Genomic DNA, 48,169 nt, shown 5'->3' on the forward strand with positions numbered 1-48,169 from the left:
CGAATTGAAGCAGAGCGTTTAGCAAAAGAAAACGCAGCAGCGTTAGATGCTGAAAAATTAGTCTCTGAACCTAAAAAGAAACAAGGTTTTTTTAGTAAATTAAAAAATAGTTTATTAAAAACAAAACAAAATATTGGTTCAGGATTTACGAGTATTTTTTCAGGTAAAAAAATAGATGATGATTTATTTGAGGAGTTAGAAACACAGCTTTTAACAGCTGATTTGGGGGTTGATACAACGCTTAAATTAATCGATGGTTTAACTAAAGCAGCTGATCGTAAGCAATTAAAAGATGCAGAAGCTTTATATGAGATCTTAAAGCAAGATATGGCTAATATGCTTGAGCAAGCTGAAAAACCATTGAATATTGAGATTGAAGAGCATAAGCCCTTTGTTATTTTAATGGTAGGTGTAAACGGTGTCGGTAAAACAACAACCATAGGGAAACTTGCAAAGCAGTTCCAAGAGCAAGGTAAGTCAGTTATGTTAGCCGCTGGAGATACATTTCGTGCGGCAGCTGTAGAGCAGTTACAAGTTTGGGGCGAGCGAAATGATATCCCTGTAGTTGCACAGCATACAGGGGCGGATAGTGCATCCGTTGTTTTTGATGCATTTCAAGCTGCACAAGCACGCAAAGTTGATGTTCTTATAGCCGATACCGCAGGACGTTTGCAAAATAAAGAACACTTAATGACTGAGCTTGAAAAAATTTCTCGTGTAATGAAAAAGCTTGATGCAAATGCGCCTCATGAAGTTATGTTAACGATAGATGCTGGTACTGGGCAAAATGCAATTAGCCAAGTAGATTTATTTGATAAAGCCGTTGGGTTAACGGGAATTACTTTAACTAAGCTTGATGGTACGGCAAAAGGTGGAGTTATATTTGCTGTTGCAGATAAATTTAATATTCCGATTCGTTATATTGGTGTTGGTGAAGGCATTGATGATTTAAGGCCTTTCAAGAGTAAAGATTTTATTGATGCTTTATTTAGTCAAGATAGTGTAAGCCAAAGTAATACAATGATAAATTAATACTCATATAATAAAAGGACGCATTGCGTCCTTTTTTATTTTCAAGTAATTTAACTATAAAAAATTAATAAAATAATTCTAATAATATAATAATGATAAATTTTCAACAGGTAAGTAAAACATACCCCGGTGGGCACATTGCGTTAGAAAAGGTAAACTTCCATTTAAAGGCGGGAGAGTTGGCTTTTTTAACTGGCCATAGTGGTGCCGGTAAAAGTACATTGCTTAAACTCATTAGCTTGATGGAAAGACCCTCTGCTGGCACAGTGATGATAAATGGTGTCGATCTTAATACCATCTCCAAATCTCAAGTACCTTTTATTCGTCGTGATATTGGTATGATTTTTCAAAATCACAGATTACTTAGCCGACACAATATTTTTGATAATGTTGCTTTTCCTTTGGTGATTGAAGGGATGCATCGAAAAAATATAGAAAAACGTGTTCATGCCGCTTTGGATAAAGTTGGCTTACTTAATAAAGTAAGATGTTACCCCGAAACTTTATCGGGAGGTGAGCAACAAAGGGTTGGTATCGCACGTGCTATTGTTAATTCCCCTCCTATTTTATTGGCTGATGAACCTACTGGAAATCTGGATCCTGAGCTCTCTTGGGAAATATTGAAATTATTTGAAGATTTCAATCAGCACGGTACAACTGTTCTTATTGCCACGCACGATTTAGGTTTAATCGCTCGAATGAAATATCATAGCCTTACTCTAAATAAAGGGCGATTATTACATGATCCTTTAATGGATACTGTATCATGAGTTTATTATTTAAGAGCCGCACTTCACAAGCATCAAATACAGAAACGTCTATGATGCTCAGTTGGTATTTTATCGTTTTGAATATAATACGCCAAGGTATACATAGCTTGGGAGAAATGTGGCGAACAACAATAGCATCTATGATGACAATTGCTGTTCTAGGGGTCAGTTTAACTTTACCTGCAACTCTTTATCTTGTCGTTAAAAATGTGCAACAAGTTAGTAGTGGTTTTGAAAATGCTAGTGAGATATCTCTATTTGTGAAGAAAGAGTTATCGGATAAAGAAACCAAAATTTTAGTCAAACGGTTAAAATTATACCCTGAAATATCTAATGTAATATATATTTCAAATGATGTTGCACTTGAAGAGTTTAAGCAAGTTTCAGGCTTTGGTCAGGCACTTGATTATCTGGACTCTAATCCATTACCAAGTGTTATTTCAGTTACACCAACAAATCGCTATTCGAAGCCTGAAGCAGCAAGGGCATTACTTACAAAGCTAGAAAATGAACGTGAAATTGAATTCGGTAAATTGGATATAGAATGGCTTGAACGTTTAAATGCTTTATTAAGTTTATTACGAGAAAGTGTGATCACGATAGCATTTTTATTACTGACTTCAGTTATCTTAATCATAGGTAATACAATTCGTTTATCTATTATGGATAAAAAAGAAGAAATACAAGTAATGAAACTGGTAGGAGCAACTAACCACTTTATTCAAACCCCCTTTTTATGGACCGGGATCTGGTATGGTGTTATTGGTGGTTTTTTTGCATTTATATGTATAGAGATAATGATGTGGTGGTTAGGCTCAGCAGTTGCTGAGGTGACTGGTGTTTATCAAACCGAATTTATACTGCAAGGGCTATCATTTTTTGAATTTATGAATTTGATCTTACTAGCAGTATTATTAGGGTTATTCGGTTCATATTTATCGGTTAAACGTTATATTAGAGAAATAGAACCTGATAAAATTTAATGCAATTAGTTTGTTAGCACTCTAAATATGAAGAGTGCTAAATAAAATGATTTGTAACATTTCAATACTCGCTTTTACTTACCAAACTTAGTTAATCTAATAAAATAAATTCATTTGAACTTAACACTTGACATTTAGGTCAAAAGATTTAAATTCATATTAGCACTCTTAAGGAAAGAGTGCTAATATGAATTATAAGATGGATTCTAGAGGTTTTATATGAGCAATAATTTAAAAAATTTAGCGTTAACTGTTCCACAACATGCGGGAAGTCACGAGGCTTACCTACAAAATGTTGGAAATATACCTATGCTAACAGCCGAAGAAGAAAAATCATTGGCTATAAAATTACAAAAAGAGGGCGATTTGTCTGCTGCTAAGCAACTTATTGTATCTCATTTGCGATTTGTTGCTCATATTGCTAAAAGTTACTCTGGCTATGGCTTACCGCAAGCTGATTTGATGCAAGAAGGTAATATAGGTTTAATGAAGGCCGTTAAACGATTTGATCCTTCAGTTGGTGTTCGATTAGTATCTTTTGCTGTACATTGGATTAAAGCTGAAATACATGAATTTGTTTTAAAAAATTGGCGAATTGTTAAAGTTGCAACAACAAAGGCTCAACGTAAATTATTTTTTAATTTAAGAAAAAATAAAAAGCGTTTAGGCTGGTTTAACCAAGATGAAGTAAGCACAGTTGCAAATGCACTAGGTGTTAGTGAAAAAGAAGTTAGAGAAATGGAATCTCGTATGAGTAGCCAAGATATGGCTTTTGATATGGGGGCAGATGATAGCGATGATGCATCAGAAGCAAGTTCATACTCACCTGTTCAATATTTAACAGATAATAGTTTAGATTTAGCTGATAGCGTAGAACAAGAGCAGTTTCAAAAACAATCTCAAAACCGCTTATTTGCAGCAATTAATACACTTGATGAGCGTGCTAAAGATATTGTAAGTGCACGTTGGTTAATGGATCAAAAAGCAACTCTTCAAGAATTAGCAAAAAAATATGATGTATCTGCTGAGCGAATTCGTCAGTTAGAAAAAACAGCAATGAAAAAATTACAGGCAACAATGGCCACATAGTACTTTATTTCATACTATAAATATAAAAAACCAGCTATTTCAGCTGGTTTTTTAGTTTATTTATAAATTGTTTTTTCTTCAATCGCTGCAAGTTTTATATACTTACTTTCAACTAATTGAGATAAAGGAACCAATTCTATTCCTTGCTCTTTTAATTTTGGTAATTCTTTTTCTAAAAATTTAAGTGTTTCGGGATATGGGTGAGCAATTGCAATGGCGTAATCTCGTTTATTCGCAATCCTTATTAATTGATTCATTCTAAATTGCATTTGTTTATCGGTAGGAATATTATCTAGAAATACGTGCCTTGCGACATTATTAACATTAAAAAGGTTTGCTAAATTTTGTGCTTGGCTGTGAGTCGTTGTTTTACTATCTAAAAAATATAAGCCTCTTTCATGCAATACTTCCATAGTCCAAGCCATTGGTTGTATTTTTTGTGTTAGAAATGATCCCATATGGTTATTGATCCCTTTTACTTCAGGATACTCATTTAATGCTTTTTCTAATGTGCTTTGAATTTGCGATTTAGTCATTTCATTTGTAAGTGCACCAGGCCCTAAAGCTTTTCCGCTTATAGATTGCATGGGAATATGCAGTAGTACTTCTTTGTTGATAGCATTTGCTTGTTGAGAAAAAATTTGAGCAAATGGAGTGTAGGGGAGTATGGAGTATGATATTTCTCCAGGTAATTTTATTGCCTGTAAATCATGTTTATGATATCCAATATCATCAATGATAATGGCAACTTGGCTTGCAGTTGCTAAATTTGCATTAGCAAATAAAAGCAAAGCTAATATTTTTGATTTTAAATGCACTATTAATTCTTATTATTATTATTATATGTTTATTCAAATGAACAATTATTACATTATTTAAATTTGATTAATGCTACTTGTTCGTTTAATTATTATGAATAAGTTATTGTTTTAGTATTTTTTGTGCTTTTACTAACTGTATATCGCTGAAGTCAGCTGTAAATGATTGATTTTCTTTCCCTTGACTTTGCTTCATTATAGCTATTTTATCTGATTGTGAAAGACTTGATTGTACTATTGCTATATCTGGTGTTATGCCAACGCCATCAATCGAAACTCCTGAAGGTGTATAATACTTTGCTGTTGTAAGTTTAAGTGCCGTTTGTCCATTACCTAGAGGGATCAATGATTGCACTGAGCCTTTTCCGTATGAGCGAGTGCCCACTATCGTTGCTCTTTTATTATCTTTGAGTGCTCCAGCTAAAATTTCAGCCGCAGAGGCTGAGCCTTTGTTTATTAATACAACAATAGGAGCACCATTTAAAATATCATCATTGTTTGCGGTAAATGTATGATTTGCATCGTAAAACCTTCCTTTAGTTGAAACTATGATACCATTGCGTAGAAATAGGTCTGACACTGCTACTGCGCTATCTAATATACCTCCTGGATTATCTCTTAAGTCTAATAATAGTCCTCTTAATGGTAAACCGTTTTCATTTTTTAATTTGGCTATGTGCCTAGCTACATCATGTAATGTATGGTTATTAAAACTCATAATACGCAAATATACATAACCTGCGCGGTCTAATTCACTATTAACAGTTTCTAATTCAATTAATTGCCGTTCTACTTCAAAACTAATCGGAGTTGAAAACCCTGAGCGCGCAATACTTAAATTGACAGCACTTTTCTTAGTTTTACTGATCAAACTTGCAACTTGTTTTATCGGCTTATTAATAACGGTTTGGCCATTTACTGAAAGTAAAATATCACCTTGTTTTAAGCCTGCTTGGGCGGCTGGAGAGTTGGAAATTGATGATATAATAACAATATGTTCATCTCTAATTTCAACTTCAATACCGAGGCCCGTGTAATGGCCATTTGTAATATTAAATAAATCTTCTAATTCTTGTTCATCCAGATATTCAGAATAAGGGTCTAATTGTTTTAAAACGGAATCTACAGCAGAGCTATTGAGTTTTTGGGTATTAACTTCATCAACATAAAAAGCTTGGATATGTTCCAAGATATGCTTCATATTTACGCTGTTTTTTTGAGAAGAAACTTCGCTGCTGGCTATTGTTGAAAAACAGAATAAAAAGCAGAGAATTAAAATATTATTTAATTTAAAAAAATTATTCATTGGCTACTCCCAATTAGGGGGTGTAGCCAATTGAAATTAAATTCGCTTACACCATTTTATAGGATTAATCGCTTGTCCTTTGTGCCGTATTTCGAAGTATAGACCAGGATTGTCTTGTCCACCGCTTTGTCCAACTAAAGCGATTAGTTCACCTTGAGAAACTTGCTCACCAACATTTTTTAATAATGCTTGGTTATGGCCATATAAACTCATAAACCCTTCGCCATGATCTATAACGATCACCCAGCCAAAGCCTTTGAGCCAATCAGCAAAAATAACTCGACCATTATGTATCGTCGTAACCGAAGCCCCTTCTTTGGCGTTAATAAGCACTCCTTTCCATTTTAGACGTCCATATTTTCTTTGACCAAAACGATGCTTTAAACGCCCTCGACTTGGCCAATTTAATTTTCCTTTAGTGCTTTTCAAACCTGAAAAAGTAAGTTGTTGTTTTACCTGTTGTTGTAGAGTCTTTAAAGTTTCAATTAATAATTGTTCATTTTTTTTCAGGTACTCAACAGAAGTAATTGTATTTGAGAACTGTTTTTTTAATAAATTTAAATTATCTTTTCTTTGCTTTTGGGCAAGCATCAATAATTCTTGCTTTTTCTTTTGTGTTTCTAATAGATAAGTTAATTTAATTTGCACTTTTGCTAACTCATCTTGTTTTGTTGCTAGTTGTTGTAATGTTATTTTTAGTTGTTCTAGCTGGGTTAGTCGTGCTTTATTGAGGTAGCTGTAATAAGTTAGTGTTCGTTCAAATGTGGCGATATCTTCTTGATTCAATAAAAGTTTACTATAGTCATGACTTCCGGTCATATAGGCACTTTTTAATTGACTTGAAAGCGCTTTTTGCTGCTGACTTTTATTGAGTTTCAGTTCTTTTATTTTTTTATTTAATTGGTGTTGTTCGCTTCTATTTAATTCAATGGAGAAATCGAGCTCATTGAGTGATTTAGAGTTGTTAGCAATTTCAAGTTCAGACTTTTTTAATTTATTTTCAATCCCTTTTATTTTTTTCTGTTGGGAATTCATTTGATTAACACTATTTTCAAGTGTTTTTTGAATTTGTGTTAAATCTTGTTTTGTTTGTTTTTCAGTTGCGTTGGCAGGTGTCAACGCAACAAAAGTTAAACAAACAGCTAAAACAAGTAACTGTTTAATAATTAGCATAAATGATAAGTTCTATTTTAGTTTCATAATAACAGAGCCTGTCATTTCTTTTGGTTGTTCCATTCCCATGAGGTGAAGCATAGTTGGCGCAACATCACTTAATGCTTTTCCTGTGATAGCTTTTGCTTGTCGACCAACATAAATGAAGGGAACAGGTTCATTAGTATGCGCTGTATGTGCTTGTCCAGTTTCTGGGTTTTGCATTAGCTCTGCATTGCCATGATCTGCGGTGATCAAAGCTTCGCTTCCTGTTTCTTCAAGGGCTTTAACCACTCGACCTATGCAGTGGTCTACGGCTTCACATGCTTTTACTGCGGCATCAAATACTCCTGAGTGGCCAACCATATCTCCATTTGGGTAATTACAAATAATAGCATCGTATTTTGAACTATGGATAGCAGCGACTAATTTGTCGGTTAACATTTCTGAGTTCATTTCAGGTTGCAGATCATAAGTTGCTACTTTAGGTGAAGGAATGAGTTCACGACTTTCCCCTTCAAATAAATCTTCTTTTCCGCCACTGAAAAAGAAAGTGACATGGGCATATTTTTCAGTTTCAGAGATACGCAATTGAGTTTTATTATGTTTTTCTAGCCATTCGCCTAACACATTATCTAATTTATTAGGTGGGAATGCTTTAGGTGCATTAATATCTGCAGCATATTCTGTTAACATCACAAATTCAGCTAGTTTAGGGGCTTTTTGTTTGGTAAAACCTTTGAAATCATTATCAACAAAAGCACGTGTCATTTCTCGAGCGCGATCGGCTCTAAAATTCATAAAAATAACGGCATCCCCATCATTTATAGTCGCAGCACTTTCATCTTGTTGCTTAATGCTGCTTGCTTTTACAAATTCGTCATTTTCATCTCTACTGTATGCGGCTTCAAGCGCTTCGGTTGCACTTGAATAACAAAATTGAGCATCAGCTAACACCATTAGGTTATAGGCTTGCTCGACACGATCCCATCGATTGTCTCTATCCATCGCATAATAACGTCCTATTATGCTTGCTATTCGACCTTTTCCTATTGCTTTAAATTTATCTTCAATAACTTTAATAGAGTTGCTTGCACTCCTTGGTGGCGTATCTCTACCATCTAAAAATGCATGTAAATAAATTTCTTTAGCGCCTCGCTTTGAAGCTAATGCTATTGCTGCCAATATATGTTCTTCATGGCTGTGTACACCCCCAGGGCTTAATAATCCCATTAAATGAACAGCTTTATTATTGGTTACGGCCTTATCTATTGCTGTAACTAAGGTTGGGTTTGCGTCAAATTCACCGTCATTGATTGCTTTTGTTATTCGCGTAAAGTCTTGATATACAATACGACCTGCACCTAAATTAACATGGCCAACTTCGGAATTGCCCATTTGACCGTCAGGAAGTCCAACATCTAAACCTGAGCCTGAAATTAATGTGCTGGGATATTCTTGCCAAAGCTTATCTATTACCGGTGTATTAGCGGCTAATATGGCGTTACTTTGGTTATTTTCTCGATAGCCCCAACCATCTAAAATAATCAGTACTAGTGGTTTTTTTTGCGATGTCATTGGTGATCCTTGTTCTGTTAAGCACAATACAGTAGAAGTTTGCTTAGCTTACCGTTTTTTACGGCTAAAATCCGCAAAGAAATTTTGATATTAAAATAATTCATTTAGCTTGTTTTATTTTTATTTGATAAAACGAGCTTGTTGATATTGAAGCTAGCTAGCATGTATACTGCTGCTTTTGTTTTATATGTAAATTTTAAGTGCATAATTAATTGGAAGATCAATGGAACAATATATCGAATTTTTTACAAACCATATTGGGCTTGGTTTAATTTGGCTTGGTTTAGTTGTAATGATTATTATGAGTTGGGTTAAATCTAAATTTTCACCGGTAAAACAAGTCAATCCTCAGCAATTAACCTTCTCTGTTAATCGTGAAAATGCAGTTGTTTTAGATATTAGAAGCCAAGCAGATTTTAACAAAGGTCATATCGCAAATTCAATTCATTTAGTTTCTGAAAAAGCGAAACAAAAAGAGTTTACAACTATTGAAAAGCATAAAAACGATCCCATTATAGTGGTATGTGTTACAGGTATGACGGCTTCTGGGGTTGCAGATAACTTGTTTAAAGCAGGTTTTACTCAAGTTTCAATTTTATCTGGTGGTATTGGTGCTTGGCAAAGTGCTGGTTTACCTATGACATCAGGGAAGTAAATATTATGAATAATATCATTATTTATACTAAAGCTTATTGTCCATATTGCGTCAGAGCAAAGGCTTTATTGAAGCACAAAAATGTTGAATTTACAGAGTTTGATATTGGCCAACAACCTGAGCTCAGAAATGAAATGATAGATAAGTCAAATGGCAGTTACACTGTCCCACAAATTTTCATTGGTGGGAAACATATAGGTGGCTGTGATGAGATGATGGCTTTAGAAGCACAAGGTCGATTAGATCTTTTACTTAATGAATTAGTATCTTAATTACCTTTAAATTCAAAAATAATTAAATAGATTTCAATAGGAAATAACAATGTCAGAACAAGAACAAAATGCAGCACAAGAGCAACAAGCGCCACAGTTTTCAATTCAACGTGTTTTTACTAAAGACGTTTCTTTTGAAACACCAAACTCTCCAGCTATCTTCCAAAAAGAATGGACACCAGAAGTTAAACTTGATTTAGATACACGTTCTAACAAGTTAGACGAGGGTGTATTTGAGGTGGTGCTTTCTCTTACTGTAACCGCTACTTTAGGTGAAGAAACTGCATTTTTATGTGAAGTGCAACAAGCAGGCATCTTTGCTATAGCTGAACTTGATGAAGGTCAAATGGCGCATATGCTTGGTGCTTATTGCCCTAACATTTTATTCCCATATGCACGTGAAGCAGTTGCAAACTTAGTTAACCGTGGTACTTTCCCACAACTTAATTTAGCTCCTGTAAACTTTGATGCGTTATTTGGTCAATATGTACAACAACGTTCAGCAGAAGCTGAGCAAGCAGCTGAAGCTAACGCTTAAGTTATGACTATGACAGCTACGAATGCTGTAACAGTATTGGGGGCGGGCTCTTATGGGACCGCCCTTGCTATTTGTTTAGCTAGAAATGGTCATCATATTCGACTGTGGGGGAGAGACACTGATGCCATTACTGAGCTAAAAAGTAGTCGACAGAATCAGCGCTACCTCCCCGATGTTACTTTTCCTGAATCACTTACTTTAGAATCAAATTTAGAAACTGCTGTTTCAAGTTGTCCCATTGTATTAGTTGTTGTGCCAAGTCATGCTTTTGCCGACACTTTAAAGGCAATTAAACCATTCTTGGAAACTGGGACAAAAATAGTATGGGCAACTAAAGGATTAGAACCTGAAACGGGTCGCTTATTGCAAGATGTCGCCAAAGATATTTTAGGTGCAGACATTGCTCTTGGTGTTTTATCTGGGCCAACATTTGCTAAAGAAATGGCTATGGGCCTTCCTACGGCTATCTCTCTTTCTTCTACTGATACAAATTTAATTGACTCTTTGTCAGATTTATTACATTGCGGACGTTCATTTAGAGTCTATACCAATAATGATTTTACGGGTGTGCAACTAGGTGGCGCAGTTAAAAATGTGATTGCAATTGGTGCAGGGATCTCTGATGGTACAGGCTTTGGCGCAAATGCTAGAACAGCTTTGATCACAAGAGGTTTAGCTGAAATGAGCCGCTTAGGTTGTGCTTTAGGCGCAAAGCCTGAAACATTTATGGGTATGGCTGGTCTTGGTGATTTGATTTTAACTTGTACAGATAATCAATCTCGTAATCGACGATTTGGCTTAGCCTTAGGGAAAGGCTGCGCTGTTGAGCAGGCTATTGCTGAAATTGGTCAAGTAGTAGAGGGTTTTAGGAATACCAAAGAGGTATATAATTTAGCGCAACGAGTCGGTGTTGAGATGCCAATTACAGAACAAATTTATCAAGTTTTATATCAAGGTAAAGATGTTAAAGATGCTGCTATGTCACTACTTGGACGCGTGAAAAAAGCTGAAAGTTAGTATTTTTAACTGCTTTGTATTTTAGTCGGTTGATTGATTAGGTTGATGACTTTGTCAGCAGGAATAGGTCGGCTAAAATAATACCCTTGTATGACTTTACAGCCCATTATATGAAGTAAATACACCTGCTCTTTTGTTTCCACACCTTCAGCAACGACTTCAATATTTAAATACTTTGCTAATTGAATAATGGTTGAAGTAATATTTCTATCTTGCTCAGAAGTCGTAATATCAAGAATAAAAGATCTGTCTATTTTTAATTTATCTATTGGAAACTTTTTGAGATAACTTAAAGATGAATGCCCAGTTCCAAAATCATCTAAAGCAATAGAAAACCCTAATTCCTTTAGTTTTAACATTTGTTTTAGGGCAAAATCAGGATTGTCCATCATTGCACTCTCCGTTATTTCTAATTCAATTGCCCTACCACTTATATTAAAAGATGCAAGGCAATGGGTTAAATCTTTTACCAAATCAATTTTCTGAAAGTGCTTAGCCGATAAATTAATTGCTATTCGACCATTTATATCTATGTGTTGTTTCCAAAACTGCAATTGTTTACAAGCTTGTTTAAACAAATTCAGAGTTAAGGTTACTATCATGCCATTGCTTTCAGCTATGGGAATAAACTCACCTGGGCTTATCATAGTACCGTCAACTTGTGGCCAACGAGCAAGAGCTTCAAAACCAACAACGCGATTGAGGCTAGTATCGTACTTTGCTTGATAGAAAAGTATAAGCTCTTCATTTTCTATTCCTTGTGATAACTTATATTCTTTACTTAATAATTCTGGGGTTGTTTGGGTTTGTGACTTATCATAAAATTGAAAGCTATTCTTACCATTTTGTTTTGCATGTACTAAAGCTGTATCCGCGCTTCTCATTAACATTTCACAGTTAATACCATTATCTGGATAACGTGAAATACCTATACTTGTTGTGATGGAGATATCAATACCTTCTAAAGTGAAAGGTGATTTACATAAAGATAAAATATTATCTGCTACGCGCTTTGCATAAAATAGTGTCATGCCTGAATAAAGATAAGGCGGGATCAAAACTGCAAATTCATCACCCCCTAAGCGGGCGATTGTGAATCCTTTTTCTAAATTTGACTTTAATCTTAAGCCTATTTGTTTTAGAAATAAATCCCCTTGTGTATGCCCTAGCGAATCATTTATTTTATGAAAGTTATCTAGATCAATAAATAATAATGCAAAAGTTGGAAAAGTTTCATTACACGAATGAATTGCTTTTTCTAAGTGCTCAATAAATAAAGTGCGATTAGGTAGTTGGGTAATAGGATCTCTGGTTGCTAATAACCTGAGTTCTCGTTCATTACGTTTTCTTATTGTAATATCAGAAAACATACCAACATACTGATAATTTGGAGCCTGATTTTTTTTGTTTTTATTTACTTTTGTAATAGACAAATCAAGAGAGTATTCTTCGCCATTTTTTCTACAGCTCCAGACTTCACCAGACCAATATTCATTATCAACCAATTCTTGTTGTATGAGTTGTTCTAGTTTTTTATTTCTACCTTTTGATGAATAAATAGTCGGGTTTTTATTAATGACCTCTTGTTCATCAAAACCGGTAATTTGAGTGAATATTTTGTTAACTTGCTTTATTTCAAAGTCATGATTAGCAATCCAAATAGCTTCTTTAGTTTGTTTTAATAAAGCTAATGTAAGGGTGTCTTGTTTTTGTTTAGGTTGTACGTTGAATTTAAATATACAAAAACCGAAACCAAATAATACAATGAGTATTATTAAATACCACCAATTTGAAAGAGGAGGAGTGGCAATAACTAAACTAAGTTCAGTATGTTTTTTTAATGGATACTTTACATTACGAAATTGTATTACATGGATACCTGAAGGCAACTGAGATAAGGTGAGTGTAGAACTTCCTTTACCTAATGGAAACCAGTCGGGTTGACTGAGGAAACGGTATTCAAAACTGAAATTCTTGTTTAGAGTACCTAGTTGTTCTGAAATTTTTATATAAATTGTTTTTGTTGTGCTGGGTAAATATATTTTTTGAGAAGGAAACAATACGACTTTATTTTTTTTATTTTCTTTATTGTAACTAAGTGAAGATACTTTTAATGTCGAATTTGATGTGTGAATTTTATTATCTTCGAAAGCTATCATTTCATGATTAAAAATTAATGTATTTTTTAATTTAATAAGTTGATTACGGGGGGAAGAAATTTGAATTGGATTATGATAAATAAACTCTTTAGTATCACTATTAAATAAAGTCAAAATATCATTTTTTATAAGCCATAAATATTCTGATTTTACGTTATGTATGTAGGTTATTTTTCCAGGTGTTATATGCTTAAATGACCATAATTGATTGTTTTGTTTTGCCTGCCATAATCCTGTTTGAGTTGCTAACCACAGAGTTTCAATATTTTGATCATAAAAAATATCATAAATAAGACCCATGTTTTCATTTTTTTTGATTATTACTTTTTTATGATGAGGTGCGATCAAATATAATCGTTTATGTGTTGCAGTAAGAAGGTAATCGTTATTGAACGAAGTAATCGCTTTTATATTTTTAATTGAAAAAGTGTCTATTATCTTTTTTGTTAGTAAATCAAAAGAATATAAAAATATATCATCGCTTAACCATAATAACTCTGCATTATCATAATAAATTGTTTTTATATTTTGCATATCACTTAATTGAAACGCATCATGATTGTTTGTTTTTAAATATAGCCCAGTTGAATTTATTCCTAACCAGTTTTGTTTATTGATATTAATTACTTGTTCTAAATTAGGAACTTTAGATCTTAAAGTGTCTAAACTTACTTTAATTGATTCATCTACATTATATTTTCTGACAACAGATGAAGAGGAGTTTAGCCAGTCACCATTTTGCAGTTGTAACCATAAACCTTTTTTTCGGTCTAAATATATATTACGTAAAGAATGCTTATCTGTTTCTTGGATTATTCGTGTTGTTTGTGAATAAGTATCGTGTATAAAAGCCCCTTTTTGATTATAAAAATAAATATAACCATCAGTAGACGTTGCAAAGCGAAAAATAAACTCATTTTTAAGAGGTTGATAATCTAACAGAGAACCCTGTTGAATAAATTGAAGTTTAAAATCATTGTTTAACAGCCAAATGGTGCCTTGGCTATTTTGTTTAAGTGCGAGTGTTGCTTGAGTTAATTGAATTGTGTTTATTATTTTCTTTGTGGGTAAATCAAATAAAATAAGTTGATTCTTTTGATTAATAATCCACATTTTTTGTTCTGCTAATAATAAAAAGTGTATCACTTTCCCGACGGCCGAACTTGGTAAAATAGAACTGACTTGCTTGCCATCATATTTTTTCAGTTTACCTAAGTGTATATACCAAAGCCTATTATTTTTATCTAAATGAAGTTGCTCTGCTATTTGAGAAGTGACTAATTGACTTGTTTGTGATTGTATATCAATTAACTCTATGCCTGCATCCGAGTTTAACCAAATATTGTTTTTGTTTACTAAAACATCTTTAAATTTATAACCCCTGAGGCCTTTAACCGTTTCAGAGGATATTTTTTGACTATCTAAACCATCAAAGCGATATAAGCCTGATTGTGTTGTTAGCCAAAAGTCACCTCTGGCATCTTGAGCAATATCGGAGCTGAATTGATTGTCAAGTGAACTAAAAGATATTGTTTTGGGGATTTGTGCGAAGAGCTGGAAAGAGAAAAAAAATAAATAAAGCAAAGTAAAAAAACGTAGTGTAAAACGATAGTATTCACTTCTGTTTTTACAGACCATTTTATAACAAGCCAAAATCCTTTTGTGTATAGAGCTTAGCTTGTTTTTTTTATAATGCTAAATTTGTTTGAAAACGTAATTAAACCGCACCTTTAAAACCGAGTTGACGCCATGACTCATAAACAAAAACTGAGACTGCATTTGATAAATTCATGCTGCGACTATTTGCTTGCATCGGGATCCTGAGCCTTTGTTCTTCAGGTAAAGCATTGATAGTTTCTGCTGGTAATCCGCGAGTCTCGGGTCCAAATAATAAACAATCACCAGGAGAAAACTCTGCTTTATCAAAAAACTGAGTGCCTTTTGTTGTGCAAGCATAAATTTTATTTGGTTTTTCACTCTCGATATAACTTTCTAAATTTGCATGCCTTTTTACATTGCTAAATTCATGATAATCCAATCCTGCACGTTTAATGCGCTTATCATCCCATTCAAAACCTAAAGGCTCTATCAAGTGTAAAGTGTAACCTGTGTTTGCACATAAACGTATGATATTACCTGTATTGGGGGGTATTTCAGGCTGGTAAAGTACGATATCTAACATAAAAATCTCGACAAATTAAATTATAAACATCATAACAAATTTAGTAAAAATGGTATCCTACCAATTCACCTAATTTATTATAGAAGAGACATTCATATATGCTTAAACGGATGCAAGACAAAGGATATGATTTTTGGGTGAAACTGGCGAGTTGGACAGCTATTATCATGGTAAGCCTTATGATAATGGCGAAGGTATGGGCATGGCTGGCTACAGGATCTGCTGCTATGTTAGGTTCCCTTACAGATTCTTTATTAGACATTACTGCAACTTTAATTAACTTTTTTGTTTTACGTTATGCTTTATTGCCAGCTGATGATGATCATAGATATGGTCATGGTAAAGCGGAACCATTAGCAGGACTAGCACAAGCTGCATTTATTGCGGGTAGTGCCTGTTTGCTGGCATTTCATGGTATTGAAAGGTTATTTAATCCTATAGATATTTCAAATACAGGGTTTAATATTGGTATTGCTGTTAGTATATTTGCCATTGTTTGTACTTTAATTTTAGTTTTTGTGCAAAATATAGTGGTTAAAAAAACGGGTTCTATTGCTATAAAAGCCGATTCATTACACTACAAAGGAGATTTGTTACTTAATGCAAGTGTTATGTTAGCTATGATTTTAGCGAGCTTAGGTTGGACTGCTGCGGATGCTATTTTTACCATAGGCGTTGCATTTTTCTTACTTTATAACGCTTGGCAGGTCGGGGTGGAAAGTGGCACTCATTTAATGGATAAAGAGTTACCTGATGAAGATAAAGAGGAAATTATTTCTTTGGTTGGTAGCCATGAAAAAGTATATGGTTTACATGATATTAGAACCAGACAAGCAGGGAAAACTAAATTTATACAATTTCATATTGAATTAGATGACAATTTACCTTTAATTATTGCTCACCAGGTAGCCGATGAAGTTGAAACCTTATTAAAAGCTAATATTTCTGGAGAGTTGGATATTATTATTCATCAAGACCCTTTATCTGTAGTATCAAAATCACAAAACTGATAGATAAGTGACATTGTTTTTTGTCTTATAATATCTGTTTCACATAAAAGTTCATGTTTGCCATTTTCTAATATTTCAAGTTGTGAAAGTGGCATTTTTTTGTGTAAAGATGTTTGGGCCCTATTAGATACAATCGTATCGGCCTGTGCCTGTAATATTAAGCAAGGTAACTTAATTGGGTGCTCCATCGCTTTTTTCATCGCATTAAAGGCGGCATTAAGCCATGAAATGCTAGTACCGCCTAGTTTTATTTGTTCAGTACTTTGGTAACAATCGGTAAATATTTGATAACGGGTTTCACTTTGGGTGAGTTCATTATCTATAAAACTTGTAATTTGATAGTTTGATTGCCCTGGTGCATAACCACCCCCTAATCCTAATTTGTCTAAAATTAAAGCTAACATTTTTGCTAACCACAGAGGTATATTGCCAGTATTTATACCAAACATAGGAGAGCATAAAACAACCTTTTCAAATGAATGTGCATAGTTGTTTAAATAGTCGCAAGCAATAACACAGCCCATTGAATGTGCTAATAAAAACTTTGTTTTATGATTTACTTTATTCACAACTTGCAAATTAAACTGATTAAAGTCTGCGCTGTATTGATCAAAGCTATCAATATGTCCTATATGTGAGTTTTTTAATGCTCTGCTTGATAAGCCTTGTCCTCGATGATCTAATATAAAGACGGCAATATTGTTTTTATTAAACTCCCAAATGAGTTCTTTATATTTTAATAATGATTCAATTCTCCCTGAGCAAATAACTATGGTAAATAGTGTGTTTTCTTCAACTTTGGGTAATGCATATGCATATGCAAGGTTTGCATCTTGTGTATTTAAAATGCCCTGACAAATTTGAGTTTGCCAAAATTGCATTATTTCATTTTGTTTATTTAATAACTTATTTTCTTGGCTATAAAACATCACTGTTATCTTTTATCAAATGGGAAGACTTATTATGACTGATAAACCTGAATTATCCTGATTTTTCAATTCAATAATACCATTATGGGCTAAGATGGCATGTTTAGTGATTGCTAAACCTAAGCCTGTACCACCTGAGTTTCTTTCCCTAGAATGAGAGACTCTAAAGAAAGGTTCGAATAGTTGTTTTAAATCATTATTTGGGACGCCTGGGCCATCATCTGATATGGTTATTATAAGATGATTTTTATTGTGTTTTAGTTCAACAGTAATCAGGCTATTTGCATATTTTATTGCATTCCTTAGTACATTGTCCAAAGCACTGGAAATAATTTGCCCATCATATTTAAATTCAGCATCTTGTTCTCCAACAATATTAAGTCTTTTATTATTTTGCTTTGCTTCAAAGGTTGCATCAGATAAAACTGGATTTAATACTAAACTGAATGGTTGATATTCTTTAGATAACATTTGGCTCTGTGCTTCAAGTCTGGACAGTTTTAAAACATCACTGATCATGTCATCAAGAGTTTTAGCTTCTTTTTCTATGCGAACTAAGTATTGTCCTGTTTGATCATTTTGGTGTATTTGCGCTAATCCTGCAGCCATTTGTAGCCGAGTTAAGGGGGATCTGAGTTCATGAGAGATATCTGCTAATAAGCGTTTTTGGCTTGTCATTAATAATTCTAGGTTTTCAGCCATTTTATTAAAATCGTTAGTGAGTTGGCCTAATTCATCATTTTGATTTGAATTAGACTGTATTCTGGTTTTAAGCTTACCGCTTGCTAATAAAAATGCTGCGTTTTTAAGTGAATTTATAGGTTTAATTAAAGAACGACTGAATAATAAACTTAAACTTAAAGATGCCATTATGGCTACACATAGCTTGAGCCATAAAGGCATTATTTTTAGTTTTAAGGCAAAGTTATGTCTTATATTTGGCTCTATTTCATAAAGCCAATAATTTTGTTTTGCTATTGTAATTTTTATGGGTCCAAAAGCATGGTATTGCTTAGTTAAAATTGCTTGAGGCGCTAAATTTTGACTAAAGCTTAATAAGTTTACATCTATGTCGGGCAGTGTATTTCGATTAAAAAAACTTAGCTCAGGATCTGTTGCTGCAAAATATAAAGTTCTATGGCGCGTTAGCCTTGGATGTTGAACAACTTTAGTTAATGAACGATTCTTTTTATTCGCAACATGCTCAATATTTTTTGCGATTTGCTGTAAGTTTTTTAGTTTTGTGCCTTTAAGTGGTTCTGCATTAACATCCCCTAAAGTAATATTGCTTAAAAAAAACAATAAACTAACCGTGGCAACTAAAGTAAGCCAAAACCATAGGAATATTTTAAAAAATAAATAACGTCTAGGATCTATTATTGTGATTCTCACTCTATTCTCCTGATATAAAGATATAACCAGAGCCTCGGATTGTTTTTATTTTTTCACCAGGACTTGATATTGCTATTTTTTTTCTAATATTGCTTACATGCATATCAATAGAGCGATCAAATGCGACTAATCGTCGGCCTAATACTTGTTGGCTAATTTCATCCTTACTTATGACTTCATTGACATTTTTGACAAGCAGTACCAAAATTTCATATTCAGTACCAGTTAATGTGAGCCTTTCGTTATTTGCAAAAATCTCACGACTTTTAGGGCATATTTTAACATTGTTCATATTCATACTTGGGGTTTTATTTAAGCTATTAATATGTTCAATTCTACGAGAAATCGCTTTTACTCTTGCGAGTAATTCCCTATGATTAAAAGGTTTTGCTAAATAGTCATCGGCACCAAGTTCTAAACCAAATATACGGTCAAAATCCTCCCCTCGAGCAGTTAACATGATTAATGGAGTGAGTTTTTGTTGTCTAAATTTTTTTAATACTTCGAAACCATCTAATTTAGGTAGCATGACATCGAGTAAAATTAAAGCAAACTCATCTTTTAGAGCACGTGTTAAACCAGCTTCGCCATCGTGCTCTGCAGTAACACTAAAACCATGTGCGCCTAAGTACTCGCTAAGAAGTTCACATAAATCAATGTCATCATCTATTAATAGTATTTGCATTTAAAGGCCCTAAACTTAACTCATGGTGACAATAATACCCCTTTTTACATAAGGCTGTTTGTCTTTACACAATCTTTACTTTTGTTTGCGTTACTTTTCATTGCACCAGATATACTTTTAATCAACCCAATCAATAGGAAGATTAATCATGAAACTCACCAATATTATTTTAATTGCAGTCTTATCAGTTGTTTCTCTTACTGCCAATGCTAAAAGAGGGATGTCAAATGAACACATGTTGTTATCAGAACGTGCCGCAGAATATTTATCATTAACACAAGATCAGCAGTCGCAAATTAAATCTGTTTTTGAGCAACAAAAGTCGGCATTAGAGCAATATAAAGAAGTTGGTAAAGAAATGCACCAGCAGCGCAAAGAATTAATTCATAATACAAGTTTTGATGAACACGAGTTTCGAGATTTAATTACCAATCATCAAGATACAAAGCTGGAAATTGCTGTAATTAAAGCCAGAGGAAAAAATCAAATTTGGAACTTATTAAATGAAGACCAGCAAGAAAAACTAACTAAAATAATGAAACATAGAATGAATAAAATGCATAATGGAAGAAAAGTAAAACATCATAAAATTGATACACAATAGCCTGAATCTTTGACTTTTAAACTGAATAAATTTTCCTTCGAAACTTATATATAAAAAAAGGTGAAGCATTGCTTCACCTTTTTTATTACTTTATTTCAAATGGTTTTACAAACCTGCTGAAGCTCTTAATGCTTCAACTTTATCAGTTGCTTCCCATGGAAATTCGTTACGACCAAAGTGTCCGTATGCGGCTGTTGCCTGATAGATAGGACGTTCCAGATCTAACATTTTTATTAAACCATAAGGACGAAGCTCAAAATGCTCACGAATAAGTTCAATTAAATGAGATTCGTCAACTTTTCCGGTGCCAAAAGTTTCAACACTGATCGAAGTTGGTTCAGCAACACCAATTGCATATGAGACTTGAATTTCACATTTATCTGCAAGACCAGCAGCCACTATGTTTTTAGCGACATAACGTGCAGCATAAGCTGCACTTCTATCTACTTTTGATGGATCTTTACCAGAAAAAGCACCACCACCGTGACGAGCCATACCACCGTATGTATCTACAATGATTTTACGGCCAGTCAAACCACAATCACCCATAGGTCCGCCAATTACAAAGCGACCTGTTGGATTAATAAAAAACTTAGTTGCTTTTGTAATAAATTCAGCTGGCAATACAGGTTTAATGATAGTTTCCATCACGGCTTCAACTAAATCATCTTGTGCAATTGAATCACAATGTTGTGTTGAAAGAACAACAGCATCTATTGCGACAGGTTTGCCATTATCATATGCAAAAGTCACTTGAGATTTTGCATCTGGACGTAACCAGTTTAATTCACCACTTTTACGAACTTCTGCTTGTCGCTGAACTAAACGGTGAGAGTAAGTAATTGGAGCTGGCATTAATACATTAGTTTCGTTACATGCGTAACCAAACATAAGGCCTTGGTCTCCTGCACCTTGATCTTCAGGTCGAGAACGATCAACACCTTGGTTTATATCTGGAGATTGCTTACCTATTGTATTTAAAATCGCGCAAGAGTCAGCATCAAAGCCCATATCAGAGTGGTTATACCCAATCTCACGTACTGTTTTACGTGTAATCTCTTCAATATCAACCCAAGCGCTGGTTGTTACTTCACCACCAACCATAACCATGCCAGTTTTTACATACGTTTCACAAGCAACACGAGCGTGCGGGTCTTGCTCTAAGATAGCATCAAGTACGGCATCAGAAATTTGATCTGCAATTTTATCTGGATGACCTTCAGATACTGATTCTGAGGTAAATAAATGTTGTGCCATTTTGTTTGTACTCACAAAAAATAGCGCAGCTTGTTTACAACTAAGTAACCTTAAAACAAGTAAAATTGTGCGCTAGGTAAAAAATTAAGATAACATTTTATCTGAAACATTTAAGAATGAATAGCTTTTTTACGCCTAGATGGCTAAACAGCTCAAAATCATGCTTTCTTGCTACTTAAAAATGAAAAAAACTAAAGAACTAAAATTTAAGCCGAGTTTTTATTGCTCAAAAAACTGTAATAAGTGAGAATGTCACTGCTTTTATTTTAAAAGCCTTAATAGACAACATTTATTCCAATGTAAAAGATTGAAGGTAGAATAAGTTATGCCATCTCGCAAAGAACTAGCAAATGCTATTAGAGTCCTATCAATGGACGCCGTTCAAAAAGCCAAGTCAGGTCATCCGGGTGCCCCTATGGGTATGGCGGATATCGCAGAGGTTTTATGGCGCGATTATCTAAAGCATAATCCAACAAACCCAGAGTGGGTTGATCGTGATCGATTTATACTCTCAAACGGTCATGGTTCAATGCTGATATATTCTTTGCTTCATTTATCAGGCTATCAACTTTCAATTGAAGACCTTAAAGATTTCCGTCAAATGGACTCTAAAACACCAGGTCATCCAGAATATGGTTATGCACCCGGTGTTGAGACTACAACAGGCCCATTAGGTCAAGGTATCACAAATGCTGTTGGTATGGCGATTGCCGAAAAATCATTAGGTGCACAGTTTAACCGTGAAGGTCACGATATCGTAGATCACTTCACTTATACTTTTCTAGGTGACGGTTGTTTAATGGAAGGTGTTTCTCATGAAGCATGTTCATTAGCTGGCACATTAGGTCTAGGTAAATTAGTTGCTTTTTGGGATGACAATGGCATTTCAATTGATGGTGAAGTTGAAGGCTGGTTTACTGATGATACACCTGCACGCTTTGAAGCATATGGTTGGCATGTCATTGCAAACGTTGATGGCCATAACAGTGAAGAAATACGTGCTGCAATTGATGAAGCCCGTGCTGAGACCTCTAAGCCCACATTAATTTGTTGTAAAACAGTAATTGGCTACGGTTCTCCTAATAAATCTGGCAGCCATGACTGTCACGGTGCTCCACTAGGTGATACTGAAATTGCAGCTGCACGTGAATTCTTGAACTGGGAACACGGTGCATTTGAAATTCCACAAGATGTTTATTCTGATTGGGATGCAAAAGCAAAAGGTTCTGATTCAGAATCAAGTTGGAATGCTAAATTTGATGCTTATAAAGCTGCGCACCCTGAACTTGCTGCAGAATTAGAACGTCGTCAAAAAAGCGAATTACCAGCTGATTGGGCTGAAAAATCACAAGCATACGTTGAAGAGTTACAAGCTAATCCATCAGGTATTGCTACACGTAAAGCATCACAAAATGCATTAAATGCATTTGGTCCTATGTTACCTGAGTTTATGGGTGGTTCAGCTGATTTAGCCGGTTCTAACCTAACAATTTGGGATGGTTCTAAAAGCTTAACTGGTACAGATGCATCAGGTAACTACATCAACTATGGTGTACGTGAATTTGGTATGTCAGCAATCATGAACGGTATTACATTACATAAAGGTTTTATACCTTATGGTGCAACATTCCTTATGTTTATGGAATATGCGCGTAATGCTGTACGTATGGCTGCATTAATGAAACAACCAGCAATTTTTGTTTATACCCATGATTCAATTGGTTTAGGTGAAGATGGTCCAACTCACCAACCAGTAGAACAAATTGCAAGCATGCGTTTAACACCAAACCTTGATAATTGGCGCCCATGTGACCAAGTTGAATCTGCAATTGCATGGAAAGCTGCAATTGAACGTAAAGATGGTCCAACTTCACTTATCTTTACACGTCAAGGTTTAGCACAACAAGACCGTACTGCTGAGCAATTAGCAAATGTTGCTAAAGGTGGTTACGTACTATCTTGTAATGCAACTAACAATAACCCTGATTTAATCTTAATCGCGACAGGTTCTGAAGTGCAATTAGCACAAGATTCAGCTGCACAATTACGTGACTCTGGTAAAACAGTTCGTGTTGTTTCATTACCATCTACGGATGTATTTGAAGCACAAGATGCTACATATAAAGAATCAGTATTACCAGCAGCAGTTTCACGTCGCGTAGCGATTGAAGCTGGCATCGCTGATTACTGGTACAAATATGTAGGTTTAAATGGTGCTGTTGTTGGTATGACGACATTTGGTGAGTCTGCTCCAGCAAATGAGTTATTTGAACACTTTGGTTTCACAGTTGAAAACATCGTAGCGAAAGCAAACGAATTGTTTTAATAAGCTTGCATCTTAAGTAAAAAAAGGATCTTAGTCGTCAAACTAAGATCCTTTTTTTATGAGTGTATTTTAAAATCAAAAAAATATACTACTAAATGATAAGTTTCGCTGGGGTTCAGGTCCAAGGTCGATTACAATACCAGCAAATTTGACATAGCTCCTTTAAGAACTTTTTACTCGATGGCAATTAGATTAGCAATTAATGGTTTTGGTCGCATTGGCCGTAACATCGTACGTGCTTTGTATGAAGCAAACCTCACTGAACAATTTAAAGTTGTCGCAATAAATGAACTTGCAGATCCTGCAGGCATTGCTCACTTATTGAAATATGATACCTCGCATGGGCGTTTTAAATTTGATGTGTCCCTTGATGTAAATTGTTTGATTGTTCAAAATGATCCTATTGCACTTTTTAATGAGAAATCACCCGAGTCTTTACCTTGGCAAGAGTTAGAAATAGATATAGTGCTTGAATGCACAGGAATATTCCACTCTAGAGCGCATGCAAAATTACATCTAAATGCTGGCGCTAAAAAAGTTTTATTTTCACAGCCCGCAGATCCAGATATGGATGCCACGATTGTTTATGGTATCAACGATAATGAATTGAAAGCGCAAGATACTATCGTTTCGAACGGTTCATGTACTACAAACTGTATTGTGCCTGTTATTAAAGTAATAGATGATGCTTTTGGTATTGAGTCCGGTGCGATTACTACAATTCATGCTTCTATGCATGACCAACAGGTAATAGATGCATACCACACTGATTTACGTCGTACACGTGCAGCAAGTCAGTCAATAATTCCTGTAGATACAAAACTTGCTCGTGGAATAGAAAGAATATTACCTAAATTTGAAGGTCGTTTTGAAGCAATTGCAATGCGTGTGCCTACAATTAATGTCACTGCGATGGATTTAAGTATATCAACGCATACAGATGTCACTATAGCTGATATTAACCGAGTTTTATCATCAACGGATAACAAGCGTTTAACTGGTATTTTAAGTTATACCGAAGAACCTTTAGTTTCTATTGATTTTAATCATGACTCACATTCAAGTATTATTGATGGTACTCAAACACGTGTCAGTCATAAAAGGTTGGTTAAATGTTTGGTTTGGTGTGATAACGAATGGGGCTTTGCTAATAGAATGTTAGATACCGCAAAAGCAATGATGCTTGCTAAATAATAAAAGCTACCAGTTAAGAATTTGAAATATTACTGAAAGTTATACTGAATAACCCCAACATTTTAACCCATAAAATGCCACTAAGTGAGCTATATAGAAATGCAAAGCATATCTATTACTAAGGAGAACATAATGTCAGTCATTAAAATGGCAGATCTAGATTTATCAGGTAAGCGTGTATTAATTCGTGAAGATCTTAATGTGCCTGTCAAGGATGGCAAAGTGACGTCAGATGCACGTATTCGTGCTTCATTGCCTACAATTAAATTAGCCTTAGACAAAGGTGCTAAAGTAATGGTGATGTCTCACTTAGGTCGCCCAATTGAAGGCGAATTTGATGAAACTTTTTCTTTATCTCCTGTTGTTGATTATTTAAATGAGGCATTAGAACAAAATGTACGCCTTGAAAGTGATTATTTAAATGGTGTTGAAATTAATAACAATGAAGTTGTTGTTTTTGAAAACGTACGTTTCAATCAAGGCGAAAAGAAAAATGATGAAGCATTATCAAAACAACTGGCTGCATTATGTGATGTATATGTGATGGATGCTTTTGGTACTGCACATCGCGCTCAAGCATCAACCCATGGCGTTGGTTTACATGCGGATGTTGCTTGTGCGGGTCCTTTATTAGCAGCAGAGCTAGAAGCTTTAGGTAAAGCACTTGATAATCCTGCTCGTCCATTTGTTGCGATTGTTGGAGGCTCTAAAGTTTCAACTAAACTTACAGTGTTAGATTCATTATCTACCATAGTCGATCAACTTGTTTGTGGTGGCGGCATTGCAAATACATTTATTGCAGCAGCAGGTAATGAAGTCGGTAAATCATTATTTGAAGCTGATTTAATTGATGAAGCTAAACGTTTAGTATGTGCTGCACAAGCTAATAATGGTGATATTCCAGTACCAACAGATGTTGTAGTTGCATCTGAGTTTTCAGAATCTGCCGTGGCGACATTAAAAGATGTATCTGAAGTAACAAAGGAAGATATGATTTTTGATATCGGCCCTGATTCAGCTAAAGCATTAGCAGAAATAATAAAAAATGCAGGCACGGTTGTTTGGAATGGTCCGGTTGGCGTATTTGAATTTGATCAGTTTGGTAATGGTACAGAGGCAATTGCTAATGCGATAGCCCAGTCAAGTGCATTTTCTATTGCTGGTGGTGGTGATACATTAGCCGCTATTGATAAATATGGTGTTGCAGAGAAAGTTTCTTATATTTCTACTGGTGGTGGTGCTTTCTTAGAGTTTTTAGAAGGTAAAAAATTACCTGCTGTTGAAATGTTAGAGCAACGCGCAAAATAATATTCTTTGGCAATGTTTTCCTTGTTGAAGTAAGTAAAAATACAAACACAGCAAAATTTATCTCTCACAATATAAATTTTGCTTTTTAAAATTATCCGTTCAAACCCGATAGTGATTTTTTAGCTAAACTATGAAATTGCACTATCAATAATTGGAGAAGCAAAATGGCTTTAATTAGTATGCGTCAACTTTTGGACCATGCAGCTGAATATGGTTACGGCGTTCCAGCCTTTAATGTGAATAACCAAGAGCAAATGCGTGCGATTATGGAAGCGGCTGATAAAACTAACAGCCCGGTTATCGTACAGGGCTCTGCTGGTGCTCGAAAATATGCTGGTGCGCCTTTTATACGTCATATGATTTTAGCTGCAATTGAAGAGTGGCCACATATTCCAGTTGTAATGCATCAAGATCACGGTACGTCACCTGCAATTTGTCAACGTTCTATCCAATTAGGTTTTTCATCAGTAATGATGGATGGTTCTTTATTTGAAGATGGTAAAACAGCTTCAACATATGAATATAATGTAGATGTAACACGCCGTACAGTGGAAATGGCACATGCTTGTGGTGTTTCTGTTGAGGGGGAGTTAGGTGTACTTGGCTCATTAGAAACAGGTGAAGCTGGTGAGGAAGATGGCATTGGTGCAGTTGGTAAATTGACTCTAGAGCAATTATTAACCGATCCTGATGAAGCTGCTGACTTTGTAAAACAAACAAATGTTGACGCATTAGCAATTGCCTGTGGTACTTCACATGGCGCTTATAAATTTTCCCGTCCACCAACAGGCGATATTTTAGCAATTGATCAAATTAAAGCGATCCATAAACGTATTCCAAATACACACTTAGTAATGCACGGATCTTCATCTGTACCACAAGAATGGTTAAAAGTAATAAATGAGTTTGGGGGGGATATGCCACAAACTTATGGTGTACCAGTCGAGCAAATTGTTGAAGGTATTAAACATGGCGTACGTAAAGTTAATATTGATACTGATTTACGCTTGGCATCTACGGGTGCTGTACGTCGTCATTTAGCTGAAAACCCTGCTAATTTTGATCCTCGTAAGTTTTTAGCTGCAGCTACGCAAGCTATGACTGATATTTGTATTGCACGTTATGAAGCGTTTGGTACTGCCGGTCAGGCTGATAAACTTAAAGCTATTTCGCTTGACGCTATGTCTATGAAATATGCTTCAGGTGAATTGAAAGCGCAAGTGAAGTAATTACATTTTTATTAAAAAAAGCCCTTGATAGGGCTTTTTTTATGCCTAGATCATTATTGCCATTAACAAAGATCAAAATTTTACTACCTCAGATCAATATTTAACTAATCGGGATCAATATTTTACTGAGTAAGATCTTATTTTAATCAGAAAGAACAAGGTTTATAACTAAAAAATCTAGTCATTTTGTGATTAGAGAATAATAAATCATCATTTTAGAGTGTTTTTTGTACTTTTTGAGAGGCGCTAAACAAGTTGTAAGTAAAAAAATGATCTGTACTTGATAAGTTAAAGCAATATGATCTTTAGTAAGTAAAAAATTGATCTGGAAAATGATTTTATTTTTAATGATTAACAATTGAAGCAGATAATTGTTCTAATCTTTGATTTTGTTGTGAATTGAGTTCAATTGAATTTGCATGTGCAATTAAATCAAGCTGTGAAAACTGCCAGTATTTTTGAATATCTAAACTTTGCATAATATTCAAAAAATTTAATAAATACACACTATTTAGCGGCATTAGTGCGTGAGCTTTTGAGAAATATGTTAATGCCTGGAAACTTTTATTTTTCTTTTGTCTATCAATTCCCCAGCGGTTATATAGTGCTGATTTTAACTCAGGATCCCTAAATTGATCATTAAATATTTTAGCCATTGAATAGTTAAATGATAAGCTTTGCGCACTGATATCCATCATTCCTAAAACTGGAAGTTGTTGATTATACAAAAGACTAATTGGTTTTTGCTGTTTTAATAGCGCTGATGCTGACATTAAAATAAACTGCTTAATATGATCTTGTGGCTGTTTGAGCAAAATATTTAATCGCACTAACCATTTTTCTTTATGATTTGGTTTTTGGCAAATGTTTAGAATGAGTTTTAAATATGTTTGATACTGCATCATATCTATGGGCGATTGATTTTTAGCAATTTCAGCCCAGGCTTTTTTACATCTAACTTCAAATAGTTCATCTGAAATTTCATTCGATTTATGATTTAATGTTTGCTCTAGAATTAAGCATTTTAATAAAGAAAAAGATACAAGATTTCTATAATGTTGATTCTCTAAAGTTGTGCCTAACTTTTGATTTAAATACTCAATACAATGTTCTATAGAATGGCATTCTAAAATTAAAAATGCTTTTAATTCAACTTCTTGATGGGAATATGAAAATTCATCTAGCTGATTGATTAATGACAATGCTTGGTAACTGTCGCTTTGTCTAATAGCTTGACTTATTTGATAAAAAACTTGTTTTCGGTTCAATAAATTTAACGATTTCATTTTTAATAAGGTCAATTTAAACTTTGTTTCATTGCCACATAAATTATATAAAGCAATTTGTGCGCTGGCTTGCACTCTTGCATCATTTATTAGTTTCAAAGTATTCAAAGCATGATTTGTGAGACCACACTTCAAAAAATTTGTCGACTTTATGAGGTTTATTTCATTTTCTTGTTGGTTATCAAGACCGATAAACTGTGCATGCTGTAATATATTCTGTTTTTGAATTTTATCTGCTTTAGTTAGTTGTTTTAGCAGTAATTTAAGTCTTTTAGAGCTATTGTCATAATACTGTAGTTTTTGTGCTAATTTTGAATTATTTACTGGTTTTTCAATGATATCAGTTGTAACGTATCTAAAGGGTAAATCAGCTGCTACTTTTTCAACTTGATCGGTTATGAAAATGATCCGAGTATGATCTTGTAGTATTTGCAATGCAATTAATTGTCTGATGAATTCAGTGCCCGTAAAAGAACTGTCGATATCAAAGTCTAGAATCATAAGATCATAATTCAGTAGTTGTGGTTTTGATATTAAACTCGCACCATTTTTTTCAACAGTGATTTTACTACAGCCAGATTGCTTTAGTATGCGTTTAATATGTGAACGGCTACTTAAATTTGATTCAATTAATAAGATATTAAGTTTAATATCGGTATCAGAATGCATGTTTCTCTATGATGGTTATATTGTACTAATTACACGATTGTATCTGTTATGTTGTTTTAGTCAAAGCAATTCAGATTGTAATAAATATGAAGTAATCGCTGATATTAATAGTAAGATTCATAAAACTGTCATATTTAATCATAATAATGAACCTAAATAGGAACTTTGAGAGATAAGCCACATGTCACGAAAAATACTTGTAGTTGATGATGAAGCGCCCATCAGGGAAATGTTAGTGTTTGTATTAGAACAAAATGGTTATCAGGCTGTTGAAGCTGAAGATTTTGATTCTGCGATGGATGCACTCGCTGTTGAACCTTATCCTGAAATGATTTTACTTGATTGGATGTTACCCGGAAGTAGTGGTATTCAAATCGCAAAAAAAATTAAACAAAACGATCATACTCGAAAAATTCCTATCATAATGCTTACAGCGCGTGGTGAAGAAGAAGATAAAATTAAAGGCTTAGAAGTAGGTGCTGATGATTATGTCACTAAACCTTTTTCACCAAAAGAGTTAATGGCACGTATTAAAGCTGTGATCAGACGTGTTTCTCCTACGGCGCTTGAAGAGGCGATTGAGGTGCATGGTTTACGTTTAGACCCAATTTCTCATCGTGTTACATCAAGTGGTAAAGAACTTGATATGGGACCCACAGAATTTAAATTATTACATTTTTTTATGACTCACCCTGAGCGAGTCTATAGCCGAGAGCAACTGCTTGATCATGTTTGGGGCACAAACGTATATGTTGAAGATCGCACTGTTGATGTTCATATTCGTCGTTTAAGGAAGGCGATTACAGCCGCGCATGACAAACTTGTACAAACTGTACGAGGTTCAGGATACCGTTTTTCTAATAAGGTTTAGCTAAACCAATTAAATAGAGTCATTTTATGTTTCGAGTGGTCAATAAACGTACTTTGGTCCAACGTTTATTTATATATTTTTTACCTTTATCACTTATCGGAGTCCTGATCGGGGCTCCTTTTTTACTTCTATTTTTAGGTACTGCCAGTTTATTATCTTGGCATTATAAGCAGCTTTATCGTTTAAGCGATTGGTTACACAATCAAAAAAGTTTTAGTCCTCCAGAAGGAGAAGGTAGCTGGGAGCAAATATTTGATGGTATTTATCGTTTACAACATCGTCATAGAGATAAACGAAATGAGTTAGCGGGTTTGATCCGTCGATTTCGTGAAGGCGCAGAAGCAGTGCCTGATGCGGTTATTGTTTTACAAAAAGACTTAAGCATTGTTTGGTGTAATCAGCTTGCTGTAAGGGTTTTGGGTTTAAAATGGCCTAGTGATAACGGTCAAAGGTTAGATAATTTAATACGCCACCCTAAATTTGCACATTACATGCAAGGCAATGATTATATTGAACCACTTGAATTGGACTCCCCCTTAGGAACTGAACAAATTCTTGAATTTCGTGTTATGCCATACGATACACAATTGATGGTTGTTGTCAGAGATGTCACGCAATTAAAATTATTAGAGCAAATAAGGAAAGACTTTGTTGCTAATGTATCCCATGAATTAAGAACACCACTTACTGTTATTTCCGGTTATCTTGAAATGATGGATGCTGACTCTATGCCGCCATCAGGTATATGGAATAAAGCCCATGGTACTATGAGTGAACAATGTGAAAGAATGAATGCGCTTGTTAATCAGCTGCTTATTTTGTCGAGAATTGAAGGGCCTAGAAAATCAGAGCAAGATGATCTTGTTGATGTGCCCAATGTCTTAAAGCTTATTATGATACAGGCTGAAACTTTAAATGCCGATAAGCAGCATGTAATAGAACTTGAAATAGACCCTCAGTTATGTATTTTTGGTAAAGTAGAAGAGCTTAGAAGCGCCTTTTCTAATTTAATATTTAATGCCATTCATTACATACCGGAACCTGGCCACATTCGTATTGTATGGCAGCTAAAAAATGATGAAGCACATTTTTCCGTTCATGATAATGGTCAGGGTATAGCACCTGAACATATAGGACGGTTAACTGAGCGTTTTTATCGGGTAGACCAAGCAAGATCTCGAAAGACTGGTGGTTCTGGTTTAGGTTTGGCTATTACTAAACATGTTTTATCTCGACATGAATCACATTTACATATTGAAAGTGAAGTTGGTAAAGGTTCTTGTTTTTCTTTTGGTTTCTTGAATGCAAGAGTGAATAAATCATAGAAATTAAAATGAATATATTATGACATTCACTTTGTAAGTAACAAAAGTGTCATCAAGTGGTAATTTAACTGTCATTTAAAACATTAATAATAGCATCAGTTAATTAGAACGAAGTTCAATAAATTTGAAATTCACAAATTGAGAAAGATTGGAGTTACCAATGAAATTTAAAAATTTAGTTGCCGCTATGGGGCTTACTCTTACAACTTTAGTTTCAGCTAATGTTGCCGCGCTAGATAAAACAATACCCCAGTACAATAAAACAAGTGGTGTTACTGGTAACTTTTCATCTGTAGGTTCTGATACATTAGCAAATATGATGACTTACTGGGCTGAGGAATATAAACGTATTTATCCTAACGTGAATATTCAAATTCAAGCTGCCGGTTCTTCAACTGCACCACCTGCGTTAACTGAAGGAACAGCAAACTTTGGACCAATGAGCCGTAAAATGAAGTCTAAAGAAATTGAAGCATTCGAAAAACGTCATGGATATAAACCAACTGAAATCCGTGTTGCAATTGATGCTTTAGCTGTTTTTGTTCATAAAGATAACCCAATTAAAGGTTTAAAAATTTCCCAAGTAGATGCTATTTTTTCATCGACTCGTAAGTGTGGTTCAAATGCACAAGTAAATCGTTGGAGTGATGTCGGTCTTAAAGGGGATTGGGCTGGAAAAGATGTTCAGCTTTATGGTCGTAATTCAGTTTCTGGCACTTATGGTTACTTTAAAAAGAAGGCTTTATGTAAAGGCGATTTTCGTAGTAACGTAAATGAGCAGCCTGGTTCTGCATCTGTTGTACAATCAATCTCGTCATCAGTTAATGCAATTGGTTATTCAGGCATAGGTTATAAAACATCAGGTGTTCGTACGGTTCCTTTATCTAAAAAAGGCACTAATTATGTTGATGCGACGCTTGAAAATGTAGCCAAAGGTAAATATCCACTTTCTCGTTTCTTATATCTTTATGTTAATAAGCATCCTAATAAGCCTTTAGCACCAATTGAAGCACAATTCCTTAAAATGGTATTGTCACAAACAGGACAGGGCATAGTGGAGAAGGATGGTTATGTACCACTATCAGGCAAGTTAGCGCAAAAAGAATTAGCAAAAATAGGTTTATAAAAATTTAATTTTACCCTGAATTAAATATTTGCCAATCTCCAGTTATTGTTCTGCTGAGTTAAAATAACTGGATACTTGGGTAAATAAACTCAAAATCCGATGCCCACAGCATCGGATTTTTTATGTTATCTTAAAACATATTATTTAAGCATCACTTTTTAGGGCTAATTTAGATTGATGCTCATAGTATTACTGAAGCATGGGATATTTTTGAATGCGATTGGTAACGTTAAGTCATATTCACTTAGATGAAAATATTACGCATTGCTCGCAGATTAAAATCATCATTCAAGCCGCTTCATTGCATGCTCATATTTCTACCTTATAAAATTTTATATTAGGGGTTTTTATTTGCTATAATCCTGCGCCTGTTTCTTTTGTTACGTTTTGAGATCCTAATGATTAAATTTATCATCAAATTACACCCTGAGATTGCGATTAAGAGTCGTTCTGTTCGTAAACGCTTTACTAAGCTTTTGGAAAATAATATTCGAATTCTTGGTCAACGTTTTGATGAAGATGTAAAGGTGCATAATAATTGGGATAACTTAGTATTAGTATCTGAAAAAGATGATGAAGAATCTCGTTTAGCATTAATTGATATCTTAAAAAATATTCCTGGTATTATGCAGTTTATTGAAGTTGCAGAAACACCTTTTGAAAGCATCGATGATATTTACCAGGCAGCATTAGCACTAAATCGTGATGTTATTGCTGGTAAATCATTTTGTGTTCGCTGTAAGCGAGTAGGTAAACATGATTTTAACTCTGGCGAAGTGGAGCGTTATGTTGGCGGTGGTTTAAATCAAAATGTTGAAGGCGCGAGAGTACAGCTGTCTAAGCCTGAAGTAACAGTAAAAATAGAAATTAAACAAGATTTAGCTTACATAGTTAAAGAAACACATTTTGGTATTGCTGGTTTCCCATTACCTAGCCAAGAAAGTGTTTTATCACTTGTATCTGGTGGTTTTGATTCTGGCGTTGCGACATATCAAATGATCCGTAAAGGTGCCCGTACACACTATTTATTCTTTAACTTAGGCGGTGCTGCGCATGAAATTGGTGTTAAGCAAGCCAGTTATTATTTATGGAATAAGTTTAGCTCTACACATAAAGTAAAATTTGTAGCTGTAGATTTTGATCCGGTAGTCGCTGAAATTTTAGAAAATGTAGAAAACAGCCAAATGGGTGTGATCTTAAAACGTATGATGATGCGTGCAGGCTCTGTTGTTGCTGAAAAAATGGGCATTGATGCCATTGTCACAGGTGAAAGTTTAGGTCAGGTTTCAAGTCAAACTTTAGCTAATTTAAGTATTATAGACCGTGTAACTGATACATTAATTTTACGCCCGCTAATTCAGCATGATAAGCAAGAAATTATTGATATCGCACGTGAAATTGGTACCGCTGATATGGCTGAAGTAATGCCTGAATACTGTGGCGTGATCTCTAAAAAGCCAACGGTTAAAGCTAAAATAGGTAAAATTTTAGCAGAAGAAGAAAAGTTCGATTTTGATATTTTAGATACAGTTATCGAAAATGCACGTGTGATGGATATACGTGATATCGCTAAAGAAGCACAAGAAGAAGTTGCTGATGCAGAGTCTGTATCGGATTTACCTAAAGATGCAGTGGTTGTTGATATTCGCTCACCTGAAGAAGAAGATAACAACCCACTTGATATAGAAGGCCATGATGTTGTGCATTTACCTTTCTTTCGCTTGGCTACAAAATTTTCTGATTTACCAAAAGATAAAGAATATTACTTATATTGTGATAAAGGTGTAATGAGTCAGTTACAAGCTTTAATATTACATGCTGAAGGTTATAAAACAGTTAAAGTTTATAGACCTTAGCCACTGTGTATTACGCTATTTGCGCTTGTTTATGATTAAACAAGCGCGGATTATCGGTAATTTCTCCTGTATTACTCTACTACTTACATCCTTGTAAGCAAATCCTCGCCTTAAAACTCATATAAATTTTTAGTCACTAGGCTTGTGCGTATTGCTCTCGTTCAGGTAACCAACGTTTAATAAGTTTATTGCTAGGTTCTGGATATTGATTAAGCATATTGAGCGCAATAGGGCGCACTTGTTGTACTAAATAAGCATCTCTTACTAAATCTGCAATTTTAAATTCCGCTAAGCCAGTTTGTTTGGTGCCAAGTACTTCACCTGGTCCTCTAATTTCTAAATCTTTTTGTGCGATAACAAAACCATCAGAGCTATCTCTTAAAACACCTAAACGCTTTTGTGCGGTTTTAGATAGTGGACTGTGATAAAGCAATACACAATGAGATGCGATATGACCTCGACCTACACGGCCGCGTAATTGGTGCAGTTGGGCTAAGCCAAGGCGTTCAGGGTTTTCAATTATAATGAGACTTGCATTTGGCACATCAACACCCACCTCAATCACAGTTGTGGCAACTAAAACTTGAAACTCACCATTTTTAAACTGTTCCATCACGGCTTGTTTTTCAGCTGCTTTCATTCTGCCATGAACTAAAGCAATTTTCAGATCTGGTAGGCAAGTTTGTAAATGAACTGCTGCATCTTCCGCTGCTTGGCATTGCAGTGCTTCAGATTCTTCAATTAAGGTACACACCCAGTAGACTTGTCTTTTCTGATCTTTACAGGCTTTTTCTACTCGAGTGATAATTTCATCTCGCCTGGTATCAGGTAAAGCAACGGTCGTAATCGGTGTTCTTCCGGGAGGAAGTTCATCTATTATAGATGTTTCTAGATCTGCATATGCTGTCATAGCTAACGTTCTTGGAATAGGTGTTGCGGTCATCACTAACTGGTGAGGATAACACACAGTATTGTCATCTATTTCAAATTTGCCTTTTTCTCTTAACTCTAATCTTTGGTGTACGCCAAACCTATGTTGTTCATCAATAATAATTAAAACCAAATTATTAAAAATAACTTGGCTTTGAAATAAAGCATGGGTACCTACAACCATTTGAGCTTCACCTGAGGCGATAGACGCTAAAGTTTCTTCTCTGAGCTTTCCTTTGGTTTTACCTGCAAGCCAAGCAACTTTAATATTGAGTTGTTCAAACCAGTTTCTAAAATTGGTGGCATGCTGTTCTGCTAAAATTTCAGTCGGTGCCATGAGTGCAACTTGATACCCTTGAGAAATAGCACAAAGCGCACTTAGCGCTGCTACTAAGGTTTTACCTGAACCAACATCACCTTGCACTAAACGCATCATAGGGTAGCTTTGCGTTAAGTCGTTTTTGATTTCAGCAACAACTCTTTGCTGTGCTTGAGTGGGTGAAAAAGGCAAGCTGGTTAAAAATTGAGATTCTAACGGATTAGTAGGTGGTAAATTGATGGCTTGATGATCTTGACCTTTTTGTCTTAACTTTAATAGGCTGAGATTTTGCGCTAATAGCTCTTCCATTACTAAACGTTGCTGTGCCGGGTGGGTGCCTAATTCTAATAACGTTTGATTAGTATCGGCACAAGGGCGATGCAATGTGAGTAAGGCTTGTTTCAAGCTTAAACCGTGAGTTTGATGCTCAACGGGTAATAACTCTTCAATATCATATTTATGTAATAAGGAAACTGCTTGATCGCTTAAGTTACGAATACTAAGTTGTTTTAAACCTTCTGTAGTGTGATAAACGGGAGTCAGTGTCTCTTGTTCGTTTTCTTGCTGTGAATAGCCGTCATTCATTTTCACAAGTTTATATTCAGGGTGAGCCATTTCAAATCCACTATGGCCACGACGTACTTCACCAAAACATCGAATTGTTTTACCTTGCGTTAAGCTTTTAGTTTGTGCAGCAGTAAAATTAAAAAATCTGAGTGATATTCTGCCTGTGCCATCATTGGCATTAACAACAAACATGCGCCTTTTAGCAAAGGTAACTTGGCTTGTTTCTATTGTTGCTTGGATACTCACATGGGAATGGACTTGTAATTCGTAAATAGAAACAATTTTAGTGCGATCTTCATAGCGCATAGGTAAATGAAACAGCATATCTTGCACAGTATGAATATGTAATTTATATAAGCGTTCGGCCATTTTTGGGCCAACGCCTTTAAGCTCTGTAATAGGGTATTGGCTTAAATTGGGAAGTTGACTCATTTATTGCTCAATTAGATTAATCAAAGTGATAATATGAAATGTTGCCAGAAATTGAGCTTAGGCGCTAGAGATATGTTATTGAAAATAGAGATCAGAACTAAGCCTAAAAGTTAGATGACTATTAGGCTATTAGCTTGAATAATTTAAAATTTAACAGGCTTTGTATCTTAGTGTATTCCAAAAAGCTTCAGTTGCGATAATTTCGCCTTCATTATCAAGCGCTGGGTAATCTAAACCTTTTAATTTACATTGTTTTGCTATGATAGGGTGGCAGCCTTCAAATAATAATTTATGTTTAATTTTTTGACATAAATTAGAGTCGTCATACATATTTGCAATTTTTCTTTGTCTTTGTGCTTCAAATAAAATCAAAGCGGTTGCAACAGACACATTAAGAGATTGCACCATGCCTTCCATAGGAATAACGATGTGTTGATCTGCTAACTCAAGTGCAGTATCTGAAATACCTGTTTGTTCTTGACCTACAATAATTGCAGTAGGTTTTGTGTAATCTATTTCTCTAAAATCAACAGCAGTATCAGATAAGTTAGTTGCTAAAAGTTGAATTCCAGGCGTACGTTTACGAATATCAGCAATCGCATCTTCCACTTTTACATGCATATGGGTTTCAACCCAGTTTTTACTGCCGCCTGAAGTATTACCTGTTACACGCTTTTGGTTATATGGCCATACCGCATGAATATCATGAATACCAACCGCATCAGCGGTACGAACAATCGCTGATAAATTATGATGTTTATGTACTTCATCTAAACAAACAGTTAAATCAGTTTGTCTTTTATCTAAAACACTTTTAACTCTTTTATAGCGACTCTCTGACATGCTTTGGCTCATTAATACTCAAAATTTAAAAACGGACGAGATTATAATGTTTTGTTGGCCTAAGGTAAAACATCACGATTAATTGGATTTTGTAATGATATTAAGGTTTCGGTTGATTGAATCTCTTCAATTGTTTGGATTTTATTAATTAAAAGCATTTGCAGGTGATCTATTGAACGTGTCATTGTTTTTATAAAAATACTGTAGTTACCAGTTGTATAATAGGCTTCAACTACTTCTTCAATAGCCTCTAGCTTTTTAATTGTTTCGGGGTAGTCTTTGGCATTTTTGAGATTTATGCCAATAAAACAACATACATCAAACCCTAAATTTTTAGCATTGATGGATACTTTTGTGCCTTCTATGATCCCTGCATTCTTCATTTTTTCTACGCGAACATGAATTGTACCTGCACTCACTGCGAGTTTTTTAGCCAATTCGGCATAAGGTATGCGGGCGTTTTCTGTTAATGCTTCAAGAATGCTTTTATCCAGATTATCGATCTCATAATTTTGCATTGTATTTAACCTCTAGAATTATCGATCTATTAAAATAATGGCTATTTTATTGTGAATAAAAATAGTGTAAAGCTATTTTTGTTGTGGGATGTTGAATGATGTTGGAATTTAAGTGAGGATAATAGACAAGAAACGCAAACTAATTGAGAATTATCATGAGCAGCCAATACATAAAAAGCCAAGTACAGATCAGCAAAGCAAAACAATTATTTTCAGCACAACTAGAATCAAAACTAGGGTTAATCGAAGTGCAAGCGCCTATTTTAGCGCAAGTTGGTGATGGTATTCAGGATAATTTAAGCGGTCATGAAAAAGCGGTTGAAGTAAAAGTAAAGTCGTTACCTGAAAAAGAATACGAAGTAGTACATTCTTTAGCAAAGTGGAAGCGTAAAACATTGGGTGAACATGGCTTTAGTATTGGTGAGGGGATTTATACTCATATGAAAGCCCTTAGACCTGATGAAGAAAAATTAAGTCCTATTCACTCTGTTTTTGTTGACCAATGGGACTGGGAAAAAGTAATTTGTGAATCTACTGAGCGATCTTTAGATTATTTAAAATCAACAGTGAGTACACTTTATAGCGCAATTAAAGCAACTGAACTTGAGCTTGATAAACTATATGATTTAAAACCATTTTTACCTGAATCAATTACTTTTATTCATTCACAAGAATTAGTAGAGCAATATCCTGAATTACCTGCGAAAGATCGAGAAAGAGCAGCAGCCAAAGAGTTTGGTGCAGTATTTTTAATTGGCATTGGTGGTAAATTATCTCATGGTGATATTCATGATGTGCGTGCACCAGACTATGATGATTGGTCTAGTGCAACATGTGATAAATATGCGGGCTTAAATGGTGATATTTTAGTATGGAACCCCGTTTTACAAGATGTTTTTGAGATATCTTCTATGGGAATAAGAGTGAGTCCTGAAGCACTTCAAAAACAGTTAAAAATTACAGGTGATTGTGATAGGTTAGAGCTTGATTGGCATAAAATGTTATTACAATCTGAATTGCCACAAACGATAGGTGGTGGTATTGGTCAATCGAGATTAGCCATGTTGTTATTACAAAAACAGCATATAGGGCAAGTACAAGTTGGTGTGTGGTCTGAAAAATTAAAGCAGGAAGTCGCAGAAATACTGTAATATGTATTAGTCTCGACTTGAGTCGTTTTAGGTTTTAAAATCTATTTTAATTTTTCCTTCTCTAAGTTTCATTTGACAAGGTGCATAAATGCGTTTGGTTTTGAGTACCTTGTCAAATAGATGTAATTCAACTCCAGGGTAAAGTTTTTGATTTACTTCTATTTCTGCAGCTTCTAATAATTGATGTAAATATTCTTCAAAAAGAGCTGATTTTTCACTAATTTTTTCAGCTTGAACTATCCAATGATGATGAGTCGCTGTTATTTTATTAAATAGCGCTTCTTTTTGTTCTGATGCTTTTGTATTTTCAACTTTTTCTAATGCTTCTTGTAATTCAACTAGATGTTGTTCAGTTTTTACTTGTTGCTGTAGCAGTTTCTCATTGCTGTCTTTTAATTTAAATGCGTCTTGTATCAAATGAAGTTCTATTTTAGCGCCAGATTCACAGCCTAATTCACCAAGTTTTATTCTTCTTGCATCGAGTACTTTTCCACCAATGAGTTTACCCATAGGGTGGTCTTTATTACCAACGTTGATTAGATTTTTTGCCTTTAAGTGACAATGACTTGCAAGTCTTTCAATATGTATATTTTTAGCCTTTAAAAAAGTATATTGCGCATGACCAAGTTCAAGTTCCCCATGGCAACTTATTTTACAACTTAAATATTCGTTATCTTTATTTTGATGGCCAATGACACCTTGCTTAATTGTGATGTCACCGGTAGCAATTAATTCTGCTGATTCGACGGTCCCTAAAACACAAATATTACCTTTTGCGTTTACTTTCATATTAGGTTCAATATTTTTTGTAATAAGTACACTGCCATCAAAGTCTATATGACCTGTTTTAACTGATACACTTTCAACAGAATAAATATCATCTACTCGCATACCGTTGTTTATTTCTATTGGTACACCCGATTGTATTGCAATAAGTTCGTTAGGTTTGTTTGATTTTATTTCAGTGCCTTCGCCTGCAACGAGCTTAGTTGTCTGTCCGGGTTTTGCTTTTATGGTATCTCCAGTAATTGTATAACCATCTTTACCAGCAGTTTCAAATATTTTAGTAAGTAATATTGTGCCCGGTTTTACGCTGGCTAACTTGCCAAAGTCAAGCATATCAACTCTGCCATCCTCAAGTAACTTTGGTTTTCTTAAACGATCTGAAAGTGTTGATACTTTTTTTTCTAAGGTTGCATCTCTACCAGCTTCAGGTTGTTTACCTGATGCGAGAACGCCAGTGCATTTTGTTCCGGCTGGTTGATTTAGCTGCTGTTGCAAAAGCTTTTCAAGATAAACTTGTTTATAACCGCGAGTGATCCCTGCTTTAATGAGCATGGCTTTAGCTGAATCTAAGTCGACTAGCTTTCCACCTTGAGGTGTAATTAAAATACCTTCAGCTGACATTTTATCTTCAGCTATTTCTATTTCTAATGTTGCATCTTTTTTTGTTGCAACAATTAACTCAATACTTTCATTATGATTTTTAATGAATTCTTTTATTTCATCTTCATGAATTTCAAATTCACAATAGGCAGAAGCGTTTAAAGCCTGCAAGATAAAGTCAGAACTTGCTGGAAAAGGGTAATCGTTGTCAATAATAAGTTGAACTTGATTGTTCGATATAAGCTTAAACACCGATTTATTCCAAAAGAAAAGATGCTTTAACTTTAAGTCAGAAAATAAATATTATCTAGCCCAATAAAAAAGAAAAGAGCCATAAAGGCTCATTTTATATAACTTTTTTACCACTATTCATTAAATTAATTTGTTGATGGTAATTCCATTACACCATCAATTTCTATTTGAACAGCTTTAGGTAAAGCACTTACCTGTACGGCAGCTCGTGCTGGGTAAGGCGTTTTAAAATATTGGCTCATGATTTCATTTACAACAGAAAAAGTAGATAAATCAGTTAAGAAAATATTTACTTTTACCATATCTTGTAATTCACCGCCTGAAGCTTTACAAACAGCAATCAGATTTTTGAAAACTTGATGTGTTTGTTCTGCAAAATCTTCAGAAATGACTTCCATAGACTCAGGTACTAATGGAATTTGCCCTGAAAGATAAACAGCCGTTCCTACTTTTACTGCTTGGCTATAAGTACCTATTGCTGCAGGTGCATTATCTGTACTTATGATTACTTTTGCCATGTTATTTCCTTTATTCATTATTATTAGCTTATAGAGCTATTTTTTACGGTAAACTTTTTGTACTTCTGGCATTACCCTAATTTTACGCATTACATTTGCAACATGGATACGGTCTTTAACTGTAATTGACATGTCTACAATATATAAATTGCTTTCTTTTTCTTCTGTTGTAATTTCAACGATATTTGCTGAAGTAGTTGAAATTAGATTTGTGAGCTTAGCCATTGACCCTTGATGATTTATAAGTTCAACTCTAAAGGCTGCAATATATTCTTTTTCTGGTGCATCTTCCCATTTTACAATAAAGAATTTTGCGGGTTCATTTTCCCATCCTCGAATATTTTTACATTCATGGCGATGTACCGTTAGGCCTTTACCTTGACTCACATAAGCGACAATATCATCTCCGGGTACAGGGCGGCAACATTTAGAGTAATTAACTAACATGCCTTCTGTACCAATTAAAGCCGCTTTGGTATTTGAAGATACTTGATCTATTTTGTCTGCATCTATTGCCAATAATCGTCTGGCAATCATCACACTCATTAAATTACCCATACCAATTTCAACTAGGAGCTCAAGTAAGCTTGATACTTGATTATCTTCTAAAACCTGGTTGATGTTTTCTTGTGAGATTTCTTCTAATGACGTTTCACCTAAAGCTGACTCTAACAAACGTTTACCCAGCTTCATTGCTTCTTCGTTTTGTTGTGTTTTTAGGTAATTCCTAATGCCTAACCTTGCTTTTCCAGTCACAACAAAATTTAGCCAAGTTGCATTTGGATGCGCACCTGAACTCGTAATAACTTCTATCGTTTGACCTGTATCTAAAGGTTGGCTTAAAGGATGTGGTTTTCGGTTTACACGTACACCTACGCAAGAGTTACCCACATCTGTATGTACCGTATAGGCAAAATCAATTGCCGTAGCACCCATAGGTAGCTCTACAATTCGACCATCTGGAGTAAATACATAAATTTCTTCAGGAAATAACTCTGTTTTTACATTTTCAATAAATTCAAATGAGGAACCGGCGCTTTGCTGTAACTCTAATAAGCTTTGCATCCATTGCCGAGCACGCTGTTGCGCTGTATTACCTGAATTATCACCTGACTTTTTATACATCCAGTGAGCAGCAACACCCATATCTGCCATTTGATCCATTTCTTTTGTTCTTATTTGGATCTCAACAGGAATACCATGAGGGCCAACTAAAGAAGTATGTAATGACTGATAACCGTTGGTTTTAGGTACTGCAATATAATCTTTAAAACGGGTTTCAATAGGTTTATATAAATTATGTGCAACACCAAGTGCGCGATAACAAGTATCTAAAGAGTCAACAACGATTCGAAATGCATAAATGTCCATAACTTCATTAAACATTAACTCTTTATTGAGCATTTTACGATAAATACTATAACTATGTTTTTCCCGACCTGATACTTCAGCTTCAACACCTGATTCATGTAATCGAGTGATGATTTCTTCTTGAATGTTATTGATGATTTCTTTGCGATTACCTCTGGCTTTAGCAACTTCGGAAGTTAAAGCGCGATGGCGCATAGGGTAAAGCGCTTGAAAACCTAAGTCCTCTAATTCATTTTTTATATCATGAATGCCAAGACGGTTTGCGATAGGTGCAAAAATTTCAAGTGTTTCTTTTGCGATCCTGCGTCGTTTCTCAGGGCGTAGCGCTCCTAGTGTACGCATATTGTGGGTTCTATCAGCAAGCTTGATTAAAATAACACGTATATCTTGTGTCATTGCCATAATCATTTTTCGATAGTTTTCAGCTTGAAATTCTTTTTTGTTTTTATATTTAAGCTTATCAAGTTTACTCATGCCTTCAACAAGCTCTGCAACCGTTTCACCAAATATCTCAGCTAAATCTTGCTGACTAAAATCGGTATCTTCAATCACGTCGTGCATTAATGCTGCCATTAATGTTTCATGATCTAAGTGCATCGCGGCCAATATTTGAGTAACTTCTACCGGATGAGTAATATAGGGTTCGCCACTAGATCGAGTTTGACCTTCGTGTGCTTCACGTGCAACAACATAAGCTTTTTGCACTAATTCAACTTGCTCTATAGGCAAATATTCTGAAACTTTCTTTTTTAAACCTTCAAAAAGATACATTCACGCTCCAATGCATAGTGAGGTGAGATAAATAGGGGTATGTTTTACAATATACGATGAAATAAGCTAGAAGTGAAGAGGGGAATTAACAGCCTTTAGTATAATAAAATTAAAGACTGTTAAAAAAGTATTAACTTATTGGTTTCCGCCAACAATCGCCGCTACAGCAGCTAACTCAGCAGCTTCATGATTTTGCTCTTCAGTACGCTCAATATTGTCTAAAGTTGCATTACTTACTAAGCCAGCTTCAATTTCACGAAGCGCGATAACCGTAGGTTTGTCGTTTTCAGGTTCTACCATTGGATCTTTGCCACCAGTAGCTATTTGGCGAGCACGACGTGCCGCAACCAAGATTAAATCAAAACGATTACCAATTTTATCTACCGCATCTTCAACAGTTACACGAGCCATCGAGTACTCCCAAAATTCAAAAAATTTAATTTACGCAAGTAGAGTAGTTTACTTTAAGCGTGAGATTTAGCCAATCAATTTTTGCTTTAAGCTGGTAAAAGATCGCTAATTAAAGTTTTAAACTTCAAACTTTGGTTGCTTCGTTTCAATCTTTGACCAAAAACAATGGTTTCTAATTGATATAAAGCAGTATCAAAGTCATCGTTTATAATTAAATAGTCAAATTCATTGTAGTGAGACATTTCAGATTGAGCTTTATCCATACGAGATTTTATGACTTCTTCAGAGTCTTGACCGCGATTGTTTAATCTATTTTCTAATTCGTCTTTAGAGGGCGGTAAAATAAATATAGTTTGTACTTGAGGTAATACTTTTCTAATTTGTTGTGCGCCTTGCCAGTCGATATCTAAAAATACATCAATACCTTGTGCAAGCTGTATTTCGATACTTTGTTTTGAAGTGCCATAATAATTTTCAAATACCTGAGCCCATTCTAAAAAATCGTTGGTTTCAATTAATTTTTTAAACTCATCTACAGCTACAAAGTGATAATGTTCAGCATTGTTTTCACCCGGGCGAGCTTGACGCGTAGTATGAGAAACCGATACTTTCATATCAGAGTGACGCTCTAATAAAGCGTTAATTAAACTCGATTTACCCGCCCCAGAAGGGGCCGATAATATAAATAAATTTCCACGAACTTGTGACATTAGATTTCTCAATTTTCTGTGTTAAATATGCTTGTAGTGATTAACTGTGATCGAACTACAAATCTTAGGTTATTTTAAAACTATTTTAAAAGAATGGCTATAAATGAAAAAACCGCTATTAAAGCGGTTTTTACACAAGAAAAGTTTGAAGTTATTCTATATTTTGGATCTGCTCACGCATCTGCTCGATCAGTACTTTTAGCTCAACCGCTGAGTTAGTTATATCACTATTGATGGATTTAGAGGCTAAGGTATTTGCTTCACGGTTAAATTCTTGCATCATAAAATCTAAACGACGACCACAAGCGCCACCTTTCTTAAGGATTTTTCTTGTTTCTTTAACGTGAGATTTTAAGCGATCGAGTTCTTCAGCAACATCTTGTTTTTGAGCTAAATAAATAAGTTCTTGTTCTAATCTGTTTGTATCTATTTCAGCATTGAGTTCGTCAAGACGCAGTTGTAATCTATCACGTTGCCATTGTTTGATGGTCGGCATGTGATTTTCAACAATTTCAACTTGTTCTAAAATTGTAGTAAGGCGTGTTTCAATCATTTCCTGAAGGTTTGCGCCTTCTGCAGCTCTGGCATCTTTAAAATCGGTTAGTGTGCTAGAAAACGTAGCTAACATTTCTGCTTGTGCGGCATTCATGTCAACTTCTTCAGTTTCCATTACTCCGGGCCAACGTAAAATATCAACAGGGTTAATATCTCCTTGGCTTTGAGCTTGAAGCCATTTAGCACTATTTACCAGTTGCGTTGCTAAGCTTTCATTTATAGTAAGTTGACCAACATTGGCTGGATTAGCTGTAAACTTGAGGAAAACTTCAACTTTACCACGTTGTAGTTCTTTTCTTAGGCGTTCTCTTATTACTGGCTCCATTGCACGAAATTGTTCAGGTGTACGGATAAACGTTTCTAAATACCTTTGGTTTACAGAGCGAATTTCCCAAACGCCAGTTCCCCAATCGCCTTTTACTTCTTGGCGAGCATATGCCGTCATACTATAGATCATGGATATGGTTTCCTAAATTGAACGTTATTACTATATTTAGTAAATAAATTGTCACTATTATAGCGAGTTAAATATTATTTACAGCTATTTAACTGATATAGAGACTATGTTTGTGTATAGAATCCTATTCACTTCATTGATAATTACACGCAACCTTTTATAATAAGCTAAATTTTGAATGAGAGAAGAGTATCAATGCGCCCAAGTGAAAGAACAAGCAATCAAATCCGTCCTGTAACTTTTACCCGTAGTTATACTATGCACGCTGAAGGTTCAGTATTGGTTGAGTTTGGCAATACAAAAGTTTTGTGTACTGCAACGGTTGAGTCGGGCGTACCACGTTTTATGAAAGGCCAAGGTAAAGGTTGGGTTACAGCTGAATACTCTATGTTACCGCGTTCTACTCATACGCGTTGTGGCCGTGAGGCTGCCAGAGGTAAGCAAGGTGGTCGTACAATGGAGATCCAACGTTTGATCGCGCGTTCATTACGTGCCGCAATTGATTTAAGTGCTTTAGGCGAAAATACAATCACAATTGATTGTGATGTCATTCAGGCTGACGGTGGTACAAGAACAGCCTCTATAAGTGGTGCCTGTGTTGCATTAGTTGATGCATTAACTCACATGCGTAATAAAGGCATGATTAATTCAAACCCGCTTAAATATATGATTGCAGCTATTTCCGTTGGCATATATAAAGGTGAAGCAATCTCAGATTTAGAGTATATAGAAGACTCAGTTGCTGAAACCGATATGAATGTGATTATGACTGAAACTGGAAAATTAATAGAAGTGCAAGGTACTGCTGAAGGCGAACCTTTCTCTTTTGAAGAATTAGATACTTTAACTGGCTTAGCAAAGCATTCAATTCTTGAAATTATCGATGCGCAAAAACAAGCTTTAGCATAACAACTCACTTTATTTATATAGGTTTTAATTAATGAAAGATTATCAAAAAGAGTTTATTGAATTTGCATTAGAGAAGCAGGTTTTAAAGTTTGGTGAGTTCACATTAAAATCAGGTCGAACTAGCCCATATTTTTTTAATGCTGGATTATTTAATACAGGTCGTGACCTTGCGCGTTTAGGTCGTTTTTATGCTGCGGCATTAGCCGATGCTAATATTCCATATGATGTTTTATTTGGTCCAGCATATAAAGGTATTCCAATTGCAACTACAACGGCTGTTGCATTGGCTGACCATTATGACTTAGATATACCTTATTGTTTTAACCGTAAAGAGAAAAAAACACACGGTGAAGGTGGTTCATTAGTGGGCTCTGAGCTTAAAGGTCGTATCATGTTAGTTGATGATGTGATCACTGCAGGTACAGCAATTCGTGAATCAATGGAAATCATATTAGCTCATGGTGCATCACTATCAGGTGTTCTTATTGCATTAGACCGCCAAGAAAAAGGCAAAGCTGAGCTTTCTGCCATTCAAGAAGTGGAACGTGACTTTGATACTAAAGTGATCTCAATTGTTAAGTTAGCTGATTTAATTAGTTACCTTGAGCAACAAGGTAGCGCTAATGAACATTTAGCATCTGTCAAAGCATACCGTGATATGTACGGTGTCGCTTAGTATTGATATTTGAACAAACCCGCTAAGGCGGGTTTTTTTATAGTTAAAATTTATAGAGAAGATAATGGAAGAAAAAAACAAACCAAATGGCGCAGGTATTAAAAGAGTATTTAAAGCGACTTATTGTTCATATCTTGGTTTCAAAGCAGCTATAAAAGAAGAGTCGGCATTTAGGCAAGAACTTTTCTTAGTTGTCTTAATGTTTCCTGCATCTTTTTATTTAGCGCAGTCAGCATCACATTGGGCAATATTAGTTTCTGCTCTGCTATTGGTACTTTTAGTTGAGTTGTTAAATTCAGCAATTGAAGCATTAACTGACAGGGTCAGTGTGGAGCATCATATTTTATCTGGTAGAGCAAAAGATATGGGCTCTGCAGCCGTAACATTATCTTTATTAATTGTAGGTTGTATTTGGGGGGCTGCACTTTTTACCAAGTTTAGCTAATTTAGGGCTCCTTAAATAGGGTTATGCACAGGACTTTGTGAATAACTTGGTATCAATATGTGTTAAATACAGTATAAATAATTAATTCAAAAAAAGTGATAAAAACACTTGCGCTCAATCTTAATCTCTCTATACTGCGCCTCCACCGACACAGACGGCAAGCAACATTCTTAAATGGATGTAGCAAGTTAGCTAGGTTGGCGAGGCAAGTAAAACTTAACGATTTTTTAGAAAGAAACTTCTTCTAAAGAAAATTAAAATTAAGTGTTGACTCAAGGTTTTTAAGGTGTATTATTCGCACCCCAAGCAATTAACGGCAACGTTTACTTC

42 protein-coding genes are annotated in these 48,169 nt (G+C 35.0%); 22 read left to right on the plus strand and 20 right to left on the minus strand.

What is annotated here, in order from left to right; translation table 11 throughout:
• From ftsY to rpoH, 4 genes are all read left to right on the plus strand, one after another.
• Positions 1–1,032: signal recognition particle-docking protein FtsY (ftsY, locus tag BM088_RS16020; protein ID WP_091986549.1), on the plus strand; the 1,032-nt coding region annotated here is incomplete at its 5' end.
• A 92-nt stretch (positions 1,033–1,124) separates the two neighbouring features.
• Positions 1,125–1,802, plus strand: a complete 678-nt coding sequence (ftsE, locus tag BM088_RS16025; RefSeq protein WP_091986554.1) for a cell division ATP-binding protein FtsE — start codon at positions 1,125–1,127, stop codon at positions 1,800–1,802.
• Positions 1,799–2,785: a permease-like cell division protein FtsX gene (ftsX, locus tag BM088_RS16030; RefSeq protein ID WP_091986558.1), complete on the plus strand. Its 987-nt coding sequence runs from the start codon at positions 1,799–1,801 to the stop codon at positions 2,783–2,785. The genes ftsE and ftsX overlap by 4 nt, the downstream gene beginning before the upstream one ends.
• A 219-nt stretch (positions 2,786–3,004) precedes the next feature.
• Complete coding sequence (gene rpoH, locus BM088_RS16035; protein ID WP_091986561.1) at positions 3,005–3,874, plus strand: RNA polymerase sigma factor RpoH; 870 nt, start codon at positions 3,005–3,007, stop codon at positions 3,872–3,874.
• Between the two features lie 56 nt (positions 3,875–3,930).
• On the opposite strand, the gene BM088_RS16040 is transcribed toward rpoH, so the two are convergent.
• From BM088_RS16040 to gpmM, 4 genes are all read right to left on the minus strand, one after another.
• Positions 3,931–4,692, minus strand: coding sequence for a divergent polysaccharide deacetylase family protein (locus BM088_RS16040; protein ID WP_245763843.1), 762 nt, complete (start codon positions 4,690–4,692; stop codon positions 3,931–3,933).
• A 103-nt stretch (positions 4,693–4,795) separates the two neighbouring features.
• The gene (locus tag BM088_RS16045; protein ID WP_091986563.1) at positions 4,796–5,998 is read right to left on the minus strand and encodes a S41 family peptidase; all 1,203 of its coding nucleotides are present in this window, start codon (positions 5,996–5,998) and stop codon (positions 4,796–4,798) included.
• A 36-nt stretch (positions 5,999–6,034) separates the two neighbouring features.
• The gene (locus BM088_RS16050) at positions 6,035–7,171 is read right to left on the minus strand and encodes a murein hydrolase activator EnvC family protein (protein ID WP_091986566.1); all 1,137 of its coding nucleotides are present in this window, start codon (positions 7,169–7,171) and stop codon (positions 6,035–6,037) included.
• Positions 7,172–7,183: 12 nt separating this feature from the next.
• Positions 7,184–8,728 (minus strand): 2,3-bisphosphoglycerate-independent phosphoglycerate mutase, encoded by a 1,545-nt coding sequence (gene gpmM, locus BM088_RS16055; RefSeq protein ID WP_091986569.1) that lies wholly within the window; start codon positions 8,726–8,728, stop codon positions 7,184–7,186.
• A 223-nt stretch (positions 8,729–8,951) separates the two neighbouring features.
• On the opposite strand from gpmM, the gene BM088_RS16060 reads away from it, so the two are divergent.
• From BM088_RS16060 to gpsA, 4 genes are read left to right on the plus strand one after another with little or no spacing between them, the layout of a single operon-like run.
• Entirely contained in the window at positions 8,952–9,383 is a 432-nt protein-coding gene (locus BM088_RS16060) for a rhodanese-like domain-containing protein (protein ID WP_091986572.1), read from the plus strand.
• Positions 9,384–9,388: 5 nt separating this feature from the next.
• Positions 9,389–9,655 (plus strand): glutaredoxin 3, encoded by a 267-nt coding sequence (gene grxC / locus BM088_RS16065; protein WP_091986575.1) that lies wholly within the window; start codon positions 9,389–9,391, stop codon positions 9,653–9,655.
• 49 nt (positions 9,656–9,704) lie between these two features.
• Positions 9,705–10,193 carry a protein-export chaperone SecB gene (gene secB / locus BM088_RS16070; RefSeq protein WP_091986577.1) on the plus strand — a complete coding sequence of 163 codons (489 nt, stop codon included), beginning with the start codon at positions 9,705–9,707 and terminating at the stop codon, positions 10,191–10,193.
• A gap of 9 nt (positions 10,194–10,202) precedes the next feature.
• The gene (gene gpsA / locus BM088_RS16075) at positions 10,203–11,210 is read left to right on the plus strand and encodes an NAD(P)H-dependent glycerol-3-phosphate dehydrogenase (RefSeq protein ID WP_425439322.1); all 1,008 of its coding nucleotides are present in this window, start codon (positions 10,203–10,205) and stop codon (positions 11,208–11,210) included.
• A gap of 5 nt (positions 11,211–11,215) precedes the next feature.
• Here gpsA and BM088_RS16080 read toward each other — a convergent pair whose 3' ends face one another.
• Both BM088_RS16080 and trmL read right to left on the minus strand, forming a co-directional pair.
• On the minus strand, positions 11,216–15,007 hold the full coding sequence (locus BM088_RS16080; protein ID WP_091986582.1) for an EAL domain-containing protein: 3,792 nt from the start codon (positions 15,005–15,007) through the stop codon (positions 11,216–11,218).
• Positions 15,008–15,086: 79 nt separating this feature from the next.
• Entirely contained in the window at positions 15,087–15,551 is a 465-nt protein-coding gene (gene trmL / locus BM088_RS16085) for a tRNA (uridine(34)/cytosine(34)/5-carboxymethylaminomethyluridine(34)-2'-O)-methyltransferase TrmL (RefSeq protein ID WP_091986585.1), read from the minus strand.
• A gap of 110 nt (positions 15,552–15,661) precedes the next feature.
• Between trmL and BM088_RS16090 the strand changes: the two genes are divergently transcribed.
• Positions 15,662–16,561 carry a cation diffusion facilitator family transporter gene (locus tag BM088_RS16090; protein WP_091986660.1) on the plus strand — a complete coding sequence of 300 codons (900 nt, stop codon included), beginning with the start codon at positions 15,662–15,664 and terminating at the stop codon, positions 16,559–16,561.
• Here BM088_RS16090 and BM088_RS16095 read toward each other — a convergent pair.
• The 3 genes from BM088_RS16095 to BM088_RS16105 are packed head-to-tail and all read right to left on the minus strand — an operon-like array spanning position 16,522 to position 19,567.
• A complete protein-coding gene (locus tag BM088_RS16095) occupies positions 16,522–17,490 on the minus strand; it encodes an alpha/beta fold hydrolase (protein WP_091986589.1) in 969 nt (322 codons plus the stop codon). The genes BM088_RS16090 and BM088_RS16095 overlap by 40 nt on opposite strands.
• A gap of 15 nt (positions 17,491–17,505) precedes the next feature.
• Positions 17,506–18,882: an ATP-binding protein gene (locus tag BM088_RS16100; protein WP_245763844.1), complete on the minus strand. Its 1,377-nt coding sequence runs from the start codon at positions 18,880–18,882 to the stop codon at positions 17,506–17,508.
• Position 18,883: 1 nt separating this feature from the next.
• Complete coding sequence (locus BM088_RS16105) at positions 18,884–19,567, minus strand: response regulator (protein ID WP_091986594.1); 684 nt, start codon at positions 19,565–19,567, stop codon at positions 18,884–18,886.
• A gap of 148 nt (positions 19,568–19,715) precedes the next feature.
• Between BM088_RS16105 and BM088_RS16110 the strand changes: the two genes are divergently transcribed.
• Positions 19,716–20,171, plus strand: a complete 456-nt coding sequence (locus tag BM088_RS16110; RefSeq protein WP_091986596.1) for a Spy/CpxP family protein refolding chaperone — start codon at positions 19,716–19,718, stop codon at positions 20,169–20,171.
• Positions 20,172–20,276: 105 nt separating this feature from the next.
• On the opposite strand, the gene metK is transcribed toward BM088_RS16110, so the two are convergent.
• Positions 20,277–21,428, minus strand: a complete 1,152-nt coding sequence (gene metK, locus BM088_RS16115; RefSeq protein ID WP_091986663.1) for a methionine adenosyltransferase — start codon at positions 21,426–21,428, stop codon at positions 20,277–20,279.
• Positions 21,429–21,753: 325 nt separating this feature from the next.
• Here metK and tkt point away from each other — a divergent pair, with 325 nt between their 5' ends.
• The 4 genes from tkt (at position 21,754) to fba (ending at position 27,485) form a co-directional block, all read left to right on the plus strand.
• A complete protein-coding gene (gene tkt, locus BM088_RS16120) occupies positions 21,754–23,754 on the plus strand; it encodes a transketolase (protein WP_091986599.1) in 2,001 nt (666 codons plus the stop codon).
• Positions 23,755–23,934: 180 nt separating this feature from the next.
• Positions 23,935–24,948 (plus strand): erythrose-4-phosphate dehydrogenase, encoded by a 1,014-nt coding sequence (gene epd, locus BM088_RS16125; protein ID WP_091986602.1) that lies wholly within the window; start codon positions 23,935–23,937, stop codon positions 24,946–24,948.
• A gap of 132 nt (positions 24,949–25,080) precedes the next feature.
• Entirely contained in the window at positions 25,081–26,256 is a 1,176-nt protein-coding gene (locus BM088_RS16130) for a phosphoglycerate kinase (protein WP_091986605.1), read from the plus strand.
• Between the two features lie 164 nt (positions 26,257–26,420).
• On the plus strand, positions 26,421–27,485 hold the full coding sequence (fba, locus tag BM088_RS16135) for a class II fructose-bisphosphate aldolase (RefSeq protein WP_091986608.1): 1,065 nt from the start codon (positions 26,421–26,423) through the stop codon (positions 27,483–27,485).
• 344 nt (positions 27,486–27,829) lie between these two features.
• Here the strand turns inward: fba and BM088_RS16140 are convergent, their stop codons facing one another.
• Entirely contained in the window at positions 27,830–29,440 is a 1,611-nt protein-coding gene (locus tag BM088_RS16140; protein WP_091986610.1) for a response regulator, read from the minus strand.
• A gap of 181 nt (positions 29,441–29,621) precedes the next feature.
• Between BM088_RS16140 and phoB the strand changes: the two genes are divergently transcribed.
• The 4 genes from phoB to thiI all read left to right on the plus strand — a co-directional run bounded on the left by phoB (position 29,622) and on the right by thiI (position 34,618).
• Positions 29,622–30,311 (plus strand): phosphate regulon transcriptional regulator PhoB, encoded by a 690-nt coding sequence (gene phoB / locus BM088_RS16145; protein ID WP_091986613.1) that lies wholly within the window; start codon positions 29,622–29,624, stop codon positions 30,309–30,311.
• A 26-nt stretch (positions 30,312–30,337) separates the two neighbouring features.
• On the plus strand, positions 30,338–31,636 hold the full coding sequence (gene phoR / locus BM088_RS16150; RefSeq protein ID WP_091986616.1) for a phosphate regulon sensor histidine kinase PhoR: 1,299 nt from the start codon (positions 30,338–30,340) through the stop codon (positions 31,634–31,636).
• Positions 31,637–31,796: 160 nt separating this feature from the next.
• Complete coding sequence (locus BM088_RS16155) at positions 31,797–32,762, plus strand: PstS family phosphate ABC transporter substrate-binding protein (RefSeq protein WP_091986618.1); 966 nt, start codon at positions 31,797–31,799, stop codon at positions 32,760–32,762.
• Between the two features lie 398 nt (positions 32,763–33,160).
• Positions 33,161–34,618 (plus strand): tRNA uracil 4-sulfurtransferase ThiI, encoded by a 1,458-nt coding sequence (gene thiI, locus BM088_RS16160; RefSeq protein ID WP_091986621.1) that lies wholly within the window; start codon positions 33,161–33,163, stop codon positions 34,616–34,618.
• 136 nt (positions 34,619–34,754) lie between these two features.
• Here the strand turns inward: thiI and recG are convergent, their stop codons facing one another.
• The 3 genes from recG to asnC all read right to left on the minus strand — a co-directional run bounded on the left by recG (position 34,755) and on the right by asnC (position 38,227).
• Entirely contained in the window at positions 34,755–36,866 is a 2,112-nt protein-coding gene (recG, locus tag BM088_RS16165; RefSeq protein ID WP_091986624.1) for an ATP-dependent DNA helicase RecG, read from the minus strand.
• A 150-nt stretch (positions 36,867–37,016) separates the two neighbouring features.
• A complete protein-coding gene (gene trmH, locus BM088_RS16170; protein WP_091986626.1) occupies positions 37,017–37,709 on the minus strand; it encodes a tRNA (guanosine(18)-2'-O)-methyltransferase TrmH in 693 nt (230 codons plus the stop codon).
• A 59-nt stretch (positions 37,710–37,768) separates the two neighbouring features.
• A complete protein-coding gene (gene asnC / locus BM088_RS16175) occupies positions 37,769–38,227 on the minus strand; it encodes a transcriptional regulator AsnC (RefSeq protein ID WP_091986629.1) in 459 nt (152 codons plus the stop codon).
• A gap of 155 nt (positions 38,228–38,382) precedes the next feature.
• On the opposite strand from asnC, the gene asnA reads away from it, so the two are divergent.
• Positions 38,383–39,378, plus strand: a complete 996-nt coding sequence (asnA, locus tag BM088_RS16180; RefSeq protein ID WP_091986631.1) for an aspartate--ammonia ligase — start codon at positions 38,383–38,385, stop codon at positions 39,376–39,378.
• Between the two features lie 27 nt (positions 39,379–39,405).
• Here asnA and BM088_RS16185 read toward each other — a convergent pair whose 3' ends face one another.
• The 6 genes from BM088_RS16185 to BM088_RS16210 form a co-directional block, all read right to left on the minus strand.
• Positions 39,406–41,016: a flagellar assembly protein A gene (locus BM088_RS16185; protein WP_091986634.1), complete on the minus strand. Its 1,611-nt coding sequence runs from the start codon at positions 41,014–41,016 to the stop codon at positions 39,406–39,408.
• Positions 41,017–41,141: 125 nt separating this feature from the next.
• Positions 41,142–41,534 carry a RidA family protein gene (locus BM088_RS16190; protein WP_091986637.1) on the minus strand — a complete coding sequence of 131 codons (393 nt, stop codon included), beginning with the start codon at positions 41,532–41,534 and terminating at the stop codon, positions 41,142–41,144.
• A gap of 36 nt (positions 41,535–41,570) precedes the next feature.
• The gene (gene spoT / locus BM088_RS16195; RefSeq protein WP_091986639.1) at positions 41,571–43,676 is read right to left on the minus strand and encodes a bifunctional GTP diphosphokinase/guanosine-3',5'-bis pyrophosphate 3'-pyrophosphohydrolase; all 2,106 of its coding nucleotides are present in this window, start codon (positions 43,674–43,676) and stop codon (positions 41,571–41,573) included.
• 135 nt (positions 43,677–43,811) lie between these two features.
• Positions 43,812–44,087, minus strand: a complete 276-nt coding sequence (gene rpoZ / locus BM088_RS16200; protein WP_091986642.1) for a DNA-directed RNA polymerase subunit omega — start codon at positions 44,085–44,087, stop codon at positions 43,812–43,814.
• 86 nt (positions 44,088–44,173) lie between these two features.
• Positions 44,174–44,797, minus strand: a complete 624-nt coding sequence (gene gmk, locus BM088_RS16205) for a guanylate kinase (RefSeq protein ID WP_091986644.1) — start codon at positions 44,795–44,797, stop codon at positions 44,174–44,176.
• A 151-nt stretch (positions 44,798–44,948) separates the two neighbouring features.
• On the minus strand, positions 44,949–45,809 hold the full coding sequence (locus tag BM088_RS16210; protein WP_091986647.1) for a YicC/YloC family endoribonuclease: 861 nt from the start codon (positions 45,807–45,809) through the stop codon (positions 44,949–44,951).
• Positions 45,810–46,004: 195 nt separating this feature from the next.
• Here BM088_RS16210 and rph point away from each other — a divergent pair, with 195 nt between their 5' ends.
• From rph to BM088_RS16225, 3 genes are all read left to right on the plus strand, one after another.
• The gene (gene rph / locus BM088_RS16215; RefSeq protein WP_091986649.1) at positions 46,005–46,718 is read left to right on the plus strand and encodes a ribonuclease PH; all 714 of its coding nucleotides are present in this window, start codon (positions 46,005–46,007) and stop codon (positions 46,716–46,718) included.
• Between the two features lie 31 nt (positions 46,719–46,749).
• Positions 46,750–47,394 (plus strand): orotate phosphoribosyltransferase, encoded by a 645-nt coding sequence (gene pyrE / locus BM088_RS16220; protein ID WP_091986652.1) that lies wholly within the window; start codon positions 46,750–46,752, stop codon positions 47,392–47,394.
• A 64-nt stretch (positions 47,395–47,458) separates the two neighbouring features.
• A complete protein-coding gene (locus tag BM088_RS16225; RefSeq protein ID WP_091986655.1) occupies positions 47,459–47,839 on the plus strand; it encodes a diacylglycerol kinase in 381 nt (126 codons plus the stop codon).
• Positions 47,840–48,169: the final 330 nt, after the last annotated feature.

It is taken from the genome of Pseudoalteromonas denitrificans DSM 6059, from assembly GCF_900112265.1.
GTDB classification, from domain to species: Bacteria; Pseudomonadota; Gammaproteobacteria; order Enterobacterales; family Alteromonadaceae; genus Pseudoalteromonas; species Pseudoalteromonas denitrificans.

Excerpts from the sequence above, each read along its gene's own strand:
- ftsE (WP_091986554.1), top strand. The coding sequence starts at position 1,125 with ATGATAAATTTTCAACAGGTAAGTAAAACATACCCCGGTGGGCACATT.
- ftsX (WP_091986558.1), top strand. The coding sequence starts at position 1,799 with ATGAGTTTATTATTTAAGAGCCGCACTTCACAAGCATCAAATACAGAA.
- rpoH (WP_091986561.1), top strand. The coding sequence starts at position 3,005 with ATGAGCAATAATTTAAAAAATTTAGCGTTAACTGTTCCACAACATGCG.
- BM088_RS16045 (WP_091986563.1), bottom strand. The coding sequence starts at position 5,998 with ATGAATAATTTTTTTAAATTAAATAATATTTTAATTCTCTGCTTTTTA.
- BM088_RS16050 (WP_091986566.1), bottom strand. The coding sequence starts at position 7,171 with ATGCTAATTATTAAACAGTTACTTGTTTTAGCTGTTTGTTTAACTTTT.
- gpmM (WP_091986569.1), bottom strand. The coding sequence starts at position 8,728 with ATGACATCGCAAAAAAAACCACTAGTACTGATTATTTTAGATGGTTGG.
- BM088_RS16060 (WP_091986572.1), top strand. The coding sequence starts at position 8,952 with ATGGAACAATATATCGAATTTTTTACAAACCATATTGGGCTTGGTTTA.
- grxC (WP_091986575.1), top strand. The coding sequence starts at position 9,389 with ATGAATAATATCATTATTTATACTAAAGCTTATTGTCCATATTGCGTC.
- secB (WP_091986577.1), top strand. The coding sequence starts at position 9,705 with ATGTCAGAACAAGAACAAAATGCAGCACAAGAGCAACAAGCGCCACAG.
- gpsA (WP_425439322.1), top strand. The coding sequence starts at position 10,203 with ATGACAGCTACGAATGCTGTAACAGTATTGGGGGCGGGCTCTTATGGG.
- BM088_RS16080 (WP_091986582.1), bottom strand. The coding sequence starts at position 15,007 with ATGGTCTGTAAAAACAGAAGTGAATACTATCGTTTTACACTACGTTTT.
- trmL (WP_091986585.1), bottom strand. The coding sequence starts at position 15,551 with ATGTTAGATATCGTACTTTACCAGCCTGAAATACCCCCCAATACAGGT.
- BM088_RS16090 (WP_091986660.1), top strand. The coding sequence starts at position 15,662 with ATGCAAGACAAAGGATATGATTTTTGGGTGAAACTGGCGAGTTGGACA.
- BM088_RS16095 (WP_091986589.1), bottom strand. The coding sequence starts at position 17,490 with ATGTTTTATAGCCAAGAAAATAAGTTATTAAATAAACAAAATGAAATA.
- BM088_RS16105 (WP_091986594.1), bottom strand. The coding sequence starts at position 19,567 with ATGCAAATACTATTAATAGATGATGACATTGATTTATGTGAACTTCTT.
- BM088_RS16110 (WP_091986596.1), top strand. The coding sequence starts at position 19,716 with ATGAAACTCACCAATATTATTTTAATTGCAGTCTTATCAGTTGTTTCT.
- metK (WP_091986663.1), bottom strand. The coding sequence starts at position 21,428 with ATGGCACAACATTTATTTACCTCAGAATCAGTATCTGAAGGTCATCCA.
- tkt (WP_091986599.1), top strand. The coding sequence starts at position 21,754 with ATGCCATCTCGCAAAGAACTAGCAAATGCTATTAGAGTCCTATCAATG.
- epd (WP_091986602.1), top strand. The coding sequence starts at position 23,935 with ATGGCAATTAGATTAGCAATTAATGGTTTTGGTCGCATTGGCCGTAAC.
- BM088_RS16130 (WP_091986605.1), top strand. The coding sequence starts at position 25,081 with ATGTCAGTCATTAAAATGGCAGATCTAGATTTATCAGGTAAGCGTGTA.
- fba (WP_091986608.1), top strand. The coding sequence starts at position 26,421 with ATGGCTTTAATTAGTATGCGTCAACTTTTGGACCATGCAGCTGAATAT.
- BM088_RS16140 (WP_091986610.1), bottom strand. The coding sequence starts at position 29,440 with ATGCATTCTGATACCGATATTAAACTTAATATCTTATTAATTGAATCA.
- phoB (WP_091986613.1), top strand. The coding sequence starts at position 29,622 with ATGTCACGAAAAATACTTGTAGTTGATGATGAAGCGCCCATCAGGGAA.
- phoR (WP_091986616.1), top strand. The coding sequence starts at position 30,338 with ATGTTTCGAGTGGTCAATAAACGTACTTTGGTCCAACGTTTATTTATA.
- BM088_RS16155 (WP_091986618.1), top strand. The coding sequence starts at position 31,797 with ATGAAATTTAAAAATTTAGTTGCCGCTATGGGGCTTACTCTTACAACT.
- thiI (WP_091986621.1), top strand. The coding sequence starts at position 33,161 with ATGATTAAATTTATCATCAAATTACACCCTGAGATTGCGATTAAGAGT.
- recG (WP_091986624.1), bottom strand. The coding sequence starts at position 36,866 with ATGAGTCAACTTCCCAATTTAAGCCAATACCCTATTACAGAGCTTAAA.
- trmH (WP_091986626.1), bottom strand. The coding sequence starts at position 37,709 with ATGTCAGAGAGTCGCTATAAAAGAGTTAAAAGTGTTTTAGATAAAAGA.
- asnC (WP_091986629.1), bottom strand. The coding sequence starts at position 38,227 with ATGCAAAATTATGAGATCGATAATCTGGATAAAAGCATTCTTGAAGCA.
- asnA (WP_091986631.1), top strand. The coding sequence starts at position 38,383 with ATGAGCAGCCAATACATAAAAAGCCAAGTACAGATCAGCAAAGCAAAA.
- BM088_RS16190 (WP_091986637.1), bottom strand. The coding sequence starts at position 41,534 with ATGGCAAAAGTAATCATAAGTACAGATAATGCACCTGCAGCAATAGGT.
- spoT (WP_091986639.1), bottom strand. The coding sequence starts at position 43,676 with ATGTATCTTTTTGAAGGTTTAAAAAAGAAAGTTTCAGAATATTTGCCT.
- rpoZ (WP_091986642.1), bottom strand. The coding sequence starts at position 44,087 with ATGGCTCGTGTAACTGTTGAAGATGCGGTAGATAAAATTGGTAATCGT.
- gmk (WP_091986644.1), bottom strand. The coding sequence starts at position 44,797 with ATGTCACAAGTTCGTGGAAATTTATTTATATTATCGGCCCCTTCTGGG.
- BM088_RS16210 (WP_091986647.1), bottom strand. The coding sequence starts at position 45,809 with ATGATCTATAGTATGACGGCATATGCTCGCCAAGAAGTAAAAGGCGAT.
- rph (WP_091986649.1), top strand. The coding sequence starts at position 46,005 with ATGCGCCCAAGTGAAAGAACAAGCAATCAAATCCGTCCTGTAACTTTT.
- pyrE (WP_091986652.1), top strand. The coding sequence starts at position 46,750 with ATGAAAGATTATCAAAAAGAGTTTATTGAATTTGCATTAGAGAAGCAG.
- BM088_RS16225 (WP_091986655.1), top strand. The coding sequence starts at position 47,459 with ATGGAAGAAAAAAACAAACCAAATGGCGCAGGTATTAAAAGAGTATTT.